We start from the raw sequence: 57671 nt of genomic DNA, 5'->3' as shown, positions 1-57671 counted from the left end.
TTCGCCGAGGATCAGGACGGTGTGACGGCCATTGAATACGGTCTGATCGCCGCGCTGATCGCTATCGGCATCGCCGCCGCGCTGACGACGGTCGGTACGGATCTGAAGACCGTGTTCAGTACGGTCGCCGACGATCTGGACTCTGTAGTAGCAGCAATTTGATGAGCGGTACGGCGGACGGCTCCTCCGAACTGTTCGTCGGCACCACACGGCATCAACAACCTGCCTCGACGTATCGATGCCGGATCATTCGATCCAGCCGGCACGCGAGGGCTTCGAAAGTGACTACGCAAGGAGAACGCCATGTCCAAGTTCATTCAACAAGTCAGCCGTTTCGTTCGCGATGAAGACGGCGTCACGGCCATCGAATACGGCCTGATCGCCGCCCTGATCGCCATCGGCATCATCGCCGCGCTGTCGACGGTCGGCAAGGACCTCAAAACCGTGTTCACCACGATCGCGGACGACCTCGATTCGGCGGTCGCAGCGATCTGATGGACCGTGCCGCGGACGGCTCGGCTGGTGCAGTGCTCGAGCCGTCCCCGGCCATCCGATCAACCAGGAACCGGAGACCATCATGCAAGCCACGATGCGTGCCGTCTGTCGCTGGATCGCCGACGAGCAAGGCGTGACGTCGATCGAATATGCGTTGCTCGCGGCGATGTTCGCCACCGCGGTACTGGGCAGCGTCGTCACGCTGAGAGGCTCGCTTGTCGACACGTACGAGGTGATTGCCACGGCCGTGACGTCCGCGGTAACCAACGCGCTGGCAATGGTTTCCTGATCCATCGATTCGATCCGAGAGGTCCGCCATGTTACCTGTTGCGCCGCCTTACCCGGTCCCGTTGTGCGTGACGCTGCTCGCCGTCGCCGCGGCCAGCACGGACATTGCAAGCCGCCGCATTCCGAACCGCCTCGTCGCGGTCGGGCTCGTCGGTGCGCTGGTCGCGCAGTGCATGCTGCACGGCGTCCTGGCCGGCGCACTCGAGTGGCTCGCAGGTGCGGCGACCGGCTTCGGCCTGCTGCTGCCGTTCTACCTGTTGCGCGGGATGGCGGCCGGCGACGTGAAGCTGATGCTCGCGATCGGCGCATGGGTCGGGGCGGAAATGACGTTCTACATCGTGCTGGCCACGTTCCTGGCCGGCGGGATCGGCGCCATCGCGTTCGCGCTGCTGCGCGGCCGGATGCGCCAGATGTGGGTGAACGTTCGCGTGCTGATCGCGCGTCGTTTGCAAGGGGCGCACGGAGAAGCCGCCGGCGGCCCCGTGGAAATCGCATCGGTCGGCACGCTGCCGTATGGCGTGGCGATCGCGGCCGGCACGCTGGGCATGTTGTTCGTGTCGTGTGCATAGCGCGACGAACACGCAACGAGGACGGAGCGACCATGAACACGAATCACACCGAACCGAGACGCGACGCGCAGGTGGCGCACCTGCCCGATCCGCTGCCGTCTCGGGAAGCCCATACCAAACTGGGCACGCAGTTGCCGACGGCGCCGCGCACGCTCGAGGAAACCGGGCTGAGCATGGCGTTCGTCGCCGGGCTCGTGCTGAAGTCGACGCTGGTGCTTGGCCGCCCGTCGTACGGCGACCTGGTCGAGCGGCACTGCCTGCCGCTCGCGGTGCTCGACGACGTCTTCGCGTTCCTGGTGCGCGAGCATCTCGTCGAGCTCACCCATCGCGGCGCGACCGATCTCGACGTGTCGTTCCGCCTGACCGACGCGGGCCGCGTGCTGGCGCTCGAGGAACGGGCGCGCAGCGGCTACAGCGGGCCCGCGCCGGTGACGCTCGACGCGTATCTCGCGTGCCTGGACAAGCATTCGGTACGCAAGCTGCAGATCAACCAGAGCGACGTGTGGACCGCGTTCGAAGGCATCGTGATCGACACGTCGATCCTCGATGCGGCGGCCGCGGCGCTGAATTCAGGCCGGCCGCTGCTGATCTACGGTCCGGCCGGCAGCGGCAAGACCTTCCTCGCCGAGCGGCTCGGCTCGCTGATGCGCGGCCACGTGCCGGTGCCGTACGCGATCCACGCGGCCGGCGAAGTGATCCAGATCTACGACCCGCTCGTGCATGTCGACGCGGGATCGCGGGCCGGCGGCCAGTCGGTCGACCGCCGCTGGCGCCTGTGCGAACGGCCGATCGTGATGTCCGGCGGCGAGTTGACGCTCGGCGAGCTCGATCTCCGTCGCGACGAAGCCGCCGGTTTCTACCAGGCGCCGCCGCACATGAAGGCCAACATGGGCATGTACGTCGTCGACGATCTCGGCCGCCAGCGCGTCGAGCCGCGCGACCTGCTCAATCGCTGGCTGCGCCCGCTCGATCGCGGCGTCGATTTCCTGACGCTCGAATCCGGCAATCGCTTCGTGATGCCGTTCGATGTGTGGCCGGTGTTCTCGAGCAACCTGTCGCCGGAGCAGATCTGCGACGACGCGTTCCTGCGCCGCCTCGGGTCGAAGCTGCACGTGGGCGCGATGTCGGTCGAAGACTACCGTGCCGTGTACGACGCGGCCTGCGCATCGCTGGGGCTCGTCTCCGCGAGCGATGCCTTCGACTACCTGCTGCATCGGCTGCATCTGCCGACCGGCAAGGCGTTTCTCGCCTGTTTTCCGTCGGACCTGCTGCGTCTCGTGGCGGCCGGCGCGCGGTATCGCGGCGATCCGCTCGAAGTGACGCACGACGCGCTGTACGACGCATGGGCGAGCTATTTCGGTTCGGCGCCCGAACGTGACGGCGGTCATCCACCGACCGTCGAACGCGGTGGCCGTACGTTCATCACCGGTTGAGCCGTTTCTTTCACGAATCGTCGAGGAGCATTGCCATGAAAAACAGTCGAGCGGTCATGATGCTGGTCGTCGCGATGGTCGCGGGTCTTGCCGCGGTCGTGTTCGCGTCCCACTGGCTGGTGCAGACATCCACGAATTCGGTCACGCCGGTCGCGGTGGCCACCACCGACCTGAACCTGGGCGAACCGCTCGGGCCGAACCAGATCCACATGGTCAACTGGCCGTCGGGCAGCGTGCCGACAGGCGCGTTCACCGATACGAAAGCGCTCGAAGGGCGCGTCGTGCGCACCAGCCTGTCGCGCGACGAGCCGGTGATCGAGTCGAAGCTCGCGCCGGTTGGCACCAAGGGCGGGCTGTCCGCGGTGATCGCCGACGGCAGCCGCGCGATCACGGTGCGCGTGAACGACGTGGTCGGCGTCGCGGGTTTCGCGCTGCCGGGCAATTACGTCGACGTGATCGTCAACACGCAGGAACAGCAGGGCAAGACCGACGGGCAGAGCATCTCCAAGATCGTGCTCGAGCACATCCTCGTGCTGGCCGTCGCGCAGCAGGTGAGCCGCGACGACACCGCACCGAAGGTCGTCAACGCGGTGACGCTGGAAGTCACGCCCGACCAGGCCGAACGGCTCGACCTCGCACGCAGCGTCGGCACGCTGTCGCTCGTGCTGCGCAACCAGATCGACCAGAAGACGCTGAACACCGGCGGCGCGACCAAGCTGACGCTGCTCGGCAAGGAACCCGCACCCGAAGCGCCGCCGGCTCCCGCCCGCGTGCGGCCGGTACGCATGCACGTCGCATCGCACGCTGGGCCGGAAGTACGGCGCGACTGCGTCGGCGTACTGACGGGTGTGAAGGGCAGCGTCGAGTGTTTCTGAAACAGATCAAACCAGCCATATAAACAGATCGGCCGCCGGCAACGTGCGGCGGCCTTGGAAGTCGAAAACCGGCACGGCGCCGGTCTCTCGGGGGATCAGACGAAATGAAGATCAAACCGCAATGCACAGGTACCGGCCCGCTGCGGACGCGCGTCGCACGGGGCACGATGATGGCCGCGATCCTCTGTACGGGATGGCTGACCGTTTATGGCGCACTCGCGCAGGAAGGCGTCGAGTCGGCCGTGCTGACGAAGGGCGGCGCCAGCGCGCCGGCCGCGGTCGGCAAGGGGCCGATGCAGATGACGATCAGCATGGCGCCGGTGCCGGCCGCCGCGCCCGCCGCCTCGGCGGGGCCGTTGCGCGGGCCGAACTGCGTCGGCGCCGTGCGCGAGTCGACCAGCGTCAGCGTGCCGCTCGGCAAGTCGCTGCTGGTGCCGATGCCGGAGCCGGTCCGCAATCGGACGATCGGCAACCCGGCCGTCGCCCAGGCCACGATGGTGTCGCCGCAGACGCTGTACATCCTCGGGCTTGCCGTCGGCACGACCAACATGATCGTGCAGGGCAAGAGCGGTGCCTGTCGCGTGATCGACGTCGCGGTCGGCGCGGACGCCGGCGGTTTGCAGGCGTCGCTGCTGCAGCTGATGCCGACCGAGCGCGACATCCACGTATCGACCGCGGCCGGCACGATCGTGCTGGCGGGCACCGTGTCGAGCTCGCAGGCCGCGCAGCAGGCCGTGCAGATCGCCCATGCGTACGGCGACAGCGCCGGCGACCCGGCCGCGGGCGGCAAGGGCGGCGGCGGTGTGTTGAACATGCTGAACGTCACGTCGCCGCAGCAGGTGATGCTCGAGGTGAAGGTGGCCGAGGTGTCGAAGACGCTGATCAACCAGATGGGCAGCGCGTTCAACATCCAGGGCGGGTTCGGTTCGTGGAGCGGCGCGCTGGTCAGCAACCTGCTGGCGGGCGTGGCGAGCGGCGCCGTCTTCAACAAGGCGAACAACAAGCCGTTCAGCATCGCGGCCGACGCGCAGAACACCGACAACCTCGTCAAGATCCTCGCGGAGCCGAATCTCGTGACGATCAGCGGCCAGGAAGCGACGTTCCTCGCCGGCGGCAAGATCTTCATCCCGATCCCGCAGAGCGGCAGCAACGGCGTCTCGTCGATCACGCTGCAGGAAGAGGAATTCGGCGTCGCGCTGAAGTTCACGCCGACGGTGCTGGCCAACGGCCGGATCAGCCTGAAGGTCGCGCCGGAAGTGTCGGAGCTGTCGCAGACGGGCGTCACGCTGAGCGCGTCCAACATCGGCGGCACGTCGATCCTGCCGCTGATCACGACGCGGCGCGCGTCGACGACGGTGCAGATGGGTGACGGCGAATCGTTCGCGATCGGCGGGCTGATCAAGGACAACGCGAGCGGTGCGCTGAAGGCGATCCCCGGCGTCGGCGAAGTGCCCGTGCTCGGCGCGCTGTTCCGCAGCACATCGTTTCAGCAGGACCGCACCGAGCTGATCTTCCTGATCACGCCGCACCTGGTGAAACCGCTGCAGACCGCGGACGTGCCGCTGCCGACCGACAGCTTCTCCAAGCCGAACGAAGCCGACGTGTACGCGACCGGCAACATGGAAGGCCGTGGCGGGGTTCGCAAGGCAGGCGCGCAACCCGCGAACGGCGCAGCCGCGGCACCGCAGGCACCGGCCCAGGCGCCGGCTCCGGCACCGGCTCCGCAATCGGAAGTGCCCACCGGTCCGACCGCCGCGCTGCCCGCGCCGCGCGCACCGCAAGGCGCCGATGCGCAGTCGCCGGTGCTGGCCGAGCCGCAGAAGGTGCCCGCGCCGGTGGTCGCCGCCGCACCGCTGTCCGACACGTCGAACGCGGCCCGCATCGCGCGCATCGAAGCCACCGCCGCACGCCTCGCGGCGGCCGGCCCCGACACGCCGGCCCAGCCGGCGGCGCGGCTCAAGCACCGGATCCCGGCAGCCGCGCGGGCGCAGGTTGCGCACGTGAGCGCGGCCCCCGAGTCCACCGATCGTTGAAACCAGTCAAGGGGACACTCATGAAATCCGCCTACCTCGTATTCGTGCGCCGCGCGGCGCTCGCCGTCCCGCTCGCGTTCGCGCTTGCCGGCTGCATGTCGTCGACCCCGGTGTGGGACAGCCGCTTCGGCGATTCGGTCCGCACCGTGATGCAGGCCCAGATCATCGATCCGCATGCCGGCGAACACCCGGCATCGGCATCGGGGGTCGACGGCGCCGCCGCCGCGGCCGCGCTCGACAACTACGACAAGTCGTTCAAGCAAGCCGTGCCGCCTGCCAATGCCTTCGTGATCGGCATCGGCAAGTCCACCCAGTAACGACAGGACGCTCAGGGAGAACGCCATGAACAGCGCAGCCCGCTATCCGAAAGTCACGCGTCGCAACCTGCATCGCCAGCGCGGTGCCGTCGCGATCATCGTTGGTCTCGCACTGGCGGTGATGATCGGGTTCGTCGGGCTCGCGCTGGATCTCGGCAAGCTGTACGTCACGCGCAGCGAACTGCAGAACAGCGCCGATGCGTGCGCGCTGTCGGCTGCGCGCGACCTGACCTCGGCCATCAGCCTGTCGGTGGCCGAGGCCGACGGCATCGCCGCCGGCCATCTGAACTTCGTGTTTTTCCAGAACAAGTCGGTGCAGTTGTCGACGAATTCGAACGTCACGTTCAGCGATTCGCTGACCAACCCGTTCCTGACCAAGAACTCGGTCACGACACCGGCGAACATCAAGTACGTGCAGTGCGCGACGAAGCTGAGCAACATCGCGCACTGGTTCATCGAGGTGCTGAACGTGCTGCCGGGCACGAAGCTCGCGAGCGCCGCGGAAGTGTCGGCGAGCGCGATCGCGACCGTCGGCGGCGGGCAGACGGCCTGCGCGATTCCCGTGTTCGTGTGCCGCGGCCCGTCCGATCCGGCCTACAAGGTCGGCGACTGGCTCACGTCGCCGTCCGGTTCATCCTACGGACCCGGCAATTTCGGCTGGGCGGCGCTCGACGGCACGACGAACGAGCCGACGCTCGCGGGCGAGCTGTCGGGCAATAGCTGCAATATCAAGAGCCCGCCCGACCTCGGCACCACCGGCTTGAAGTCGGCGTCGCTGCGCGCCTGGAATACGCGCTTCGGCATCTATACGAACGGCGCGAACGGCTCGAGCGGCCAGCCCGACTTCACCGGCTACGCGTATGTCGGCCCGAACTACGGGCCGCCCGGAACGGCGGGCATCAAGGGCGACGCCTACACGCAGTTCGTAGCCGACCGCGCTGCTTTCAAGTCCTACCAGGGCGATGGCGCGCCGCCGACGGGCAGCGGGATCGCCACCAACGGCACCGCGACCGCGAGCAACTACCAGAGTTACGGCGGCGACCGCCGGGTCGCGCTCGCGCCGGAAGGCGACTGCTCGACACTGAACGGCAGCAGCGGCAAGGTGCACGTCACGCAATGGGACTGCGTGCTGATGCTCGATCCGTTGCCCTTCAGCGCCGGCAGCGGCAACGTCATCGCCCACCTCGAATACCTCGGGTCGTCCGTCTCCGGCAACAATCCGTGCGCGACGCACGGATTGCCTGGTGACGGCAGCGCGTCCGGGGTCCAGGTGCCGATGCTGGTCCAATAGGGAGTGACGATCATGAAAATGCCCCCGATTCGTCGTTCGCGCACCCGTGGCGCCGTTGCCGTCGAGTTCGCACTCGTGCTGATGCCGATGATCATGCTCGCGACCGGCGTGGCGGAGTTCGGCCGTGCGATCTACCAGTTCGAGACGCTGACCAAGGCGACCCGCGACGCGGCGCGCTACCTGTCGATCTGGCTGCCGACCGACAGCGCATATCCGGTGTCGCAGGCGCAGTGTCTCGTCGTCTACGGCAGCACGACGTGCGGTGCTTCCGGCACCGAGCTGGTGCCGGGGCTCACGACGTCGATGGTGACGATCTGCGACGCGCAGCACACGACCGGCTGCAGCGACGCGTCCGATCCGTCGCAGTTCGCGAACCTGCCGACCTACGACTCGAACAACAACGCGGCGGGCGGCACGGCGATGGGCGCGATCAACGTCGTCGAAGTGAAGATCACGGGCTACAAGTACCAGCCGATCCCCGCGTTCCCGGGGCTGCCGTCGATCACCTTCAACAACATCGTCACCGTGATGAGGCAAGTGTCATGAGCGCGCGCCATGCCCTCCCGTCACGCCGGCGCACCCAGCGCGGTGCGGCAATCGTCGAGTTCGCGTTGATCGCGTCGGTGCTGATCATGCTGCTGATCGGCATCTTCGAGTTCGGCCGCGTGCTGTTCTACTGGAGCACCGCGAGCGAGGCCGTGCGCCTGGGCGCGCGCACGGCGGTGGTCTGCGACGTGAACGCGGCCGGCGTCGTGAAGCGCGTGAGATCGCTGCTGCCGCTGCTGTCGAACGCGAACGTGTCGGTGAACTACTCGCCCTCAAGCTGTGACGTGAATTCTTGCGCGTTCGTGACCGTCAGCGTCACGAACGTCACCGTCAAGACGATGATCCCTTTCGTGAACGTCACGGTGACGATGCCGCCGTTCACGACGACACTGCCGCGCGAAAGCCTGACTTCCGCGACGGGCGGCACCGCCTGCAACTAATCGAACAGACGAGGCACACGACATGATCAACCTCCTCGTAGCTTCCGACGACACCGCGCGCCTCTCGCAGATCGCGCGCCTCGTGGCCGACTGCGGACGCTATCGCGCGACACGCGCGACCGGCCGCCCGTCGCAGATCGAGCATCGCACCGACGGGCTCGACGCGTTCGATGTCCTGCTGGTCGACGGCACGTCGCTCGACCCGTCCGAGCTGTCGGCAATCGAGCGCATCTGCCGTGCACATGCGAACCTGACCTGCATTCTCGTGACGGCGGACGCATCGCCGCACGTGCTGCTCGACGCGATGCGCGCAGGCGCGCGCGACGTGCTGCAGTGGCCGCTCGAGCCGCAGGCGCTCGCCAACGCGCTCGAACGGGCGGCCGCGCAAAGCACGCGGCGCGACACCGACGATACGCGGATCGTGTCGTTCATGTCGTGCAAGGGCGGGGTCGGCACGAGCTTCGCGGCCAGCAACGTCGCATTCGAGATCGCCGAAGGCTTCAAGCGCCGCGTGCTGCTGATCGACCTGAACCAGCAGTTCGCGGATGCGGCGTTCCTCGTCAGCGACGAAACCCCGCCGTCGACGCTGCCGCAGCTTTGCGCGCAGATCGAGCGGCTGGACAGCGCGTTTCTCGACGCGAGCGTCGCGCACGTGACGGAAAACTTCCACGTGCTCGCGGGCGCCGGCGACCCGGTCAAGGCCGCGGAGATGCGCGAGGACGCGCTCGAATGGATCCTGGGCGTCGCCGCGCCGCGCTACGACTTCGTGATCTTCGACGTCGGCGTCGGCATCAATCCGCTGACGATGGTCGCGCTGGATCGCAGCGACCAGATCCAGATCGTGCTGCAGCCCGCGATGCCGCACGTGCGCGCCGGCCGCCGGCTGCTGGAGATCCTCGTGTCGCTCGGCTACTCGACTGATCAGATGCGGCTGATCGTGAACCGCACGACACGCGCCAGCGAGCGAACCCGCACCGCGCTCGAGGAAGTGCTGGGCCTGCAGGCGGCCTGCACGATTCCCGACGATGCCGATACCGTGCTCGAGGCGATCAACCAGGGTCATCCGGTGTCGCGGCTCGCGCGCGGCACGGCGGTCGTGCGTGCGTTGCAGGGGTATGCAAAAAAGCTCGTCGACGGGGAGGTGCGCACCGGGCATAGCGCGGTGAACAGCGAACCGTTGATGTCCAGGCTCTTTGGCCGCAAGGCCACGCCGAAGCTCAAGTCCATGTAACTCTTTTGGGGAACCATCATGTCATTGCGCGAACAGATGTCGTTGCACCGGGCCCAGCCGCTGGTGGCGGGCAACGAGCCGGCCGGCCCGGCCCATTCGTCGGTGCGCGACGCCTACCAGAAGCTGCGCCGCGAGATCCACCTGGCCGTACTCGAACGCGTCGAACTCGAGCGCCTGTCGCGGCTGCCGCAGGATACGGTCCGCATGGAAATCGGCGCGCTGATCGCGCGCATCCTCGACGAGGGGCGGCTCCCGGCGAACGACATCGAGCGCCGGCAGCTCGCGGTCGACGTGTATGACGAGATGTTCGGCTTCGGCCCGCTCGAAGCGCTGCTGCGCGACCCCGGCATTTCCGACATCCTCGTGAATACGTACCAGCAGGTCTACGTCGAACGTTGCGGCCAGCTCGAACTGACCGACGTGACGTTCTACGATGACGCGCACCTGATGAAGGTGATCGAGAAGATCGTGTCGCGCGTCGGGCGCCGCATCGACGAATCGAGCCCGATGGTCGACGCGCGCCTGCCCGACGGCTCGCGCGTGAACGCGATCATCCCGCCGTCCGCGATCGACGGGCCGCTGATGTCGATCCGGCGCTTCGCGGTCAACCCGCTGAAGATGGACGACCTGGTGCGCTACCACAGCCTGACGCCGCCGATGGCCGAGCTGCTCGACGCGCTGTCGCGCGCGAAGGTGAACGTGCTGGTGTCGGGCGGCACCGGCAGCGGCAAGACGACGCTGCTCAACATCCTGTCCGGCTTCATTCCGCGCAACGAGCGGATCGTGACGATCGAGGATGCGGCCGAGCTGCAACTCCAGCAGCCGCACGTGCTGCGCCTCGAAACGCGCCCGCCGAACATCGAGGGCAAGGGCGAGATCACGCAGCGCACGCTGGTGCGCAATGCGCTGCGGATGCGCCCGGACCGGATCATCCTCGGCGAAGTGCGCGGCGCCGAAGCGCTCGACATGCTCAACGCGATGAACACCGGCCACGAAGGCTCGCTCGCGACGATCCACGCGAACACGCCGCGCGACGCGCTGACGCGGCTCGAGAACATGATCAGCGTCGCCGGCCTGACGCTGCCGCCGAAGACGATGCGCCAGCAGATCGCGTCGGCGATCTCGGTGGTCGTGCAGGCGGCGCGGCTGACGGACGGCAAGCGCAAGATCGTCAGCATCCAGGAACTGACCGGGATGGAAGGCGACATCATCAACATGCAGGAGATCTTCACGTTCAAGCGCACGGGCGTGGACCGCGACGGCTCGGTGCGCGGCCACTTCTGCGCGACCGGCGTGCGGCCGAAGTTCGTCGAGCGGCTGCAGGCGTTCGGCATCAACCTGCCGGATTCGCTTTACGACCCGTCCCAGCGGTACGAGACGAACTGACGACAGGCACCGTTCGCTGCCGGGGAGGCTTCATGAACACGATCTTTTACGGTTTTGTGATTCTCACCTTCGTCGCGGTGGTGCTCGCGATCGAAGGCGCCTATCAATGGTGGAACGCGCGGCACGGCAGCGCCGCGCGCCGGATCGAAGCGCGCATCCGCGCGATGTCGGCCGGCGGCAACGTGCAGCAGGAGCGGCTGTCGATCCTGAAGAAGCGGATGCTCGACGAGTCGAAGCCGTTTGACCGGATGCTGCTGCGCATGCCGCGCGTGCAGGCGCTCGATCTCATGATCCAGCAATCGGGCCTCGACTGGACGCTGCCGAAGCTGATCATGCTCAGCGTGGTGTTCGCGGCATTCGCGTGGATCGTGACGAGCTTCGCCTCGCGCATGCAGCTCGCCGCGCTGCCGGTCGCGCTGTTCGCCGGCTGCCTGCCGCTGATGTACGTGATGCGGTGCCGTGGGCGCCGGTTGCGCAGGCTCGAGCGGCAGTTGCCGGAGATCTGCGACATGATCGCGCGAGCGCTGCGTTCCGGTCACTCGTTCACGAGCACGCTCGGGATGGTCGGCGACGAGTTTCCCGATCCGATGGGCGGCGAATTCCGCGTCACGTTCGACGAGGTCAACTACGGCGTGTCGCTGCACGATGCGCTGATGAACCTCACGACGCGCGTGCCGGTGCAGGACCTGCGCTACTTCGTGATCGCGGTGCTGATCCAGCGCGAGACGGGCGGCAACCTGGCCGAGCTGCTCGACAGCATCGCCGCGCTGATCCGTGAGCGCTTCAAGCTGTTCGACAAGGTGCGCGTGCTGTCGGCGGAGGGGCGGCTGTCGGCATGGATTCTCGGGCTGCTGCCGTTCGGTACCGCCGCGGTCATGGCGCTGCTGAACCGCGAATTCCTGTCCGTGCTCTGGGAGGATCCGGCCGGGATCAGGATGGTCGGCACGATGCTGGTGTCGATGCTGTTCGGCCTGTTCTGGATCCGTCGTATTGTCCGCATTCGCGTCTGACGTGAGTGCCGAATAACGAACCGTTGCGAGGTTGTCATGCAAAACCTGAGCGTGATCCAGGCCGTGATGCTGGGCGGCTTGTTCATCTTCGTGGCCGGCGGCGTGCTCATCGCGATGCTGCTGTTCGCGCCGCGCAGCATCCAGCGCCGGCTCCAGCAGGCTGGCGCGGCCGGGGCGGGCGGGACCGTCGTCGGAGGGGCGGGCGCGGGCGACGACATGGCGTCGCGCTGGGTCGCGAAGCTGGTCGAGCTGTCCACGCCGATCTCGAAGCTGTCGGTGCCGAAGGAGGGCTGGGAGAATTCGCCGCTGCGCATCCGGATGATGAACGCCGGCTGGCGCAACCAGAGCGCGGCCGCGCTGTATTTCACGGCGAAGACGGGGCTTGCGCTCGGGTTGCCGTGCGCAGCGCTGCTGGTACTGATCACGACGTCGCTCGGCAACGAGCGCGCGCTGCTGTCGGTCATCCTCGTCGCGCTCGCCGGGATCGGCTACTACATCCCGAACATCGTGCTGTCGCAGCGGGTCAAGGTGCGCCAGCGGACGATCTTCGAGGATTTCCCGGATGCGCTCGACCTGCTGACCGTGTGCGTCGAAGCGGGGCTCGGGCTCGACGCGGCGCTGATGAAGGTGAGCGAGGAACTGCGCTTCAGCAGCGACGTGGTCGCAAGCGAACTCGACCTGCTGCTGCTCGAGATGCGCTCGGGTTTCACGAAAGAGACGGCGCTGCGCAATCTCGCACTGCGGACCGGCGTCGAGGACATCGAGTCGTTCTGCGCGATGCTGATCCAGGCCGACCGCTTCGGCACGAGCATCAGCGAATCGCTGCGCGTGCTGTCGGACATGCTGCGCACGCGGCGCCGGATGCGTGCGGAGGAGCGGGCAGCGAAGATCGCGCTGAAGCTGCTGTTCCCGCTGATCTTCTGCATCTTCCCCGCGCTGATGATGGTGCTGCTCGGCCCGGCAATGATCCACGTGTATCGCGTGCTGCTGCCGACGTTCGTTGGCGTCACGCAGTGAGCGGCGAACCGGCGTTGCGCCGGGACGGCCGATAAAGGATGAACGTGCAGCGCGGCCTACCCGCCGGCCGGCACGGCAACAGGCTTCATGGAGGCTCCCTCCCCAGGCGGCGCCGCGAGACAGGTCGACCATAGCGGCGTCAATGCATCCTGGACCCATGGTCGGCCATGGAACAAGCCGTAGTCCACCGCCTTGCCGGCTGCCCCCTACTGCTAACCCGTGAAGCGGCGCTGCCGGCATCGCGCGGCACGATCGAACGCGATGTCGCAGGGATGAGCCCGCCGCCGTCGAGTCAATGCATCTTCGAATACCGGTTCGGACGTCTGCGTGCGCTATCCGGCGCGACGCAAAGACGATCCGATAGCCACGTTCGCGCCGGTGGCGCGGCAGGTCGCGATCCCCGAACCCGATCGCGCCCGGTTTTCCCTCCGCGAATCGCGGATACCCATCACCTTGACGACAGGACCGACGCGCCGCCGGCTCCGACATTGCGACGCGCGCGGCCCATCCGGTCCGCGCGACCGTTTCCTCCCTCGCGTCAATCGCATCGATGCCTTGAGTTTCATCATCCGCCGCGCTACATTGCCGCTCGCAGAATTCCGCGCGGGCACCTGCGCATCCTGTAACGCGTACGTAAGGAACCCCGATGGGGCAACAGCCGGAAGGCCACGACGACATTCCCGACAGCCCGGCCGGCAGTGACGCCCTCGCGCCGGTTGCAGGGGCCGCCGCGTTGCTGGCCGTCACGCTCGGCACGCTGAGCGCAGTCGACTTCCTGCCGGTCGACCTGCGCTGGTGCGCACCGCTCGCCAGCGCATGGTGCAACGTGCTCGTCGTCGCGATCGGCGTGCTGCTCGCCGGTCGCGCGCGCCGCGACCTGCCGCAGGGCCTGCTCGCCGACTGGCTGCGCAGCGCATTCCGTCGCAAGCAGGAGCAGGAGCCGGAGCAAGCCGACAATCCTTGGCCGGCCATTGCCGCCGCGATCGACTGGCGGCCGTGGGCCGTCACCGCGGGTGCCATGCTTTCCGTCGCGATGGCCGCGCTCGCGTGGCAACCGCCGTCGCCGGTGATGCTGATCCGCGCGATGGCCGCACCCGAACCCACGCTCGCGGTCGGCGCCGCCTGCCTGGTGCTCGCGTTTCTTACACTCGTCACCGAACGTCACCACGCGGCCGCCGCGGATCGCTCGGCCGTGTCCGCATCGCTCACGCGGATGCTGCGCGTGGCGCTCGTCACCGCGCTCGCGGGCGTGCTGGCCGCCGCATGGTTCGCATTCCGGCATCGCACGGCCGATTGGCTCGTGCATGCGGCCGCGCTGCTCAACGCCGCCGTAGCGGCCGAATTGGCCGTTCGCGGCGTGCTGTCGTGGTTTGCGGGGCCGCGCGGCGCCGTCGTGCCGACCAGCGCGATTGCCGGCCTGCTGAGCCGGCGCCCGTCGCCGTTCGCGTCGCTCGGCGCCGAGCTGCGGCATCGCTACGGCATCGATTTACGGCAGAGCTGGGGATGGCGCAGCTTTGTGCGGCTGCTGCCGGGTGCGCTCGGCGCGACCGTCGCCGCTGCGTGGCTGCTCACGGCCGTCGTCGTGCTGAGCCCCGAACAGCGCGCGGTCTATGAACGTTTCGGCGCGCCGGTCGCCGTCTGGCAGCCGGGGCTGCACATCGGGCTGCCCTGGCCGTTCGGGCGCGCGCGCATCGTCGACAACGGCGCCGTGCACCAGGTCGCGATCGCGGGCAACGCGAACGACGGCGGCGCCGACACGCGTGCCGCGCCGGCCGACGGCCCGACACCCGAAGCCATCAACCGCCTGTGGGATACCCCGCATCCGCAGGAAACCACCCAGGTGATCGCCGGCGCGAACGGCGATCGCCAGAACTTCCAGATCGTCAACGCCGACGTGCGGGTCGATTATCGTCTCGGGCCGACCGACGCCGACGCCCGCGCGGCGCTCTATCGCACGATCGATCCGGAAAGCACGGTGCGCGTGAACGCGAATCGCGAACTGGTCCACTACCTCGCGTCGCATACGCTCGAATCGCTGCTCGAAACCGATCAGGCCGCGATGGCCGATCAGTTGAAGCGCGCCATCCAGCAGCAGCTCGACCGCCTGCAGAGCGGGGTCGACGTGATCGCGGTCGTGATCGAGAGCGTGCACCCGCCGACCGGCGCGGCGGCCGCCTTTCACGACGTGCAGGCCGCGCAGATCCGCGCGCAGGGCAGTGTCGCGCAGGCGCGCGGCTTCGCGGCCGGCCTGCTCGGCAACGCACGGCAGCAGGCGCTCGCGCGGATCGCACAGGCCGAAGCGCAGGCGGGCGACACGCTGTCGTCGGCACGCGTGCAACAGATCGATTTCGATGCCGACCTGGTCGCGTACCGGCTCGGCGGCCCCGCGTTTCCATTCGAGTATTACCTTGACCGGCTGCAACGCGGGCTGCGCAACGCACGCATGACGATCATCGACGACCGGCTGGCCGACGGCACGCGGGCAACCGTCGATCTGCGCAACACTCCCGCCGGCGATCTGGCCGGCATTCATTGACATGACGCGGCGCGTTCCGCGCGGGCGGCGCACCACGGCGGCAGCGCGTGCCGCCGCGCCGCACGCGGGCGACACCGCATCCGGGGCGACATCGTGAGTCTGTTTCATTCGCACGCGCATGATCATGCGCACCACGGCCATGGCCACGACCACCATGCGCATCACGGCACACCGCAGCCGTCCGGCGCCTTCCGCCTGCGCGTCGCCGTCGCGCTGCTGTGCGTGCTCGTCGCGCTCGCGGTCGCGAGCTTCGTGCAGGTGCGCGCCGGCGAGGCCTCGGTGATCACGCGTTTCGGGCGTCCCGTGCGCGTGCTGCTCGAACCGGGGCTCGCGTGGCGCCTGCCGGCGCCGATCGACGCGGTGACGCCGGTCGACCTGCGCCTGCACACGACGTCGAGCGGCCTGCAGGACGTCGGCACGCGCGACGGGCTGCGCATCATCGTCGAGGCGTACGTCGCGTGGCGCGTGCCGGCCGACGCGCGCGACATCGGGCGCTTCATGCGCGCGGTCGGCAACGAGCCGGACGAAGCGGCGCGGCAGATCCGCTCGCTCGTCGGTTCCGCGCTGCAGACGACGTCCGCCGGGTACGACCTCGCGTCGCTGGTCAACACCGATCCGTCCCGGGTGAAGACCGGCGAATTCGAGGACACGCTGCGCCGGCAGATCGATGCGCAGCTCTATGCGGCCTATGGCGTGCGCGTGGCCCAGGTCGGGCTCGAGCGGCTCACGCTGCCGGCCGTCACGCTCGCCGCGACCGTCGAGCGAATGAGCGCGGAACGCGAAACGGTGGCCGCGCAGCGCACCGCGGACGGCAATCGCGAAGCCGCGCAGATCCGCTCGGACGCCGAGCGCGACGCGCGCATCGCGCTGGCCGATGCGAACGTCAAGGCGGCCGGCATCGAGGCGCAATCGCGCAAGGACGCGGCCGACATCTACGGCAAGAGCTATGCGGGCAACCCGCACCTGTACACGATGCTGCGCTCGCTCGACACGCTGAACACGGTGGTCGGCACCAATACGAACCTGATCCTGCGCACCGATGCCGCGCCGTTCCGCGTGCTCGTGCAGGGCCCGGCCGATGCGGCGGCGCAGGCTGCGCCGGCGTCGAAGCCGCGCAAGGCGGCCCGATGAGTGCACAGCCTGTCCCGCCGCTCGGGCCCGGCGCACAGGCCGTGCGCCTGTCGTTCTGGTTCGTCGCCGCGGTCGCGGTGCTGGCCGCGTGCGCATGGGCCGGCTCGAACATCCGGCGGATTCCGGCGGACAGCCGCGCGGTCGTGATGCGCTTCGGCGCACTCGTGCGCACGCAGGACGCCGGGCTCGTGATCGCGTGGCCGCAGCCGTTCGAATCGGTCCTGCTCGTGCCGGGCGCCGCGCGCGTGCTCGAACGGCGGATCCGCTCGCTCGATCGCGATCCGCGGGCGCTCGCGCCGTCCGCGCAGGGCGTCGCGCGGCTGCCCGACGCGCTGGCCGGTTCCGGCTACGTGATGACCGGCGATGGCGGTGCCGTCGCGTTGAGCGCGGTGCTCTATTACCGGGTCAGCGATCCGTATGCCTACGTGCTGCAGCAGGACCGCCTCGACGCCGCGCTCGAGCGGATCGTGTCCGCGTCGGCCGTCGAGGTCGCGGCGACCCGCGATCTCGATGCGATCCTGGTCGCGCGCCCCGAGCAACTGGCCGCGGACCGGCAGATGGCGGCCCGCCGGGAACGGCTGCGCGGCGACCTCGCCGACGCCGTCGCACGGCACCTGCGCGCGCTGGACGCGGCGCACGCGGGGCTCGGCGTCGAAGTCGCCCGCGTCGACGTGCAGCCGGCGTTTCCCGGCGCGGCGGCCGATGCGTTCAACGCGGTGCTGACGTCGCTGCAACTCGTCGAACGGACCATCGCGGAAGCACGCACCGCCGCCGAACAGCGGCGGCAGGACGCGCAGCAGGACGCCGACCGGATCGTCCAGGACGCGCAGGCACGCGCGACCGAACGCGTCGCGACCGCGCAGACCGACACGCTGGAAATCCGGCAGCTCGACGCGACGGCGCGCGAGAACGGCGACCCGGGGCTGCTGGCGCGGCTCTATCGCGATCGCGTGCAGCGTGTGCTGTCGAAAGCCGGGCGCGTGACGACGATCGATCCGCACGACACCTCGAACCTGATCCTGCCCGGGAGCGCCCGATGAATACGCTCGCCGAACCGGCTGCCGCGCCGGAACCCGCGCCGTCGGCGACGGCTTACGCGCTGTCCGCCGACGAACGTCGCACGATCACGCGGCAGATCGCGCTGGCGCTGCTCGCAGGCGGGCTGCTGGTGCTGTCGTTCGCGTGGCGCGCGCTGTCGCCCGGCGGCGACACGCTCGCGCAGCTGCTGGCCGCGCTCGCGTCGCTGATCGTCGCAGGGCCCGTGTTCGCGAGCGCGTGGCACAGCCTGCGCGCGCCGAGCCTGCACGGCGTGACCGACCGCCTGATCGCGCTCGCGATGCTGGCGGCGTGGGCCATCGGCGACATGACGACGGCCGCGCTGCTGCCGATCGTGATGACGTTCGGCCATGCGCTCGAGGAGCGCAGCGTGCTCGGCTCGCAGGAAGCGATCCGCGCGCTCGGTCGCCTGACGGCCGGCCGCGTGCGCCGCATCGGCGCCGACGGCAGCGTCGCCGAAGTCGCGTACGACGCGCTGCACGCGGGCGACTGCATCGAGGTGGTCGCCGGCGCGCGCATTCCGGTCGACGGCATCGTGACGGCCGGTGCGTCGAGCGTCGACAACGGACCGATCACCGGCGAATCCGTGCCGCTCGACGTCGACGCCGGCAGCGCTGTCTACGGCGGCGCGCTGAATCTCGACGGCGTGTTGCGGATCGAGGTCACGCACACCGGCAAGGATTCGACGCTCGGCAAGATCATCGCGCTGATGCAGCACGCGGAACAGGCGAAGCCGCCCGTCACGCAGGTGCTCGAGCGGCACATGGGCGCGTATCTCGCGCTCGTGCTGCTGATCGCGGCGATCGTGTGGTTCACGTCGGCGAACGCAGCGGCGATGCTCGCGGTGATCGTGGCCGCATGCCCGTGCGCGCTGGTGCTCGCCGCGCCGTCCACGGCCATCGCCGGCATCGCCGTCGGCGCGCGGCACGGGATCCTGTTTCGCAATGCCGCGTTCCTCGACAAGATCGCCGAGGTCGACGCGCTCGTGATCGACAAGACGGGCACGCTCACCCGCGGCGAACTGCAGGTCCGGCAGGTGTGGCTGCAACCGGGTGTCGACGGAACGCACGCGCGCACGCTGGCCGCCCGGCTCGGCGAGGGCAGCGCGCATCCGGCGAGCCGCGCGCTCGTACGCGATGCCGTCGCATCCGGCCTCGTGGGCGCGGCCGTTGCACCGTTCGAACGCACGCGGGAGTTGCGCGGGCTCGGCGTCGTCGCCGATACGCCGGACGGCACGGCCGTACTCGGCCGGCCCGCGCTGCTGGCCGATCATGCCGGCGCGTTGCCGCCGCCGCCCGAGGGTTTCGACGGGCCGCTCGTCGGCCTCGTGCTCGACGGGCGGCTGCTCGCCTGGTTCGGTTTCGCCGACACGCTGCGGCCCGACGCGCACGAGGCGCTCGCGGAGCTGCGTGCGCTCGGCCTCGCGCGCCAGACGCTGCTGACGGGCGACCGCGAGCCCGTCGCGCGCAAGGTCGCCGCCGAGACCGGCATCGATACGGTGGTCGCGCAGGCGCTCCCGCACGACAAGCTCGATTACGTGATGCGCGAGATTGGCGCCGGCCTGCATCCGCTCGTCGTCGGCGACGGGCTCAATGACGTGCTGGCGATCAAGGCCGGCTCGACCAGCATCGCGATGGGCGAACGCGGTGTCGACATCGCGATCGCGTCGGCCGACGTCGTGCTGCTCGGTGACGACCTGAAGCGGATTCCGACCTGCATCCGCCTCGGCCGCCATTGCCGGCGCACGGCGACGACCAACGCGGCGATCGGGCTCGCGTGGACGCTCGCGGTGATCGCGCTGGCCGCGACCGGTGTGCTTGGCGCGGTGTGGGCCGCGATCCTGCACAACGTCGGCACGTTCATCGTGATCGCCAACGCGGGCCGGCTGCTGCGGATCGACGAACCTGTTCGCGCCGCGTGAGCGAACGCGGCGCGCGCCGCCCCCGCATCACTGGAAGTGATGCACGTAGCGCAGCACCATCCGCGTCCCCTGCGGCCGGTTGCGCGCATGGGTCTCGAAGTACGTGTTGAACAACAGGTGGTCGTGCGGCGAGAAGCTATACATGGCGCCCGGCCCGATCGCGAACACGGCCTCCCGCGTGCCGGGCACGTCCTGCCCGTTCTCCTTCATGTCGGTGGTCTGGCGCAGCCAGTAGCCGTTGAGCCCCAGGCGCAGGCCCGGGCGCACTTCGTACTCGGTCGCGAAGTTCACGTGGATCGCCTGGCCGGCCTGCGTCGACGTCACGTCGGGGCCGAGCGACGTGGCCGGCCGATGGTTGGTCGCGTTCCACAGATAGTGCAGCCTCCACGACACGGTCCATTTCGGCGTGAGCCACAGCGTCGCCGCCCAGTACGGGTCGAACGACCAGAAATGACTGCCCGGATTGATCGCGCGCGACGGATCGTACGCGCCGGTCGGCGCGATGAACTGGAATTCCACGCGCTGCGCGAAGCGCGGGCCCTGCGCACCCATCACCGGGTCGAACTGGATGAACGGGCCGATCAACAGGTCGCCGAACCCGGCGCGCGCATTCAGCGCGACGTTGCCGATGCCGTCGTCGGTCCGCGCGGACGCGATCCACGGCAGGATCACGTCGAGGCCCGGATGCATGCCCGCGAACGTCAGCGGCGACTGATAGACGAGCTGGCTCAGCCCCGCGAACAGGTCGATGTCCTGCTTCGGCAGCCCGACCTTGTTGCCCGCATTGTCGTTGACGCGGCCGGCCGTGTAGTACTGCAGGTACTGCGTGCCGTACCAGCCGGAGCCGGCCGGCGGCATCCCGTCGAGGAAACTGGTCATGCCGAGGTTGACCGGCGGCAGGTCGGCCGCATGGGCCGGCGCGCTTCCGGCGATGCCGGCGAGCGCGAGGCCTGCGACGACGAGCAGGCGAGAGCCGAGTTTCATGTTCACCACCTCCTGGTTATTTATCTGTATAACTAATCAAATGGCACGTAAAAGATCGGGATGATCGGCGATCGCACGATACTGGCCGGCATGGAACACGAGCGGCGCCTTGTCGTAGGTGTCGAACTGCTCGATCTCGCCGATGAAGAGCAGGTGATCGCCGCCTTCGTAGTGACCGACGTTGCGGCACACGAAGCGCGCGCTCGCGCCGTCGAGGCAGGGCACGCCGCCGCGATCCGATTCGACGTGCAGCACGCCGTCGAACTTGTCGGCGCTGGGCGTCGCGAAGCGGCGCGACAGGTCGATCTGGTCGTGCGCGAGGATGTTGATCGCGAAGTGGGTGGCCGCGATGAAATCCGGCCGGCTCGGCGCGACCTTGCGAAGACTCCACAGCACGAGCGGCGGGTCGAGCGACAGCGACGAGAACGAATTGGCGGTGAGGCCCACCTTGCGACCGTCGGCCGCGCAGGTGGTGATCACGGTGACGCCGGTCGGGAACTGCCCGAACGCGTCGCGCAATTGCATCGGGTCGATGGCAGGACGGTCGGTCATGATCGTTTCCATGTCGGTCACGCCGCCCGCACGCTGTGCTCGCGGATCATCGCCGCGCAGGCCGACGGCTCGAACCACCACGGCGAGAACCGGCGCGGATCGTCGAAGCCGTCGACGATCGCCGCGGCGAGCGACGGCAGCTGGCCGGCCGCGCCGAGCAGTTCGAGGATGTGCGGCGGCGGCGGCGTGAGCAGCGAGTTGGTCCAGCGCACCACATGCTGCGCGTAGGCCCAGTAGCCTTCGAACGTCTGCTGCATCCAGTCTTCGCCGAAGGGCGCGGTTTCGCGCGCGACGATCGCGTCGAAATACGCCTTCGCGCACTTCGCGGCGTTGTTCGATCCCTGGCCCGTGATCGGATCGTTGACGACCACCGCATCGGCCATCCCGAACACCGTGCGGCCCGACGGCAACCGGAAGAACGGCTTGCGCACCGTCGGCGCGAAGCGCCCGGCCAGCGTGCCGTTCGAATCGGTCAGCTCGACGTCGCGGCAGCGCTCGAATTCCCACGGCACGTATTGCCGCAGGAACGACAGGCTGCGGTCCAGATGCTGCTCGGGCGTCTTCACGTCGGCCCAGCAGTCGAGCGGGCCGCCCGGAATGCCTTCGAACACCATGATTTCGCACGGGCCCGTCGTGGTCAGCGCGGGGAACACGAAGTATTCGCCGATGCCGGGCAGCAGGTTGAAGCGCACGCGCGAATACGGCTGGCTCGGCGTCATGCCCTTCACGTAGGTGAGCGCCAGCGCGCGTTGCGGGCGGTCGAACGCGCTGCGCGCGTCGTCGCGGCCGAGCAGGTTGACGATGTCGCCCTTGCCGGCCGCGAGCAGCACGAGATCGTGACTGCGCGCCAGTTCCTCGAGCTCGGGTACGCCGACATCGCCGATGCGCACGTCCGCGCCGCGGCGCCGGACGCCGTCGAGCCAGTCGGCCATCTTCACGCGCTGATCGACCGATTGCGCATAGCGCGTCAGCCGCGACGACCAGTCGATCGCCTTGCGGCCGTTGCCGTCCGGATGCGGCACCGCGACGCCGATCCCCTCGACGGACGGGCACGCTTCCTCCCATGCATTCAGGCCGAGGTCGCGCTCGATCTGCAGCGCGGTATGGAACATGCACTGGCTCGACATGACCTTGCCCGTGCGGATCTGCTCCGCGTCGCGGTTGGTCGAGAGCGTGACGTGATAGCCCTGGTCGAGCAGGGCGAAGGCGAGTTGCAGGCCGGACTGGCCGGCGCCGACGATAGCGATGCGTCTCATGGAAATGTCCTTGGTTGGCCGCGTGGCGGCCGGAATGATTGCGTGAAGGGGCGACGCGAAACGGTCACTCCGCCAGACGCGGAATGGCCGGCAGCGCCTGTTCGGGGCCCATCGCGGCGTAGCCGCCGTCCACTGCGTAATCGGCGCCGGTCACGAAGCTCGCAGCGTCGCTGCACAGGAACGTCACGACCTGCGCGACCTCGGACGGATCGCCGACGCGGCCGAGCAGGTGGAACGGCGCGGCGACCCGGTCGGTCTTCGCACGGTCGCCGTGCGTCATCTCGTCCATCACGCGCGACCACGTCCACCCCGGCGACACCGAGTTGACGCGAATGCGATCGGGCGCGAGATCCATCGCCATGCTGCGCGTGAGCTGGCGGATCGCGGCCTTGGACGTCGGATACAGCCAGCGGCCGGTTTGCGCGCACTGCGCGGAGATCGAGCTGAAGTTCACGATCGCGCCGCCGCCGCGCCGTGCCATGTGCGGATGCACGGCCTTCGCGAGCATCGCGGCGGACACAACGTTGACGTCCATCGCGGCGAGCCAGTCGTTGCGGGTTGCGTGGATGCCGTTGTCGACGTAGCTGCACGCGAGGTTGACGAGCACGTCGATCGCAGCGAAGCGTTCGACGATCGCCGCGATCGCGCGCTCGATCGCGCGGTCGTCTGTGATGTCGAGCGCGACGAACAGCGCACGTTCGCCGAGCGAATCGGCCACGCGTGCGCCGTTCTGCGCATCGAGATCGAGGATCGCGACGTGCGCGCCGGCGCGGATCAGGTCCTGCGCGACCGCGGCGCCGATCAGCGTGGCGCCGCCGGTGACGATCGCGACTTTGCCTGCAAGGGCGGTCATGGGGTGTCTCCCGGAATCGTTGAGTGAGGGAAGGGGCGCGTCAGCGCGCACCCGGCGACGGCTCGCTGTCGTGCCAGCGGCGCATCAGGCCGTTCGACGGCACGGTTTCGTCGAGCAGCTTGCGGGCCGTGTCGACGCCGGCTACCGGCAGCCCGGCCGGATCGAGCAGGCCGACCTGCACGAGCACGCTCGCCTGGTCCCAGTAGATATGCTCGTGATACAGCTTGTCGCCGCGAAACTTGACGATCGCGACGAGCGGGATCTCGACCCGCTTGCCGGTCGGCGCGACGCCCGGCAGCATCCAGTCGATCTCGGTGGTGTGCGTGAAGCAGAACAGCAGTTCGTCGACGATCTGGCTCGCACCGATCGTGCGCGAGATCGGCGTGATCGTCGTGTCGGGCGGGTTCGCATGCACGAAGTGATGCGTATAGAAGCGCTTCAGCTCGTCGTGGCCGACGCCGCCCGTCAGCGTCGGAATATGGTTGACGTACGGCTCGGCGACCATCGTGGCCATCGTCGCGTCGACGTTGCGCGTGTCGAATTCGTGCTTCAGATGGGCTTCCCACAGTGCGGACAGGTCGTAGTGCGGGCCGAGCGCGGCGCGGAATGCGGCGATCGCGCGCTGGTGCGCCATGATCGCGGCGGCCTTGTCGAAATGATCGCCGCCGGCGCGGGCGAATGCGTGATCGACGCCCGGATACACGTATACCTCGACGCCGTCGCGCGCGGACAGCGCGTCGGCGATGCGCTGCTGCGCGTCGGGCGGGCAGAAGCGGTCTTGCCCCGCGATCTGCAGCACGAGCCGCCCGCGCAAGTGGGCCGCCTCGTCCAGCGCGTGCTCGATGCCGACGCCGTAGTAGCTGACCGCCGCGGCCACGTCCGGCAGCCGGCACGCGGCGAGATACGCGAGCTTGCCGCCGAGGCAGTAGCCGAGCACGCCGGCTTCGCCCGTGCATTCCGGCCGCTGCCTGAGCGCGTTCAGCGCGACGCGGACGTCCTCGACGCCCTTGTCCTCGTCGTATTCGCGATAAAGGGCCATCGCGCGCTCGGAATCGGCGGCCGTATAGCCCAGCTCGACTCCCGGCGACTGACGCCAGAACAGGTCGGGCACGAGCACCGTATAGCCTTCCTCCGCGTAGTAGTCGGCCGTTTCGCGCATCGTCGCATTCGCGCCGAAGATCTCGTGACAGAGCACGATGCCCGGCCCCGTGCCGCCGGCCGGCGTGCTCAGGTACGCGCGGAACGCGCCGCCGTCCGGCGACGGAATCTCGATGTGACGTCCTTTCATGTGTCCCTCCAGTCGGTTCATCTCTGTGACGGGCCCAGTATTGGCAGCCGAAAAGCACGCTTCTATCCGCTTTCTTCGGCCGGTATCCGCGAATTCCGGAAACCTGTTGCACCGGCCGCCGCGCGTGGGCAGGCGCGCGGCTGACTGCGGGTATGTGCGGATGCGGAAGGCCCGCACAGTTTTCTACGATGCGCGAACGGTCCGCTTCTTGCGTCGTTTGCGCGGGACTTGCGTGTTTTGAGGGGCAGACTGTCCGGATACTCCGGGCGCTGTCCGGATCGTGCAGAGGATTCCCCAATACCGGGAACGCATGCACGGCGCGAGTGCGATCGAGCATGACGGGAGAACTTCGATGGCGCAATTTTCCGAAACCGGCTGGCTGGCCGACGCCGCCTGTTTCAATCACGACACGCTGCTGCTGGAGTCGAACGACGTCGACGAGGTGCGCGCGCGCGTTGCCGACGTGTTCAAGCCGCACCGCCTGACGCCGACCGGCGAATCGCGTGCGCTGCACAGCTGCATGCATCACGCGCGCTGGGGCAACCTGTCGCTGAACCTGCTCGATTACGGCGGCGGCGTCAGCATCGAGCCGGGGCCGCTCGAACACTTCTTCCTGTTGCAGATCCCGCTGCGCGGCGACGCCGAGATCGAATGCGGCTCGACGCGCTTCGTGTCGTCGCCCGGCACCGCGTCGCTGATCTCGCCGACGCTGCCGCTGAAGATGCAGTGGGGCGATGCATGCCCGCAGGTGATCCTGCGCATCGAGCGCGAAATGATGGAGCGGCATGCGCAACGGCATTTCGGCGATGACCGGCGTGCGCCGGTCGAATTCGAGCCGGCGTTCAGCCTGTCGTCGCCGCAAGGGACGTGTCTGGCGCAGCTGTTGCCGGTCCTCGCCGGCGCGATCTCGACGGATGCGCATCCGCTGCGCCATCCGCTCGCATTCGAGCAGCTCGAATCGACGCTGCTCAACCTGCTGCTGCACGGCCACCCGAACAGCGCGCGCAACGGCACGCGGCACTTGCCGGTGGTGCTCGCGCCGTTCTACGTGCGACGCGTCGAGGAATACATCCGCGCGCATCTCGACGAGCCGCTGACGATCGAACGGCTTGCCGAACTCGCCGGCGTCAGCCCGAGTACGCTGTTCGCCGGTTTTCGCAATCGTCACGGGATCACGCCGATGGGCTTCGTGCGGCAGTTGCGGCTGCAACATGTGCGCGAGGAATTGCTGGCCGACGCGACGCCGGGGCTCGCGTCGGTGACGGATGTCGCGCTGAAATGGGGTTTCGCGCACCTCGGGCGGTTCGCGATCGAGTACAAGCGGGCGTTCGGCGAATCGCCGTCGGCGACGCTGAGGATGCGGCGCGGGCGGGGGTGAACGCCACGGCGGGACATCGTGCCCGCCGTGGCGATGGTCGCCGGCCCGTGCCGGCGGCCGACGCTTGCCGGATCGTCTACGTCACACCGTGCCTTTCTTCAGATCATCGATGCACGGGATGCCGGCGCGCCGTTTCGGCCGCAGGAATTTCGGCACCGCGCTCGCCTGGCCGACGCCTGCGTGGCTCTGGTCGGCCCTGGGCTTCAACGCGGCCCGCTTGACCTTGTGCGGAATCCGGCAGCCGCCGGCCGGCAGGTCGCCGTACGGATCCTCGTCGGCAGCGGCTGCGGGGGCCGGCGACATCGCGGGGGCGGCCGCTGCGACCAGCATCGGCGCGAACGGCAACGCATGCAGCCGCTCGCCGGTCAGGACGAACGCACCGTTGGCCACCGCCGGCGCGATCGGCGGCACGCCGGCGTCGCTCAAGCCGGTCGGCTGGGCATCCGACGGAACGAAGAAGACATCCACCGGCGGCGCTTCATGCATGCGCACGGGCGGATAGTCGGCGAAACCGGCGTTGCGGACCGCGCCGTGGTCAATGTCGATCGCGAAGCCCGGCTTCGTCGTCGCGAGGCCGAACAGCGCGCCGCCCTGGATCTGCGCTTCCGCGCCGGTCGGGTTGACGATGCGGCCCGCATACACGCCGGCCGTCACGCGATGCACGCGCGGCTGCTGCGCGTCGATCGACACTTCCGTCACGTACGCGACGACCGAGCCGGCCGTTTCGTGCATCGCGACGCCCCACGCGTGCCCGGCCGGCAGCGTGCGCGTGCCGTAGCCCGACTTGTCGACGGCCAGCGCGAGCGCCTGGCGATGGGGCGTGTGCTCGGGCCCGGCCAGCCGCGCCATCCGGTAGGCGACCGGATCCTGCCGCGCCGAGTGCGCGAGTTCGTCGACCAGCGTTTCCATCACGAACGCCGTATGCGTATGGCCGCCCGAGCGCCACGACTGGACCGGCACGTCGGCGTCGGTCTGATGGACCGATACCTGCATCGGGAAGCCGTACGGGCTGTTCGCCACGCCTTCGGTCAGGCCGGGATCGGTGCCGCGCTTGAGCATCGTCGTGCGCTCGAGCGGCGCGCCCTTCAGCACGGACTGGCCGACGACCACATGCTGCCAGTCGCGCACGGCGCCGCTGCCGTCCACGCCGATGTCGACGCGATGCAGCACCATCGGGCGGTAATAGCCGCCGCGCAGATCGTCCTCGCGCGTCCAGATCGTCTTGACCGGGCCGAGGTGGCCGGCCGCGAGATACGCGGCGGATACGTGGGCGGCTTCGACCACGTAGTCCGACGTCGGCGTCGAGCGCCGGCCATAGTCGCCGCCCGACGTCAGCGTGAAGATCTGGACTTTCTCCGGCGCGACGCCGAGCGCCTTCGCGACCGCCGCGCGGTCGGTCGTCTGCAGCGACGAGCCGCCCCAGATCTTGATCCCGCACGCGCAGCTCGCCGGGCCGACGTCGACCGTGCAGCTGAGCGGCTCCATCGCCGCGTGCGCGAGATACGGAAATTCGTAATCCTTCTTAATTCGCGTGGAAGCCGGCGGCGCGTTGCCGGCGTCGGCCGTGCGCACCACGGTGCCCGGCGTGTCGGCGAGCTGCTTGTACGCCTGCATCTGTTCGGCGGACGTGACGGTCGAGCCGGCGTCCTTCCATGTGACCTTCAACGCATCGCGGCCGAGCTTGGCCGGCCAGTAGCCCTCGGCGATGACCGCGACGCCGGTGCCGCCGCGATCGGTCGGGATCTCGACGACCTCGACCACGCCCTTGACGGCCCGCGCCGCCGCCGCATCGTAGCTCGCGACCTTGCCGCCGAAGCGCGGCGGGCGCGCGACCACGGCCACCATCGTGTCCGGCAGACGCCAGTCCATCCCGTACTTGAGCGTGCCATCGAGCATCGCGCGTGAGTCGAGGCGCGGTGTCGGCTTGCCGATGATGCGGAACTGGTCCGGCGACTTCAACGGCACCTGCTGCGGTACCGGCATCGCCATCGCGTCCGGTGCGAGTTCGCCGTACGTGGCGCGGTAGCTGCCGGACGTCACGACGCCGTTCGCCGTCCGGCACGTGGCGGGATCGACGTTCCAGCGCTGCGCGGCGGCGGCGACGAGCATCGCGCGAGCGGCCGCGCCGAGTTCGCGGTATTGCGCGAACGAATGATTGACCGACGTCGAGCCGGCCGTCATCTGGATGCCCGTCACCGGATCCTTGTACGGCTCGCCGGCCGGCGCGAGCACGGTGCGTACGTTGCGCCAGTCGGCATCGAGTTCGTCGGCCAGCGCCATCGGCAGCGCGGTGCTGACGCCCTGGCCGGATTCCGTCCGGTTGACGGCGACCGTTACGGTGTTGTCCGGCGCAATGATCAGGAATGCTTGAGGAGGAGAGGTCCGGAGGGCCGTGCCGGCTTCGGCCCGGACTCGCGTCGGCGCGATCCCCAGCACGAGGCAGCCGCCCGCTGCGATCGTGAGCTTCAGGAAGCCGCGCCGGCCGGGCATCGGGGCATCGGCTCCGGTGACGGGCAGCGCGTCGCGGTGGGCGGTGTCGGCGCTTGCCGGGCGCCCGAAAGTGCGGATACGCATGGTCGATGTCTCCCGGCAGGCTCAGGCAAGCGCGTGGGCCGCGTCGTGAATCGCGGCACGAATGCGCTGGTAGGTTGCGCAACGGCACAGGTTGCCGGCCATCGCGCGATCGATGTCGGCATCGGTCGGCGCCTTGTTGCCGTGCAGCAGGCCGGCAGCGCTCATCATCTGGCCGCTCTGGCAGTAGCCGCATTGGGCGACGTCGTGCCGGATCCACGCGTCGAGGACGGCCTTGCCGACCGCATCGTCGGCGAGATGTTCGGACGTCGTGATGCGCGCACTCCCGACCGCCGACAGCGCCAGCGTGCAGCTTCGGGCCGGCTGCCCGTCGACATGAACGGTGCAGGCGCCGCAGTCGCCGGTGCCGCATCCGAACTTGGTGCCGGTCAGGCCGAGGTTGTCGCGCAGTACCCAGAGCACCGGTGTCGACGGATCGGCGTCGATCTCGGCCGGCCGGTTGTTGATATTCAGCGTCACCATCGTGAAAGTCTCCCTTGGACACCTCGTTATTGCCCGCGAAGCAGAAAGGCAATGCAGCGGATCTGAATCAATTAAAGCAGATTCCTGAAAAATTCTGCATGGGCGAATTTTAATTTTTTGCCTTTCTTAATGATTTTCGTGATTGATTTAAAGTGAATCGCCTTCATCGTGAACTCGAAGGAATTAATGAAAACGAAAGAATGTTGATATTTGACAAAAGCGTGTCGGACCCATGGAAAACGTTTGCGAGTCAGGCCTATATTTGACTCGCGATCACCCCTGGAGACATGTGGATCGAACGACAGGCGCTGACGAATCGATACCCGGAGCGACTGGCACACGGTTTTTCGGCCGGTCCGGAATCGGTGCTCGATCGTCGTGAAAGCGGGCCCGTGTGGACATCGATTCGGCACGCATGCCGAGCGGCCTGTATAGACAGACGCACCATGACCCGCGGTCGCCGGGGTAATGCCTTTCATTTTAAAAAAACAGCATCTTCCTATCAGGGAGAGATTTACCGGGCAAGGGGGCTTAAAAGTAAAATATGCCGATCACGTAATTCTCGCCAATTAATTTCCGTTTTCCTTCAATCAAGCCGATCAGTTTCTGGCCGGCGACGGGACGATATTTTTCAAAAGCATCGAATAACGCATTCCGGTATTCACGCCCGGCATTCTGATGTGCCGTGGCGAGGCCCGGTGTCGTCGATTTTCTTATGGGAAGGTGTGATCATGCGTACGGGTTCGAATAAAAAGCGCGCGGAAGCACGTCCGAAACTCCTTGTCCCGACCGGCATGCTGGTCGCGCTGGTCGGCGCGGGGATCGTTCCCGTCGATGCATTGGCCGCCTGCACCGGAACGACGACCATCACCTGTACCGGGGCCAACACCACCTATTCGAACGGCACGAACAATCTCAACCTGACCGTTGCGCCCGGCGCGACCGTATCCGTGGTGCCGCTGATCGGCGGCACCGCGTTGTCGCTGACAGGCAGCGGCGTCACGCTGACCAACAACGGCAGAATCGACCCGGCGTTGTCCGGCCTGAGTTTCGTATCGAACGGCACCGTCGTCGGCAATATCGCATCGGCGAGCACCGTCAACGTCACGAACGCGAGCACGGGCGTGATGATGGGGTCGACGAGTTCGCTGCTGAACGGCCCGGCATTGACCGTATACAACGGCACGGGCGGCACGACGAACATCACGAATGCCGGCACGATCGGCACGACGGGGCTGCTCGGCTTTTCCGCCGGGCCTACGGCGCAGGTCGTCACCACGTCGGGGGGCGCGCAAGTCAACTTCACGAACGTGAGCGGCGGCGCGATCAACGGCTCCATCGTGCTTGCGCCCAGCACCCTGGCCGGCACCGGCAATACGTTTACCAACGGCGGAACCGTGACGGGCAACGTGTCGCTGGGCGCGGCGCTCGGCACGGCCAACACGTTCAACGCGATGACCGGGTCATCGGTCGGGCTCGGTGTCGATGCGGGCCTGGGCGGCAACAACACGCTCAATCTGCAGCAGAACACCGCGACCGGCAGCCCCACGAGCGGCACCATTGCGGTCGATACGTACGGCAATTTCACGAATCTCGCGGTGCAGGGCGGCACCTGGAACATCACCGGCACGTCGAGCGCATCGAACGCGTCGCTGACCGGCGGCACCGCGATCGTCAACGGCACCGGCGCGCTGGGCACGGGCACGATCGTCGGTGGCGGGGGCACGCTCGAGGCAGGCACGGCCGGCGTGAATCTCCTCAACGACGTGACGCTCGACGCGGGCCTGACGGTCGACGGTGCGACCGGTCTCGCGCTGTCGGGCTCGATCAGCGGCAGCGGCGCGCTGAACGCGAGCGGCACCGGCACGCTGACACTCAACGGCGCCAATGCGTTCACGGGGGGGACGAACCTGTCGGGCGGCGGCGGGCTCGTCGTCGGCACCGGCGTGGCGCTCGGCACGGGCGCGCTGCACGTGAGCGGCGCGGGCGGCACGCTCGGCACCAGCGTCAGCGGCACGCTACTCGGCAATGCAGTGAATCTCGATACCGGCGTGACGCTGGGCCTGAACGGTTCGGCCAATCTCGGCCTGATCGGCACGATCGCAGGCAATGGCGGCCTTGCGCAAACCGGGACGGGGGCGACGACGCTGTTCGGCGCGAACACGTTCACCGGCGGCACGGCGCTGAGCGGCGGCGGCCTGATCGCGGGCAACGGTTCGGCGCTCGGCACCGGCGCGCTGCACGTGACCGGTGCGGGCGGCTCGCTTGCGGCGAATGCGACCGGCATGGTGCTCGGCAATGCGGTGAATCTCGATGCAGGGGCCACGCTGGGCCTGAACGGTGCGGCAGGCCTGAGCCTCGGCGGATCGATCGCCGGTAACGGCGGCCTCGCGCAAAGCGGCACGGGCACGACGACGCTGCTCGGCGTGAACACGTTCTCGGGCGGCACCGCACTGAGCGGCGGCGGGTTGATCGCCGGCAATGGCGCGGCGCTCGGCACGGGCGCGCTGAGCGTGACCGGCACGGGCGGCACGCTCGCGACAAGCGTCGGCGGCACGGTGCTCGACAATCTGGTGAACCTGGGCGCGGGCGCCACGCTCAGCCTGAACGGCTCGGCCGACCTGAGCCTGCGCGGCGCGATCGGCGGGAACGGCCAACTGGCGCAAACCGGGGCCGGCACGACGACGCTGCTCGGCCCGAACACCTTCACGGGCGGCACGGTGCTGAGCGGCGGCGGCCTCATCGCCGGCAACGTCGTGGCATTGGGCACGGGCGCACTGAACGTGACCGGCGCGGGCGGCTCGCTGGCCACGAATGCCAGCGGCACGGTGCTCGACAATACCGTGAACCTCGGTGCGGGCGCGACGCTCGGCCTGAACGGCGCGGCCGATCTGGGCCTGAGCGGCGTGATTTCCGGGGCAGGCGGCCTCGCGCTCGGCGGTACCGGCGCCACGACGCTGTCCGGCGCGAACACCTTCACCGGCGGCGCGAGCCTGACGGGTGGCGGCAGCCTGATCGTCGAAGGCGGCACGGCGCTCGGCATTGGCGGCGCTTTGAACGTGAGCGGCCTGGGCGGGTCGCTGAGCGCGGATCTGGCCGCCGGTGCGACACTGGCGAACACGATCAACCTGAACGGCGCGGCGCTCACGCTGAACGGCGCGCACGACCTCGGCCTGAGCGGCGCGATCGGCGGTAGCGGCGGTCTCGTGCTGAGCGGCAACGGGACGACGACGCTGTCCGGCGCGAACTCCTTCGGCGGCGGCACGACGCTGAGCGCCGGCACGCTGCTCGCAGGCAACAACTCGGCGCTGGGCAGCGGCGCGCTGAACGTCGCCGGTACGGGCGGCGCGCTCGGCGCGAGCGTGAACGGCATCGCGCTGGGCAACGCGGTGAACCTGAACGCGGGCGCGACGCTCGGGTTGACCGGCGCGAACGATCTCGGCCTGAGCGGCACGATTGCCGGTAACGGCGGGCTCGCGCAAATCGGCTCGGGTATCACGACGTTGACCGGGACGAACACGTTCTCGGGCGGCACGACGCTGAGCGGCGGCGGCATCCTCGCGGGCAACGGCGCCGCGCTGGGTACGGGCGCGCTGAACGTGACCGGCGCGGGCGGCTCGCTCGGCACGACCGTCGGCGGCACGGTACTCGGCAACGCGATCCAGCTCGGCGCGGGCGCGGCCCTGACGGTTGGGGGTGCGAACGATCTCGGGCTGGGCGGGATCATTTCCGGTACCGGCGGCTTGTCCGTGAACGGCCCGGGCACGACGACGCTCACCGCGGCCGAGACGTTCACCGGCGGCACCACGATCGGCAGCGGCACGCTCGCGATCGGCGCAGGCGGCAGCCTCGCCGCGTCGAGCCCGGTCAACCTGACCGGCGCCGGGGCGCAGTTCAACATCGCCGGTGCGACCACGCCGCAGTCGATCGGCACGCTTTCGGGTGTCGCGGGTTCGGCGATCGATCTCGGTTCGAATCACCTGACGCTGGCTGGCAGCGGCAGCGGCGTCTTCGCCGGCAACATCGGCGGTGCGGGCGGGCTGACGCTGTCCGGCACCGGTTCGCAGGCGCTGACCGGCAACAACACGTATGCGGGCGGCACCGCGCTGACGGGCGGCAGCCTGGTCGTCGGCAGCGGCGCGGCGCTCGGCCTGGGTGCACTCGATGTCAACGGCTCGGCGTCGCTCGGCGCGAGCGTGCCGGGCGTGACGCTCGGCAACGCGGTCAATCTCGGTGCTGGTGTCACGCTGGGGCTGAACGGCGCGAACGATCTCGGCCTGAGCGGCACGATCGCCGGAACCGGCAGCCTCGCGCAAACCGGAGCCGGCACGACGACGCTGCTCGGGGCGAACACGTTCTCGGGCGGCACCACACTGAGCGGCGGCGGGCTGATCGCCGGCAATGGCGCGGCGCTCGGCACGGGCGCGCTGAGCGTCGCGGGCACGGGCGGCACGCTTGCCACGAACGTCGCCGGCACGGTGCTCGGCAACGCGGTGAACCTTGGTGCGGGCGCGACGCTCGGCCTGAACGGCGCGGCCGATCTGAGCCTGGGCGGTACGATCTCCGGCAACGGCGGCCTTGCGCAAACCGGCAGCGGCACGACGACGCTGCTCGGCGCGAACACGTTTACCGGCGGCACGACACTGAGCGGCGGCGGGCTCATCGCCGGCAACGCCTCGGCGCTCGGCACGGGCGCGTTGAACGTCGCCGGCGCGGGCGGCTCGCTCGGCACGAGCGTCGGCGGCACGGTGCTCGGCAACGCTGTGAATCTCGGCACGGGCGCGACGTTGACGGTCGGCGGCGCGAACAACATCGGTCTCGGCGGCGCGATTTCGGGCGGCGGCAATCTCGCGGTGAGCGGCCCGTCGACAACGATGCTGACCGGCGCCGGGTCGTACACCGGCGGCACGACGATCGGCATCGGCAGCACGCTGGCGGTCGGCGCGGGCGGGAGCCTGTCGGGCGGCAGCCTGTTCGATCTGGCCGGCGCGGGCGCGACGCTCGACCTGAGCGCGGCCACGTCGCCGCAGACGACGGGCGGGCTGGTCGGTACCGCCGGCTCGGCGGTGAATCTCGGCGGCAATACGTTGACGCTCGGCGGTTCCGGCAGCGGCACGTTCGGCGGCACGATCGGCGGGGCCGGCGGGCTGACGCTGGCAGGCACCGGCACGGAGACGCTGACCGGCGCGAACACGTACACGGGCGGCACGACGATCAACGGCGGCACGCTGGCGATCGGCGCCGGCGGCAGCCTCGCAGCCAGCGGCGCAGTGAATCTGGGCGGCGCCGGCGCGACCTTCGACCTGAGCGGTGCAGGGTTGCCGCAGGCGATCGGCACGCTGTCGGGCGTGGCCGGTTCGACGGTGAACCTCGGCGGCAACGGCCTGACGCTGGGCGGTGCCGGCAGCGGCACGTTCGGCGGCACGCTCGCGGGGGCAGGCGGCAGCCTCACGCTGTCGGGCACGGGCACCGAAACGCTGAACGGGGTCAACACGTACACGGGCGGCACGAACCTCACCGGTGGCGGCACGCTGCTCGCCGGCAACGGTGCGGCACTCGGCACGGGCGCGTTGAACGTCGCCGGCGCAGGCGGCTCGCTCGGCACGAGCATCGCCGGCACGACCCTGAACAACGCGGTGAATCTCGGCACCGCTTCGGCACTGACGCTCGGCGGCACGAACGACCTGGGCCTCGGCGGCGTCATCGCCGGCGGCGGCAGTCTCGCGCAAACCGGCAGCGGAACGACCACGCTCACCGGCGCGAACACCTACACAGGCGGCACGACGCTGAGTGCCGGCGGCCTGTCGATCGGCAGCAACACGGCGCTCGGCACGGGCGCGCTCAGCGTCACCGGCGCCGGCGGGACAGTCAGCGCGAGCACCGCGAACCTGCTGCTGGCGAATGCCATCGGCCTGGGCGCCGGTTCGTCGCTGAATCTCGGCGGCGCGTTCGACTTCGGCCTGAGCGGCGTCATTTCCGGTGCAGGCGGCGTGGTGCAGTCCGGCACGGGCACGACCACGCTCGGCGGCGCGAACACGTACGGCGGCGGAACGACGCTGAACAGCGGCGGGCTGAGCGTCGGCAGCAACACCGCGCTCGGCTCCGGCGCATTGAACGTGACCGGCAACGGCACGTTGAACGCGAGCGTGAGCGGCACGACGCTCGGCAATGCGGTCACGCTCGGCGCGGGCGCGACGCTCGGGCTGAACGGCGCGAACGATCTCGGCCTGAGCGGCACGATTTCTGGCAGCGGCGGGCTTGCACAGACTGGCACGGGCACGACGACGCTCACGGGCACGAACACCTATGGCGGCGGCACCACGCTGAGTGGCGGCGGGCTCATTGCAGGCAACGGCAGCGCACTGGGCTCCGGTGCACTGAACGTGACGGGCGCGGGCGGTTCGCTCGGCACGAACGTCGGCGGCACGACGCTCGGCAATGCGGTGAATCTCGGTGCAGGGTCGACGCTGACCGTTGGGGGTGCGAACGATCTCGGGCTGGGTGGCGCGATCTCGGGCAGCGGTGGCCTGTCGGTCAGCGGCCCATCGACGACGACGCTCACGGGCGTGAACACCTATACCGGCAATACGACGATCGGCGGCGGCAGCACGCTGGCGGTCGGCGCGGGCGGCAGCCTGTCGGCGGGCAGCGCGCTCGACCTCGCGGGCACGGGCGCGAAGCTCGACATCAGCGCGGCGACCACGCCGCAAACGAGCGGGATGCTGTCCGGCGTAGCGGGCACGAACGTGAATCTCGGCGGCAACACGCTGACGCTGGCCGGCACGGGCAACGGCAGCTACGCGGGGACGATCGGCGGCACCGGCGGGCTGACGATGTCCGGTACGGGCACGGAAACGCTGACGGGGACCAACACGTACACGGGCGCGACGACGATCAACAGCGGCACGCTGGCGATTGGCGCAGGCGGCAGCCTGTCGGGCAGCAGCGCGGTGAATCTGGCCGGTGCGGGCGCAACCTTCGACGTCAGCGGCGCGACCACGCCGCAGACGACGGGCACGCTGTCGGGCGTGGCCGGTTCGACGGTGAACCTCGGCGGCAACAACTTGACGCTCGGAGGTTCCGGCAGCGGCACGTACGGCGGCACGATTGCCGGCACGGGCGGCAGCCTCACGTTGTCGGGCACGGGTACCGAAACGCTGACGGGCAACAACACGTACACGGGCGGCACGACCCTGAGCGGCGGCGGCACGTTGCTCGCAGGCAGCGGTTCCGCGCTCGGCACAGGCGCGCTGCATACCAGCGGCGCGGGCGGCACGCTCGGTACGAGCGTGGCCGGTACGACGCTGACCAACGCGATCGATCTCGGCGCGAGCTCGACGCTGACGGTTGGCGGTGCGAACAATCTGGGCCTCGGCGGCGCGATCGCGGGCAGCGGCAACCTCGCGGTGAACGGCCCGTCGACGACGACGCTGACCGGCGCCGGCACGTACACCGGCAACACGACGATCGGCGGCGGCAGCACGCTGGCGGTCGGCGCGGGCGGCAGCCTGTCGGGCGGCAGCGCGATCAACCTGGCCGGCGCGGGCTCGACGCTGGACGTGAGCGCGGCCACGTCGCCGCAGACGACCGGCACGCTGTCGGGCGCAGCGGGTTCGGCGGTGAATCTCGGCGGCAATACGCTGACGCTCGGCGGTTCCGGCAGCGGCACGTTCGGCGGAACGGTCGGCGGCACGGGTGGCCTGACGCTGTCGGGCACCGGCACGGAAACGCTGACGGGCACCAACACGTACACCGGCGCGACGACGATCAACAGCGGCACGCTGGCGATTGGCGCAGGCGGCAGCCTGTCGGCCAGCAGCCCGGTGAATCTGGCCGGTGCGGGCGCAACCTTCGACGTCAGCGGCGCGACCACGCCGCTGACGACGGGCACGCTGTCGGGCGTCGCCGGTTCGACGGTGAACCTCGGCGGCAATAACCTGACGCTCGGCGGCACGGGCAACGGCACGTACGGCGGCACGATCGCCGGTACGGGCGGCAGCCTGACGTTGTCGGGCACCGGTACCGAAACGCTGACGGGCAACAACACCTATACGGGTGGTACGAGCCTGACGGGTGGCGGCACGTTGATCGCGGGCAGCGGCTCGGCGCTCGGCACGGGCGCGCTGAACACGAGCGGCGCAGGCGGCACGCTGGCCGCGGGCACGCCCGGCACGACGCTCGGCAACGCCGTGAATCTCGGCGCGGGTTCGACGCTGACAGTTGGCGGTGCGAACAACCTGGGCCTGGGCGGCGGAATCTCGGGCAGCGGCAACCTCGCGGTGAACGGCCCGTCGACGACGACGCTCACGGGTGCCAGCTCGTACACCGGCAGCACGACGATCGGCAACGGCAGCACGCTGGCGGTCGGCGCGGGCGGCAGCCTGTCGGGCGGCAGCGCGATCGACCTCGCCGGCACTGGCGCCACGCTCGACCTGAGCGCGGCCACCTCCGCGCAGACGACGGGCGCGCTGTCCGGCGGCGCGGGCACGAACGTCAACCTGGGCGGCAATACGCTCACGCTCGGCGGCGCAGGCAGCGGCACATACGGGGGCGTGATCGGCGGCACGGGCGGGTTGACGCTGTCGGGTACCGGCACCGAAACGCTGACGGGGACCAACACGTACACCGGCGCGACGACGATCAACAGCGGCACGCTGGCGATCAGCGGCAACGGCAGCCTGTCGTCGAGCAGCCCGGTCAGCCTGACGGCGTCGGGCGCGACGCTCGACCTGAGCGGCGCGTCGTCGCCGCAATCGACCGGCGCGATCTCGGGCGTGGCCGGCTCGACGGTGAACCTGGGCAACAACAACCTGACGCTCGGCGGCACGAGCAGCGGCACCTATGCGGGCAACATCGCCGGCACCGGTGGCGTGACGATGAACGGCACGGGCACCGAAACGCTGACGGGCGCGAACTCCTATACGGGGGCGACGACGATCAACAGCGGCACGCTCGCGATCGGCGCGGGTGGCAGCCTGTCGGGGACGACGCCTGTGAGCCTGACGGGTGCGGGCGCAACCTTCGACCTGAGCGGCGCGACCACGCCTCAGACGACCGGCACGCTGTCGGGCGTCGCGGGTTCGACGGTGAACCTCGGCGGCAACAGCCTGACGCTCGGCGGCACGGGTAGCGGCACGTACGACGGCACGATCGCGGGCGCGGGCGGCAGCCTCACGCTGGCGGGCACGGGCACCGAAACGTTGACGGGCATCAACACCTATACGGGTGGTACGAGCCTGACGGGCGGAGGCACGCTGATCGCCGGCAACGGCGCGGCGCTCGGCACCGGCGCGTTGAACACGAGCGGCGCAGGCGGCACGCTCGGCACCAGCGTGGCCGGCACGACGCTCGGCAACGCGATGAATCTCGGCGCAGGCTCGACGCTGACGGTCGGCGGCGCGAACAACCTCGGCCTCGGCGGCGCGATCACCGGCAGCGGCAATCTCGCGGTGAACGGTCCGTCGACGACGACGCTGACCGGCGCGAGCGCGTACACCGGCAACACGACGATCGGCAACGGCAGCACGCTGGCGGTCGGCGCGGGCGGCAGCCTGTCGGGCGGCAGCGCGGTCAATCTGGCCGGCGCAGGGGCAACGCTCGATCTGAGCAGCGCCACGACGCCGCAGTCGACCGGCGCGTTGTCGGGCGTGTCGGGTTCGACGGTGAACCTCGGCGGCAACGCGCTGACGCTCGGCGGTTCCGGCAGCGGCACGTACGGCGGCACGATCGCCGGCACGGGCGGCAGCCTGACGCTGGCGGGCACGGGCACCGAAACGCTGAACGGGACGAACACGTACACGGGCGGCACGACCCTGAGCGGCGGCGGCATGCTGCTCGCCGGCAACGGTTCGGCGCTCGGCACCGGCGCGTTGAACACCAGCGGCGCGGGCGGCACGCTCGGCACCAGCGTGGCCGGCACGACGCTGACCAACACGATCAATCTCGGCGCGGGGTCGACGCTCACCGTTGGCGGTGCGAACAATCTTGGCCTGGGCGGCGCGATCGGCGGCAGCGGCAACCTCGCGGTGAACGGTCCGTCGACGACGACGCTCACGGGCGCTAGCTCGTACACCGGCAGCACGACGATCGGCAACGGCAGCACGCTGGCGGTCGGCGCGGGCGGCAGCCTGTCGGCGGGCAGCGCGGTCGATTTGTCCGGGACGGGCGCCACGCTGGACCTGAGCGCTGCGACGACGCCGCAGACCACGGGCGCGGTGTCGGGCGTGTCGGGTTCGACCGTGAATCTGGGCAGCAACACGCTGACGCTGGGTGGTTCCGGTAACGGCACGTACGGCGGCACCGTCGCCGGCACGGGCGGCTTGACGTTGTCGGGCAGCGGCACGCAAACGCTGACGGGGGCCAACACGTACACCGGCGCGACGACGATCAACAGCGGCACGCTCGCGATCGGCGCGGGCGGCAGCCTCTCCGGCAGCAGCCCGCTGAACCTGGCCGGTGCGGGCGCAACCTTCGACGTCAGCGGGGCGACGACGCCGCAAACGACGACCGCGCTGTCAGGCGTGACCGGTTCGACGGTGAACCTCGGTGCGAACAACCTGACGCTCGGCGGGTCGGGCAGCGGCACGTTCGGCGGCACGATCGCCGGCACGGGCGGCAGCCTGACGCTGGGCGGCACGGGCACCGAGACGCTGACCGGTCCGAACACGTATTCGGGCGGCACGAACCTGACCGGTGGCGGCACGCTGGTCGCGGGCAGCAACACGGCGCTCGGTACCGGCGCGCTGAACGCGGGCGGCGCAGGCGGCACGCTGGCGGCCGGCACGCCGGGCACGACGCTGGCCAATGCGGTGAACCTCGGGACGGGTTCGACGCTGACGGTGGGCGGCCCGAACAGCCTCGGCCTGACCGGTGCGATTTCCGGCAACGGCAATCTGTCGATCGCCGGCCCGGCGACGACGACGCTGTCGGGTGCGAACACCTACACCGGCGGCACGAGCGTCACCGGCGGCGGCACGCTGGTCGCCGGCACGCCGACCGCGCTCGGCAGCGGCACGCTGAGCGTTGGTGGCAACGGCGGCACGCTCGGCACCAGCGTCGCGGGCACGACGCTCGGCAATGCGGTGAACCTCGGCACGGGCTCGACGCTGACGGTCGGCGGCGCCAACAACCTCGGGTTGAGCGGCGCGATCTCGGGCGGCGGCAACCTGGCGGTGAGCGGCCCGTCTACGACGACCCTCAGCGGTGCGAACTCGTACACGGGCGGCACGACGATCGGCAACGGCAGCACGCTGGCGGTCGGCGGCAACGGCAGCCTGTCGGCGGGCAGCGCACTGACGCTGGCCGGCAACGGCGCGACGCTCGATGTCGGCGCGGCCAGGACGCCGCAGGCGGCGAGCGCGCTGTCGGGCGCCGCCGGTTCGACCGTGAATCTCGGCGGCAACACGCTGACCGTGGCCGGACCGACGGGCGGCTCCTTCGGCGGCACGATCGCGGGCACCGGCGGCTTCGCGGTGCAGGGCGGTGGCACGCAGACGCTGACGGGCGCTAACACATACACCGGCAGCACGACGATCGGCAGCGGCAGCATGCTCGCGCTCGCCGGCGCAGGCAGCCTCGCGCCGACGAGCCCGGTGATGCTCGCGGGCAGCGGCGCGACGCTGAACCTGGCGGCTGCGGCCGTGCCGCAGTCGATCGGCACGCTGTCGGGTACGACGGGCTCGAACGTGAATCTCGGCAGCACGCCGCTGACGGTCAATACCGCGGGCACCAGCTCGTTCGCGGGCACGCTGTCGGGTACCGGCCCGCTGACGCTGGCCGGCACGGGTGCGCAGGTGCTGAGCGGGACGAACACGCTGTCCGGGCCGACGACCGTGACCGGCGGCACGCTCGCCGTCACGGGTTCGCTGGCCGGCTCGCCGGTGACCGTCGGCAGCGGCGCGACCGTCACGGGCACGGGCACGATCGGCGGCCTGGCCGTGTCGGGCGGCGGCACCGCATCGGTCCTCCAGCCCGGGCAGACGCTGAAGGTCGCGGGCAACGCGACGTTCCAGCCGGGTTCGACGCTGCAGGTCGGCGCCACGCCGCAGCAGAGCGGCGGCCTCGACGTGACCGGCTCCGCCACGCTCAACGGCGGGTCGGTACAGGTCGTCGCGGCGGCCGGGCAATACCAGCCGGGCAAGCTCTACACCATCGTGAATGCCGGCGCGGGCGTGCAAGGGCAGTTCAGCGCGGTGAACTCGACCTATGCGTTCCTCACGCCGACGCTCACGTACAACCCGGCGCAGGTGCTGATGTCGCTGGCCCCGAACGGCACGCCGTTCGCGTCGGTTGCGACGACGCCCGACGGGCGAGCGGCGGCGGGCGCGGTCGGCACGCTCGGCGCCGGCAATCCGCTGTTCGATACGGTGCTGACGTCGGATTCGAAGACCGCGAACCGCGCATTCACGCAACTCGCCGGCGATCTGTATCCGAGTACGCGAAGCGTGCTGCTGTCGGATAGCCGCTACGTGCGCGACGCGGTGCTCGATCGTGCGCGGCTCGGTTCGCAGCCGGGCGGGGCGCTGTGCGGATGCGAGGCGCCGGTGTCGGCGGACGATCACGCGGCGGCGCTCGACCGGCGCATGGCCGCGGAGAACGGCTGCACGCCCGCCAGGTCGTACAAGCCGGCGGTGTGGGGCCGGCTGTACGGCTCGCATAGCCGGTTCGACGGCGATAGCGTCGCTTCGATCGATCGCAACCTGTACGGCTTCGTCGTCGGGACGGATGCGGAAGTCAGCAGCCACTGGCGCGTCGGTATCGCGGGCGGTGCATCGCGCAGCCAGCTCAATACCGACCAGAACGAGTCGGCGAAGGTCAACGGCGAGACGATCGCGCTGTACGCCAGCGGCCGGTACGATGCGTGGAACGTGCGCGGTGGCGTGTCGCAGTCGTGGTACCGCGTGCATAGCGAACGCAATCCGTCGTTCGGCAGTTTCGCCGATCACGACACGGCCAGCTACGACGCGAACGCGACGCAGGTGTTCACGGAAATCGGCTACTCGACGGCGATTCGCAACATCGCGCTCGAACCGTTTGTCGGGCTCGCGTATGCGAGCCTGCACACCGGCGGTTTCAAGGAGAACGGCGGCGCGGCGGCCCTGCAGGGCGATTCCGACACGACGAGCCTCGGCTTCTCGACACTCGGCGTGCGGGCCTCGACGGACCTCGCGGTCACGACGAAGGGCAAGGTCACGGCCTTCGGCACGATCGGCTGGCGGCATGCATTCGGCAATACGCAACCGGCGTCGACGTTGTCGTTCGCGAGTGGCGGGTCGCCGTTCAGCGTGGTCGGCGTGCCGATCGCACGCGATGCGGCGGTGCTCGAGGTCGGCGTCGATGCAGCCGTGACGAAGAACCTGTCGCTCGGCCTGTCGTACAGCGGCCAGCTTGGCGGGCACGTCAGCGATCACGCGCTGTACGGCAATCTGTTGTGGAAGTTCTAAGGGGGTGGCCGCTCGCGATGGGGGGCGTGAGCGGCCGATCGATCGTTGGTCGATGGTTCGGTGATGGCTGGTTTTCAGATTCGAGAAAACAGCACCCGCGCGACCCACGCCACGCCGTTCATTCCCGACGCATACGCTGCACGCCACGCGCGCAAGCGGGCGCATATCGAACCGTCAGTCCGGCGCCGTTCCGGTCGACTCTCGCACGACGAGCTCGGGCGAGCCGATCGTATGCACGGCCGCGGCCGGCTCGATCCCGTCGATCATATCGAGCGTCAGCGCGATCGCCCGCGCGGCGATCTGCGCCGTCGGGAACCGCACGGTCGTCAGCGCGGGGCGGAACTGGTGCGCGAGCTGGATATCGGTCATGCCGACCACCGACAGATCGGCCGGCACGCGCAGCCCGAGATCGGCGGCCGCCTGCATCGCGCCGATCGCCATCAGGTCGTTGGTCGCGAATAGCGCGGTGAGGCCGGGTTTCTCGCGCAGCAGCGCGGCGGCCGCTTCGTAGCCGCCTTCGATCGAATCGTGCGTCGACACGGTCGTCAGCGCGTCGGCCGGATGGCCGCGGGCCGCGAGTTCGTCGGCGAAACCGCGCAGCCGCACCGACTGCGGACCGCCCGACCCCTTGCCGACGAGCGCGCCGAACGCGCGATGCCGCAGTCCGGACAGATGCGCGGCCGCCAGCGCGCCCGCCGCCGCGAAATCGACGGTCACGCACGGCAACGTACGCGATGCATGCACGTGTTCCCACATGCAGAGCACGATCGATGCGCCGTGCCGCGCGATGTCGGCGAGCTCCGCTTCGGCGAGATCGGTGTTCATCACGATCGCGCCGGCCGCGAGCGTCCCCGCGATCCGCTCGAGGTAGTTGCGCGTGATCGCCGGATCGTCGTCGGTATTGGAGACGAGCAGGTAATGGCCGCGCTTGCGCGCCTCGCGTTCGGCGGCCAGCACGAACTCCGGGTAGAACGGGTTCGTGATGTTCGACAGCATCAGCGCGAGCGTCGACGTACGGCCCTCCGCGAGTGCGCGTGCGGTCAGGTTCGGCCGATAGCCGAGTTCGCGGATCGCCGCCATCACGCGTTCGACGGTCGCCGGCTTCACCTTCTGAGGATTGCGCAGCACATTCGAGACGGTCGCCGCCGTGACGTTCGCGCGCTGTGCGACTTGCGCGAGCGTCACCATGCGCGGCCTCCGAGCGGCCTGTTGGCAGGGGGCAGCGGAAGGGAAGCGGGAGGGTGTCTGCTCATATTCTGGGAGTGTGTCCCACAAGTTGCACAGGGACAGCCGATACGCTAATTTCTCGACACATCAGAGGAAGGAGACGACATGGTACGGCGAACCGGGCGAATTGCGCCATCAAAATTTAAGCGTTTAAATTTTCCGCTCCGATGCGTGTGACAGGCGAGAGGAGAGCGCGATGACCGCCATTTCATTGAAGGAAGTATCGAAGCGCTACGGCGACCATGCGCCGGTGCTGCGCGACGTGAATCTCGAGATCGCGTCGCACGAATTCTGCGTGTTTCTCGGTCCGTCGGGCTGCGGAAAATCCACGCTGTTGCGGATGATCGCCGGTCTCGAGGACGTGACCGAGGGCGAGCTGCGGATCGGCGGCGCGCGGATGAACGACACACCGCCCGCGGAGCGCGGCGTCGCGATGGTGTTCCAGAGCTACGCGCTGTTTCCGCACATGACCGTGTTCGACAACATCGGTTTCGGGCTGCGGATCGCCGGCACGCCGAAGGACGAGGTCCGCCGCCGCGTGACCGAGGCCGCGCGCGTGCTGCAGCTTGAAGCGCTGCTCGATCGCAAGCCGAAGGCACTGTCCGGCGGGCAGCGCCAGCGCGTCGCGATCGGCCGCGCGATCGTGCGCGAGCCGCGCGTGTTCCTGTTCGACGAGCCGCTGTCGAACCTCGACGCGACGCTGCGCGGCCAGACGCGCGTCGAAATCGCGCGGCTGCACGCGCGCTTCACGCAATCGAGTTCGGTCTACGTCACGCACGACCAGATCGAGGCGATGACGCTCGCCGACCGGATCGTGCTGCTGCATGCGGGCGACGACGTCGCGCGTTTCGGCAGCATCGCGCAGGCCGGTGCGCCGCTCGAGCTGTATCACCGGCCGGCCAACCGCTTCGTCGCCGGCTTCATCGGCTCGCCGCGGATGAACTTTCTGCCAGCCGTCGTCGACGCGAGCGATGCTGATGGCTGCCGGCTGACGCTGGAAGGCACCGGCGAAACGCTGACGCTGCGCGATCGACCGTTGCCGCGCCACGTCGGTCGCGGGGCGCGCGTGACGCTGGGGATTCGTCCCGAGCACCTGACGGTCGCGACGTCCGGCGATGCCGGCTTGCCGTCGATCGTCCGCGACATCGCGCTCGTCGAGCAGCTCGGCGAAGCCGCGTACGTGCATCTCGACCAGCCCGCCGGTGCGTCGCTGCTCGCGAAACTGCCGGGGCAGGCCGCGTTGCGGCGCGGCGAGCGCCACGCGTTTTGCGTGCAGCCGTCGAGCTGCCACCTGTTCGACGAAGCCGGCATCGCGTTGCCGGCCGTTCACGCCGAAGCGGCGTTCGCGTAGCGGCGCCATGCCGACCCGCCGCGTGCGACGCGGCATTCAACACACCAATACCAGGAGACAACGATGAGACTTCGTGCGAGCCGACTGCTGCTTGCCCTGACGACTGCCGCGGCGTGCGCCGCGGGCACGGCCGATGCGGGCACGCTGAAAGTGAACGTCGCCGCGCGCGGCAACCAGCGCGCGACGTGGCAGGCAGCGTTCGACCAGTTCCACAAGGCGAATCCGGACATCGACCTGAAGGTCAGCTACGTCGGCGAGGAGGCGTACAAGGTGCAGATGTCCGGCTGGCTCGCGACCGATCCGCCCGACGTGCTGAGCTGGAACAACGGCGAGCGGCTCGCGTATTTCGCGAAGCGCGGGCTGATCGAGGACCTGAGCGCGGACTGGCAGAAGAACGGCTGGACCGATACGTATGCGTCCGTCAAGCAGTCGTCGACTTACGGCGGCAAGCTCTATAGTCTGCCGCTCGGCTATGACGCGTACGGGTTGTTCTATCGCAAGGACCTGTTCGAGAAGGCCGGCATTCACGGCGAGCCGGCCGACTGGCCGCAGTTTCTGGATGCGTGCCGCAAGCTGAAGGCGGCCGGCATCGCGCCGATCGCGGTGGCCGCGCGCGATGCGTGGACGCTCGCTGCGTGGTTCGACTACCTCGACCTGCGGATCAACGGCTATGCGTTCCACCAGAAGCTGATGGCCGGCGACGTCGCCTATACCGATCCGCGCGTGCGGGCCGTGTATGCGGCATGGAAGAAGCTGATCGACGACAAGTATTTCATCGACAACGCGCTGTCCTACGACGTCGATTCGCTGAGCCCGCTGATCGTCAACGGTCAGGCCGCGATGACGCTGATGGGCACCTGGTATTCGGCAGGACTGCTGAGCGCGACGCGCAACCCGATCAGCTTCTTCCGCTTCCCGGTGATCGACGCGTCGGTGCCGCTCGCCGAGGACGGACCGGTCAACGTGCTGATCGTCCCCGCGAAGGCACACAACAAGGCCGATGCGCGACGCTTCCTCGCATTCATGGGGCAACCGGCGATCAGCGGCGAGTTCGCGAAGGGAATGGGGCAGCTGCCGTCGAACAACAAGGCGCCCGAGCCGCAGGATCCGATCTCGAAGATCGGCTTCCATACGCTGGCGACGACGCCGGGCGGGATCGCGCAGTTCTACGACCGCGACATGACGAAGGAAATGGCCGATGAGGGGATGAAGGCGATGCAGCAGTTCCTGTCCGACCCGACGCAGCTCGATGAGATCCTGCAGCGCCTCGAGCAGACCCGCAAGCGCATCTACCGCAAGTAATGCGCCGCGCGCCCGGGCCGGCGAGGATGTCGGTCCGGCGCTGCGTCGTCACCGTCACGTTCGTTTCATCGAAGGCCATCTCATGTCAACCAGCCTGTCCGAAAGCGCCGCGCGCCGCGATGCCGGCCCACGGCGGCCCGTGCGCGCGTCGCTCGCGCGGCGGCGCAACCGCGCGGCCCTGTGGTTCGTGCTGCCGGGTTTCACGCTATTCACCGTGTTCGTGCTGTATCCGATCGTCAGCAGCATCTGGCTGAGCTTCCATCAGTGGGACGGCATGACGCCGATGACGTTCGCCGGGCTCGACAACTATCGCGAGCTGCTGCAGTCCGACACGTTCTACGTCGCGCTGAAGAACAACGTGCTGTGGCTCGTGCTGTTCCTCGCCGCGCCGCCGCTCGGCCTCGCGCTCGCGCTGTACCTGAACCAGAACGTGTTCGGCATCCGGCTCGTGAAGTCGCTGTTCTTCGCACCGTTCGTGCTGCCGGGCGTCGTGGTCGGTCTCGTGTTCTCGTGGTTCTACGACCCGACGTTCGGGCTGCTGAAGCTGATCGTCGGGCACGGGATCCCGGTGCTCGGCGATCCGCGCTATGCGACCTACGGCGTGATCGCCGCCGCGCTGTGGCCGCAGATCCCGTTCTGCATGATCCTGTACCTGACCGGGCTCACCGGCATCAACGGCGAGATCGTCGAAGCGGCACGGATGGAAGGCGCGCGCGGCTTCACGCTGCTGTGGCACGTGATCCTGCCGCAACTGCGGCCCGCGACCTTCATGGCGGTGGTGCTGACCGTGATCGGCGCGCTGCGCAGCTTCGACCTGATTTCGGTGATGACGGGCGGCGGCCCGTTCGACAGCTCGACCGTGCTCGCGTACTTCATGGTCGACCAGGCGATCAAGTACTACCGCGAAGGCTATTCGGCCGCGATCGCCGTCGTGCTGTTCGCGATCATGCTCGTCTATATCGTGTGGCAGCTGCGCAAGCTGGTGCGCGTCGAGTCGTAAGGATAACCAACATGTACCCGATGCCCGTGTCCCGCTGGGGACGTCCCGCCCGCCTGCTGTACCGGCTGTCGCTGCCGTGCGCGCTCGCGCTGTGGCTCGTGCCGCTGCTCGCGGTGCTCGTCACGTCGATCCGCTCGACCGACGAGATCATGGCCGGTCATTACTGGAGCTGGCCGAAGCAGTTCGCGCTGCTCGACAACTATGGCGCCGCGCTCACGCAGACGCCGATGCTGCATTACTTCGCGAACAGCCTCCTGATCACGGTGCCGTCGGTCGCCGCGTCGATCCTGCTCGCGTCGCTCGCCGGGCACGCGCTCGCGAACTACCGGTTCCGCGGCAACCTCGCGCTGCTCGGGCTGTTCGTCGCCGGCAACTTCGTGCCGATCCAGATCCTGATGATTCCGGTGCGGCAGATCATGCTCGGCGTCGGCCTGTACAACACCGTGTGGGCGCTCGTGCTGTTCCATACCGCGTTCCAGACCGGCTTCTGCACGCTGTTCCTGCGCAATTTCATCCGCGAACTGCCGTTCGAGCTGATCGAGGCCGCGCGCGTCGAAGGCGCGTCCGAGTGGGCGATCTACTGGCGCGTCGTGCTGCCGCTCGTGCGGCCCGCGCTGGCGGCGCTCGCGATCCTCGTGTTCACGTTCGTGTGGAACGACTACTTCTGGGCACTGTGCCTCACGCAAGGCGACGACGCGGCGCCGATCACCGTCGGCGTCGCCGCGCTCAAAGGGCAGTGGACGACCGCCTGGAACTTCGTGTCGGCCGGCTCGGTGCTCGCCGCGCTGCCGTCGGTCGCGATGTTCTTCGCGATGCAGAAGCACTTCGTCGCGGGGCTCACGTTCGGCGCGACGAAGGGCTGATCTGTCCCATCCTCTTTCTTCAGCAAGGAATCCACGATGCACCTCGGCGTTTGCTACTACCCCGAACACTGGCCGCGCGAACAATGGGAGCGCGATGCACAGCGCATGGCCGAACTGGGCCTGACGCGCGTGCGGATCGCCGAATTCGCGTGGAGCCGGATGGAGCCGGAGCCCGGCCGTTACGACTGGGCCTGGCTCGACGACGCGATCGACACGCTCGCGCGCCAGCAGTTGAAGATCGTGCTCGGCACGCCGACCGCCGCGCCGCCGAAGTGGCTCGTCGATCGTCATCCTGAGATTCTGCCGGTGGGCGCGGACGGCGCGGTATGGCAATTCGGCTCGCGCCGCCATTACGACATCGCGAGCCCCGTGTATCGCGAGCACTGCGTGCGCATTGCCGACGCGATGGCGCGGCGCTACGGCGCGCATCCGGCGGTAATCGCGTGGCAGACCGACAACGAACTCGGCTGCCACAACACGCTGCCGAGCTATACGCGGGCCGCGCTCGAAGGCTTCCGTGCATGGCTCGCCGCGCGTTATGGCGACATCGGTGCGCTGAACCGCGCATGGGGCAACGTATTCTGGAGCATGGAATATCGCGGCTTCGACGAGATCGAACTGCCGCGTCATACGCCGACCGACGCGAATCCCGCGCACCTGCTCGACTTCCGGCGCTATCAGTCGGACGAGGTCGCGCGGTTTCATGCCGCGCAGGTCGACGCGATCCGTCCGCACGCGCCGGGCCGCGACGTGCTGCACAACTTCATGGGTTTTTTCACGGAGTTCGATCACTACGTGTTCGCGCGCGGCGGCCTCGATGTCGCCGCGTGGGACAGCTATCCGGTGCCGCGTACCGAAGTGCTGCCGTTCGACGAAGCGGACAAGCGACGCTGGGCCCGCACCGGGCATCCTGACGTATCGGCGTTCTCGCACGACCTGTATCGCGGGGTCGGCAACGGCCGCATGTGGGTGATGGAGCAACAGGCGGGGCCCGTCAACTGGGGGCCGTACAACCCGGTGCCGCACGCGGGCGCGGTGCGGCTGTGGACGTGGGAGGCGTTCGCGCACGGCGCGGAGCTCGTGTCGTACTTCCGCTGGCGGCAGTATCCGCATGCGCAGGAGCAACTGCATTCGGGGCTCAACGCGCCGGACGACCGGCTGGCGCCGGGCGGTCATGAAGTCGCGCGCGTCGCACGCGAAATCGCCGCGCTCGATCCGGCGCTCGTCGTCAGCGAGCGCGACACGGCCCGCGTGGCGCTGCTGTTCGACTACGAGGCCGACTGGATGATCCGGATCCAGCCGCACGGTGCCGATTTCGACTATCAGCAGCACGCGTTCGACTGGTATCGCGCGCTGCGCGAGTTGGGCCTCGACGTCGACATCGTCGCGGCGGGCGCCGACCTGTCGCGTTATGCGCTCGTCGTCGCGCCGACGCTGCCGGTCGTCACGGATCGGATCGTGGAGCAGGCTGGAAGCGGACGCGCGCACTGGCTGTTCGGGCCGCGCACGGGTTCGCGTACCGCGGAATTCGCAATCGCGCCGGGTCTCGCACCGGGCAAACTGCGCGACGTGCTGCCGGTGCGGATCGGTCAGGTCGAGTCGTTGCGGCCGTCGCTCGCGCCGCGTGTCTCGTTCGATGGCGTCGACGGCCATGCGCTGAAATGGCGCGATCACATCGACAGGGAAGCGGCACCGGGCGTCGACGTGCTCGCCGCGTGCGACGATGGTGTGCCGGCAGTCGTGCGGCGCGGTCATGTGACGATGGCGACTGCCTGTTTCGACCGCGCGCTGTTGCGCGCGATCATTGCCCGCTGCGCACACGATGCCGGGTTGCAGGTGCGCGCGCTGCCGGACGGCGTACGGTTGCGTCGGCGCGGGCGCGTCACGTTCGCGTTCAACTATGGTGACACGCCGTGCATGCTGCCCGCGCCGGGCGGCGCGCGCTTCGTGCTGGGCAGCCGCGACCTCGGCGCGGTGGATGTCGCCGCCTGGGTCGAACCGGACTGACGTGATGCAATCGTTGCGGTCGCTGCGCCTGCATTTCGCGCGCCTGGCCGGGATCGAGCACTTCGTGCCGCTGTCCGCGGCGGCGCTGATGCTCGGCATCGTGATGTCGTTTACGGCGCCGTACCTGTCGCTGTTCGGTGTGGAAGCGGCGGGGATGTCGCCGTTTCTCGCCGGCATCTTCATGACGCTGATCGCGGCGAGCGGCGTCGTCGCGAGCACGTGGGCCGGGCGCTGGTCGGACCGACGCGAGCGGCACCGGCCGCTGCTCGTGTTGTCGCTCGCGGCTGCCGCGTTCGGCTTCGCGCTGCTGTGCGTGCTGCGCGCGCATGGGCCGATGATCGCCGCCGGCACGATCCTGCTCGGCGCGGGCGCCGTGTCGCTGTCGCAGATCTTCTCGTTCGCGCGCGCGGTGCTGCCCGTCGCCGACGATGCGCAGCGCGAGCTTGCATCGGCCGCGCTGCGCACGATGCTGTCGATCGCGTGGGTGTTCGGTCCCGCGCTCGGTGCGCTGATTCTCGCGCAGACGGCCTTTACCGGGCTATTTCTTGCGGCTTCCGCGGGCTTCGTCGCCTGCGCGGCGATCGTCGCGCGGATTCCGGAGCAGGGGCGGTGGCACGCGGCCGTTCACGTGCGAGCCATTGACCGCGCCGCGCCGCCGCCTGACGAAGTGCGTGCGGAGATCGTCGTCGCGCCGCGCGCCAGCGTGCTGCGCACCCTCGTCGCGCTCACGCTGATCGGCCTCGCGGCGAACGCGACGATGATCGTGCTGCCGCTCTATATCGTGCGTGCGCTCGGCGGCACGCCGGCGAACGTATCGGCCGCGCTCGGGCTGGCCGCGCTGCTCGAGATTCCGATGATGCTGTGGCTCGGCATCCGCTCGACGCGCCTCGACAAGGCGCGCTGGCTGACCGCGTGCGCGCTCGTGCATGCGACGTATTTCATCGGCCTCGCGGCGGTGACGCGCGTGAACCTGATCCTGCCGCTGCAACTGCTGAGCGCATGCGTGGTCGCGATCACGTCGTGCCTCGGGATGACGCGCGTCTGCGACCTGATGCCGACGCGCCCTGGCACCGCGACCGCGATGTTCTTCAGTACCGCGCGGGTCGGCTCGATCGCATCGGGTGTGCTGTCGGGCGCGTGCGTCGACCTGTTCGGCTATCGCACGACGTTCGCCGGATGCTGCGGGCTCGCGCTCGTGGCGTGCGTGCTGCTCGCCGTGGATGCGTACGGCGGGCGGGGCGACGCAGGCGGTGGGAGCGGCACGCGTGGCGCGCGCCGCGGCTTCGATTCACCGCACTGACGCGGCATGCGCCGGTGCGGTAAAGCGGCGCATGCCGTGACGCGTCAGCGCTGCCGGAAGGCGTCGAGCGACGGCAACGCGTGACCGTGGAAATCGAACAGTGTGTTGTTGTCCCACTGGTCGCCCGCGCCGAGCTTCCAGCCGACCCCCGGCGTCGGGATCCATTCCGGTTCCCACCAGAACACGCCCTTGCCTCGATTGCCCGGCACGCCCTTCACGATATCGACGACCGCCCCGAGGAATTGCGCCTGGCCGGCCGGCGACGGTGGAAAGGTCGTCGATCCGGTGTTGGTCATCGAGTTCGGCTCCGAATCGCCGTCGCTGGTGGTCCACGGATACGCGGTTTCGACGACGATCAGCTCCTTGTCGTAGCGCACCGCGAGATCGTTCGCATTGCTGCGCAAATCGTCGAGCGAGCCTTGCCATTGCGGGTAATACGACAGGCCGATCACGTCGAACGCGACGCCGCGCTGCGTCGCGCTGTCGAACCACCAGCGGCTCTTGCCGTTGTCGCCGCCGCTGTCGATGTGCAGCATCACCTTGATGCGCGGATCGACGGCCTTCACCGCGTCATGACCGGTCTTCAGCAACTGCGCGAGGTTGTCCCACTGGTCGTAGCGGCCGAGCGGCCACAGCATGCCGCCCGTGATCTCGTTGCCGATCTGCACCCACTCGGGGTGCACGCCGGCGCGCTGCAGCCGGCGCAGCACGTCGGTCGTGTACGCCGACAGCAGCGCGCAGGTTTCGGCCAGGCTCTTGCCGGCCCATGCATGCGGAGGATATTGCTTGCCGGGGTCGGCCCACCAGTCGCTGTAGTGGAAGTCGATCAGGATGCGCATCCCGAGCGCGGCCGCGCGCTGCGCGAGTGCGACGACGTGCGCGGTATTGTTGTAGCCCGCCGCGGCGCTCTGGTTCGCCGGGAAGAAATCCGGATTGCCGGGATCGTTCCAGACCTTGATCCGGATCGAATCGACGCCGTGCGCGCGGAGAATCTTCAGGCAGTCGCGCGGCGCGCCGTCCCGGTCGAAGAAGGTCGCGCCATGCGCTTCGAGTTCCGGCAACGTCGAGATGTCGGCCCCCATCGCGAGCGCGCCGGCCGCCGCATCGCGCGGCGCGGGTCGTGCGAAGGCGGCCAGCGGGCCGGCCAGGTCGAGGCAGGCAAGCGCCGCGCTCGCGATGCTCCAGCGCAGCATCGATCGTCTGTTCATCGTCTTCCTCCATGTCATGGACCCCGTCGGACACGGGGTCGGCTTCAGTGTGTTTAAGCGCTTAAATTTTGGCCCACGAGACAGGGCCGAATCGAGCGTAGCGCACCTGTCGCCACTCATGCAAAGAACGCGCGCGTTGCCTACTATCTGGCGAGCGCCGTCACGCGCCGCGTCGCGCTACGACCGGTCGCGATTCCGGGCGCGCGTCGCACCCGTGATGACCGCGATGCCGAACAGGATGACGGCCACGATCTCGATGATGTGCTGAGAGACGTGCAGCGTCATCAAACCCCAGGCGACGCCGCCGATGAAAATGATCCATCCGACCAGATAGATAAGCAGGGTCATCGTTCTTCTCCTTGTCGTGTTGGCGCCATGGCGCCGACTGCCGGTCGTGCAAAATTTACCGCTTACGCGGCGAGGCGCGACGAATGGCACGATCCGCGAGGGCAGGAGCATATTGCGCGCCTGGCCTTACGGAACCTGACGGCGTTCCCGAGGCGTCGCTCGTCGGGTATTTCATTCCGGCGCCGCAGCGTGCGCGTGCAGCCCGAGCCGCGCCATCAGCCGCCCGGCGTCGAACGGCGCCTGCGTTTTCGTGTCGTTGTCGAAATAGCAGTACACGTCGCGCGTCCTTGCACGCGGCGGTTGCAGGCCCGGTGCGGCGAGACGCGCGTCGTCGGGCTGCGCGCCCCGGCTCCACGCTTCGATTCTGCGCGCCCATCGTTCGAGCGCCGCATCGGCGTATTCGCCCGAATACTTCGTTTCGGTGCCGTGCAGCCGCATGTAGACGAACCGCGCGCTCAGATCCTCGAACTGCGGCCACGCCTCGGTCGAATCCGACACGACGAGCGCGACCTTGTAGCGGCGCAGCAGCTTTACGAACGCCGGGTCCACGAAGCTGTCGTGCCGTACTTCCACCGCGTGGCGCAACGCTCGCTTGCGGTCGATCTGCAGATACGGCTCGCGCACGCGCGCATCGTGCCGCCGGGCGAGCGCGAGCGCCGCTTCCGTGTCGGGCGGAAGCAAGCTCAGGAAGCGTTCCATGTGCGCCGGATCGAAACGCAGCGACGGCGGGAATTGCCACAGCAGCGGCCCGAGCTTGTCCTTCAGCGCGAACAGCCCCTGAGCGAAAAAATTCGCGCACGCGATCGTGGCCGTTTCGCCGTGAAAGCGCAGCATGTGCGTCAGGTAGCGCGAGCCTTTCACGCTGAACACGAACCCGGGCGGCGTGTCGGCATACCAGCGCCGCCAGCTGTCAGGTGCCTGCAAGCTGTAGTGCGTGCCGTTGATTTCGATCGTCTGCAGTCGACCCGATGCATAGCGCAGCTCGCCGGCCTGCTTCAGGCCGGCCGGGTAGAACGTGCGTCGCCAGCCTGGGTAGCGCCAGCCCGAAATGCCGATGCGAATCCTGCCGGATATGCGTGTCACGTCGATGCCCGGCTGTGCCGGGTTCCTGATGCGGTTCCGGTGACGAGCAATCTGCATGCCGCGGCGGTCGTCGATCCGAATTCTTTTTTAAAGACCGCGCCACGTTCGGCCGGTATGATCGCTGCGCTCGCGAACGATGCAGTCGGCCAGTGCGGTCCGATCCACGCGTCACCGCCTTCGCCGGCACGGCAATCACGACACCATCGGACGGACGCGGCGGCACGCGGCCCGTCGATTCGGCCGAACCGGCCAACCCAGCACGACGGAGTATCGAGACAATGTGGACCGACAGGGGAGCGGGGCGGCACGCGACGATGATCGCGGCGGGCGGCGCGTTGTGCGTGGCCGCCGCGGGCGCTGCGCATGCGCAGGCATCGGCGCCGGGCACGGCGGTGGCCGTGCTGCCGGCCATCGACGTGCGAGGGCCGGCCCACGCCTCGTCCGTCGGGCTCGTCGGGCAGCGTACCGCAACCGGCACCAAGACCGACACGCCGATCGACGAGATCCCGCAAACGATCAACATCGTGACCGTGCAGCAGATCGAGATGACCGGCGCGGCCGACCTGAACCAGGCGCTGCGCTACGTGCCCGGCTTCTCGACGTTCGGCGCCGACAGCCGGACCGACTGGTATGCGGCGCTGCGCGGCTTTACGCCGACGTTGTACGTCGACGGCCTCGCCGCGCCGAATACGGCCGTGATCGCGAACTGGCGCGTCGATCCGTACACGATCGACTCGATCGCGGTGCTGCGCGGGCCGACGTCGGTGCTGTACGGCGCGGGCGAGCCCGGCGCGATCGTCGACGCACATACGAAGCTCGCCGACGGCGAACGCGTGCGCGAGGCCGGCGTGCAGATCGGCAACGATGCGCGCAAGCAGGCCATGCTCGATGTCGGTGACACACTCGACCCGGCCGGCCGGTACGCGTACCGGTTCGTCGGCATCGGGCGCGACGGCAACGCGGTGACGGGCCCGAACGGCGACCGGCGCGTCGCGCTGGCGCCGTCGTTCCGCTGGCGGCCGAATGCCGACACGTCGCTGACGGTCTCCGCGACGTTCCTGCAGGACAGCGGCGACATCTCGTCGAACTTCCTGCCGGCGTCGGGCACCGTATTGCCGAACCCGAACGGACGCCTGTCGCAGGACATCTACATGGGCGACCCGTCGTTCAACGACTACCGCAAGAAGCAATGGTCGCTCGGCTACGCGCTGGAGCATCGCGTGAATGCGATCTGGACATTGCATCAGGACGTGCGCTGGTCGCACCTGTCGCTCGACGATGCAACGGTGTTCGGCAATGGCTTCGCGCCGCGCAGCACGACGAACATGATGCGGTTCGCGGGGCTGTTCCAGCTCAACTACAGCCGGCTCGACATCGACAATCACGCGCAGGCGCGCTTCGGCACGGGGCCGCTCGAGCACACGCTGCTGTTCGGCCTGCAGTTCGACCGGCAGACGACGACCGACAGCGTGTGGCTGGCGCTGGCGCCGTCGCTCAACTTGTACCACCCCGTGTACCGGCCCGTGACGGCCGCGATCTTCTCCGGGCCGACGTCGCTCGGCCATATCGACCAGTACACGGCGATGAACGCGTTCGGTGTCTACGCGCAGGACCAGATCCGCTGGCGGCGCTGGACGCTGACACTCGGCGGACGCGAAGACTTCGTGAATGCCCGCTTCGACGACCGGACGGCCGGCACACAGGCGCAGCAGGACGTCAGTGCGTTCTCCGGGCGCGTCGGGCTGACCTATCAGGGCGATGCCGGGTTGTCGCCGTACGTGAGCTATTCGACGTCGTTCGATCCGGTCGTCGGCGTGCGGATGTTCGGCGGCGGCCTGGCGAAACCGACGCGCGGCGCGCAGACCGAAGCGGGGCTGCGCTGGCAGCCGCCCGGCAAAAACCTGATGCTGAGCGCGGCCGTCTACCGGATCGACCAGACCAACGTCGTGACGCCGACGCCGGTGAATCTCGACCCGACCGGCACGACGTCCGTGCAGACCGGCAAGGTGCGCTCGCGCGGCATCGAGCTGAGCGCGGTCGGCAAGGTGACGCGCGAACTGTCGATCGTCGCGTCGTATGCGTACCAGGACGTCAAGAACGTGCAGGCGAACGATGCGTCGCTGAACAACTGGCCCGTCTCCGTGCCGCTGCCGCGGCAGATGGCGTCGATGTGGGCCGACTGGACCTGGCGCACGGGCGCGCTGACGGGGCTCGGAATCGGCGGCGGCGTGCGGTACCAGAGCGCATCGGCCGGTGCGCCCGACAACTCGCTGACGGTGCCGAGCGCGACGTTGTATGACCTGGCGCTGCATTACGACATGCCGCACTGGCGCTTCGCGCTGAACGTCGCGAACCTGTTCGACCGGCGCTACGTCAGCGGCTGCCAGTCGTACGCCGTATGCGTGTTCGGCAACGAGCGGACCGTGCTCGGCAGCGCAAAATACAACTGGTGAGCGCGAGCGTGCCGGCCGTGCCTACGCGCCGCGTTGCGGCTCGCGGGTCGCGGCGCGCGAGCGCGCCTGGTGCTGGCGCCGCCACTCGGTCGGCGTGACGCCGAAGCGTTCGCGAAAGGCCGTCGCGAAATTGGCCGGCGTGGAAAAGCCGATTTCCTTCGCGATGCTTGCAATGCTGAGCGACGTCGAATCCAGCAGATCCTGCGCGATCCGCAGCCGTTCGTGCCGCAGGTACTCGAACACCGTCTGCCCGAGATTGTCGCGAAACGCGCGCGACAGCCGCTTTTCATGCGTGCCGACCGCGCGCGCCAGTTGCTCCACGGTCGGCGGATCGTTCAAGGTGCGCGACAGGTGCCGGATCGCCGCGCGCACGATGATGTCGTCGTCCTTGCCGGCCGCGAACGGGCTGTGTGCCGGCTCCGTGCCGGCGGGCTGTTCACGGGTGGTCCGCGCGAGCTGCACGCGAATCCGGGCGACCACTTCCGCCGGCTCGAACGGCTTCACCACATAGTCGACGCCGCCGATTTCCAGCCCTTCGAGGCGTTCGTGCAATTCGCCGGCCACGGTCAGGAAAATCACCGGAATCGCGCGCGTGGCGGGATCCGCGGCGAGCAGCCGGCACGCGGTGAAACCGTCCATCCGCGGCATGCGGACATCCATCAGGATCAGGTCGGGCAACAGCGCCTGCGCACGCTGGCACGCCTGCATGCCGTCGGACGCGATGCTGATCCGGCAACCCGTGCCGCGCAGGATGTCGATCAGCAAACGCAACTGGTCGGGTTGATCGTCGACGACCAGGATATGGACATCGCTCAATGTGGAGATCGATGAAGGCATCGTGCACCTGTTCTGGAAAGGCGGTTGGCGACGGTTCCGCGGGTGGCCTGCCCGGTTCGGGGGAAACGTCGTGAGCCGCTCTATGACGACGCAACCACGCATCGCACGCACGCATCGATTCCGGAGGATGCCGGCACTGCGCGGCAGGCAGCCGGTCGCCGCATGACACGGCGTTCGTTTTTTTGATCGCCGCGCCGGCAAGGACGCGGACGATTGCCGTGCCCGCGTCGTGAAGATCGCGACTGCGGAAATCAATGCGAGCGGAATTGTAGGAGCTTATTTCGAATCCCGCCAGACGCGACGATGCTAT

General features: G+C 69.0%; 40 protein-coding genes (1 of these 40 only partly in view). 28 read left to right on the top strand and 12 right to left on the bottom strand.

Annotated features, from left to right (window positions below; genetic code table 11):
- The 19 genes from DIE03_RS05880 to DIE03_RS05790 all read left to right on the top strand — a co-directional run.
- Positions 1 to 162 carry the 3' portion of a Flp family type IVb pilin gene (locus tag DIE03_RS05880; RefSeq protein ID WP_124448399.1) on the top strand. The gene continues 30 nt to the left of window position 1, outside the view, so 162 of the gene's 192 nt are visible here — the last part of the coding sequence; its start codon lies beyond the left edge, outside the window; it ends in the stop codon at positions 160 to 162.
- 141 nt (positions 163 to 303) lie between these two features.
- Complete coding sequence (locus tag DIE03_RS05875; RefSeq protein ID WP_059241391.1) at positions 304 to 495, top strand: Flp family type IVb pilin; 192 nt, start codon at positions 304 to 306, stop codon at positions 493 to 495.
- A gap of 82 nt (positions 496 to 577) precedes the next feature.
- Positions 578 to 784, top strand: coding sequence for a Flp family type IVb pilin (locus tag DIE03_RS05870; RefSeq protein WP_124448397.1), 207 nt, complete (start codon positions 578 to 580; stop codon positions 782 to 784).
- A 28-nt stretch (positions 785 to 812) separates the two neighbouring features.
- Entirely contained in the window at positions 813 to 1352 is a 540-nt protein-coding gene (locus tag DIE03_RS05865) for a prepilin peptidase (protein ID WP_124448395.1), read from the top strand.
- 32 nt (positions 1353 to 1384) lie between these two features.
- A complete protein-coding gene (locus tag DIE03_RS05860; RefSeq protein WP_124448393.1) occupies positions 1385 to 2785 on the top strand; it encodes an ATP-binding protein in 1401 nt (466 codons plus the stop codon).
- A gap of 35 nt (positions 2786 to 2820) precedes the next feature.
- Positions 2821 to 3660, top strand: coding sequence for a Flp pilus assembly protein CpaB (gene cpaB / locus DIE03_RS05855; RefSeq protein ID WP_124448391.1), 840 nt, complete (start codon positions 2821 to 2823; stop codon positions 3658 to 3660).
- A 104-nt stretch (positions 3661 to 3764) separates the two neighbouring features.
- Complete coding sequence (locus DIE03_RS05850; protein ID WP_124448389.1) at positions 3765 to 5693, top strand: type II and III secretion system protein family protein; 1929 nt, start codon at positions 3765 to 3767, stop codon at positions 5691 to 5693.
- 20 nt (positions 5694 to 5713) lie between these two features.
- A complete protein-coding gene (locus DIE03_RS05845; RefSeq protein ID WP_124448387.1) occupies positions 5714 to 6010 on the top strand; it encodes a hypothetical protein in 297 nt (98 codons plus the stop codon).
- 25 nt (positions 6011 to 6035) lie between these two features.
- A complete protein-coding gene (locus DIE03_RS05840) occupies positions 6036 to 7301 on the top strand; it encodes a pilus assembly protein TadG-related protein (protein ID WP_124448386.1) in 1266 nt (421 codons plus the stop codon).
- 12 nt (positions 7302 to 7313) lie between these two features.
- A complete protein-coding gene (locus tag DIE03_RS05835) occupies positions 7314 to 7847 on the top strand; it encodes a TadE/TadG family type IV pilus assembly protein (RefSeq protein WP_124448384.1) in 534 nt (177 codons plus the stop codon).
- The gene (locus tag DIE03_RS05830; protein ID WP_124448382.1) at positions 7844 to 8287 is read left to right on the top strand and encodes a TadE/TadG family type IV pilus assembly protein; all 444 of its coding nucleotides are present in this window, start codon (positions 7844 to 7846) and stop codon (positions 8285 to 8287) included. The genes DIE03_RS05835 and DIE03_RS05830 overlap by 4 nt, the downstream gene beginning before the upstream one ends.
- A 22-nt stretch (positions 8288 to 8309) precedes the next feature.
- Positions 8310 to 9518: an AAA family ATPase gene (locus tag DIE03_RS05825; RefSeq protein ID WP_124448380.1), complete on the top strand. Its 1209-nt coding sequence runs from the start codon at positions 8310 to 8312 to the stop codon at positions 9516 to 9518.
- 18 nt (positions 9519 to 9536) lie between these two features.
- Positions 9537 to 10904 (top strand): CpaF family protein, encoded by a 1368-nt coding sequence (locus tag DIE03_RS05820; RefSeq protein WP_124448378.1) that lies wholly within the window; start codon positions 9537 to 9539, stop codon positions 10902 to 10904.
- A gap of 32 nt (positions 10905 to 10936) precedes the next feature.
- Positions 10937 to 11914 (top strand): type II secretion system F family protein, encoded by a 978-nt coding sequence (locus tag DIE03_RS05815; RefSeq protein WP_124448376.1) that lies wholly within the window; start codon positions 10937 to 10939, stop codon positions 11912 to 11914.
- A gap of 36 nt (positions 11915 to 11950) precedes the next feature.
- Complete coding sequence (locus DIE03_RS05810; protein ID WP_124448374.1) at positions 11951 to 12931, top strand: type II secretion system F family protein; 981 nt, start codon at positions 11951 to 11953, stop codon at positions 12929 to 12931.
- A 646-nt stretch (positions 12932 to 13577) separates the two neighbouring features.
- Positions 13578 to 15467, top strand: a complete 1890-nt coding sequence (locus DIE03_RS05805; RefSeq protein WP_124448372.1) for a protease modulator HflK — start codon at positions 13578 to 13580, stop codon at positions 15465 to 15467.
- A gap of 93 nt (positions 15468 to 15560) precedes the next feature.
- Positions 15561 to 16598 carry a protease modulator HflC gene (gene hflC / locus DIE03_RS05800; RefSeq protein ID WP_124448370.1) on the top strand — a complete coding sequence of 346 codons (1038 nt, stop codon included), beginning with the start codon at positions 15561 to 15563 and terminating at the stop codon, positions 16596 to 16598.
- Complete coding sequence (locus DIE03_RS05795) at positions 16595 to 17638, top strand: SPFH domain-containing protein (protein ID WP_124448368.1); 1044 nt, start codon at positions 16595 to 16597, stop codon at positions 17636 to 17638. The genes hflC and DIE03_RS05795 overlap by 4 nt, the downstream gene beginning before the upstream one ends.
- Positions 17635 to 19575 (top strand): cation-translocating P-type ATPase, encoded by a 1941-nt coding sequence (locus DIE03_RS05790; protein ID WP_124448366.1) that lies wholly within the window; start codon positions 17635 to 17637, stop codon positions 19573 to 19575. The genes DIE03_RS05795 and DIE03_RS05790 overlap by 4 nt, the downstream gene beginning before the upstream one ends.
- A gap of 27 nt (positions 19576 to 19602) precedes the next feature.
- Here DIE03_RS05790 and DIE03_RS05785 read toward each other — a convergent pair whose 3' ends face one another.
- The 5 genes from DIE03_RS05785 to DIE03_RS05765 all read right to left on the bottom strand — a co-directional run bounded on the left by DIE03_RS05785 (position 19603) and on the right by DIE03_RS05765 (position 24508).
- Positions 19603 to 20559: a transporter gene (locus tag DIE03_RS05785; protein ID WP_124448364.1), complete on the bottom strand. Its 957-nt coding sequence runs from the start codon at positions 20557 to 20559 to the stop codon at positions 19603 to 19605.
- A 36-nt stretch (positions 20560 to 20595) separates the two neighbouring features.
- Positions 20596 to 21123: a flavin reductase family protein gene (locus tag DIE03_RS05780; RefSeq protein WP_124448362.1), complete on the bottom strand. Its 528-nt coding sequence runs from the start codon at positions 21121 to 21123 to the stop codon at positions 20596 to 20598.
- 5 nt (positions 21124 to 21128) lie between these two features.
- On the bottom strand, positions 21129 to 22367 hold the full coding sequence (locus DIE03_RS05775; protein ID WP_124448360.1) for a styrene monooxygenase/indole monooxygenase family protein: 1239 nt from the start codon (positions 22365 to 22367) through the stop codon (positions 21129 to 21131).
- A 64-nt stretch (positions 22368 to 22431) separates the two neighbouring features.
- Entirely contained in the window at positions 22432 to 23220 is a 789-nt protein-coding gene (locus tag DIE03_RS05770; protein WP_124448359.1) for an SDR family oxidoreductase, read from the bottom strand.
- A gap of 40 nt (positions 23221 to 23260) precedes the next feature.
- On the bottom strand, positions 23261 to 24508 hold the full coding sequence (locus DIE03_RS05765) for a dienelactone hydrolase family protein (protein ID WP_124448357.1): 1248 nt from the start codon (positions 24506 to 24508) through the stop codon (positions 23261 to 23263).
- A gap of 352 nt (positions 24509 to 24860) precedes the next feature.
- On the opposite strand from DIE03_RS05765, the gene DIE03_RS05760 reads away from it, so the two are divergent.
- Positions 24861 to 25886 (top strand): AraC family transcriptional regulator, encoded by a 1026-nt coding sequence (locus DIE03_RS05760; RefSeq protein ID WP_124448355.1) that lies wholly within the window; start codon positions 24861 to 24863, stop codon positions 25884 to 25886.
- An 81-nt stretch (positions 25887 to 25967) separates the two neighbouring features.
- On the opposite strand, the gene DIE03_RS05755 is transcribed toward DIE03_RS05760, so the two are convergent.
- Positions 25968 to 28460 carry a xanthine dehydrogenase family protein molybdopterin-binding subunit gene (locus tag DIE03_RS05755; protein ID WP_124448353.1) on the bottom strand — a complete coding sequence of 831 codons (2493 nt, stop codon included), beginning with the start codon at positions 28458 to 28460 and terminating at the stop codon, positions 25968 to 25970.
- A gap of 21 nt (positions 28461 to 28481) precedes the next feature.
- Complete coding sequence (locus tag DIE03_RS05750) at positions 28482 to 28940, bottom strand: (2Fe-2S)-binding protein (RefSeq protein ID WP_124448351.1); 459 nt, start codon at positions 28938 to 28940, stop codon at positions 28482 to 28484.
- Between the two features lie 731 nt (positions 28941 to 29671).
- On the opposite strand from DIE03_RS05750, the gene DIE03_RS05745 reads away from it, so the two are divergent.
- Positions 29672 to 42382 carry an autotransporter-associated beta strand repeat-containing protein gene (locus DIE03_RS05745; protein ID WP_124448349.1) on the top strand — a complete coding sequence of 4237 codons (12711 nt, stop codon included), beginning with the start codon at positions 29672 to 29674 and terminating at the stop codon, positions 42380 to 42382.
- A 174-nt stretch (positions 42383 to 42556) separates the two neighbouring features.
- On the opposite strand, the gene DIE03_RS05740 is transcribed toward DIE03_RS05745, so the two are convergent.
- Positions 42557 to 43570 carry a LacI family DNA-binding transcriptional regulator gene (locus DIE03_RS05740; protein ID WP_124448347.1) on the bottom strand — a complete coding sequence of 338 codons (1014 nt, stop codon included), beginning with the start codon at positions 43568 to 43570 and terminating at the stop codon, positions 42557 to 42559.
- Positions 43571 to 43805: 235 nt separating this feature from the next.
- On the opposite strand from DIE03_RS05740, the gene DIE03_RS05735 reads away from it, so the two are divergent.
- From DIE03_RS05735 to DIE03_RS05710, 6 genes are all read left to right on the top strand, one after another.
- Positions 43806 to 44960, top strand: coding sequence for an ABC transporter ATP-binding protein (locus DIE03_RS05735; protein ID WP_124448345.1), 1155 nt, complete (start codon positions 43806 to 43808; stop codon positions 44958 to 44960).
- Between the two features lie 63 nt (positions 44961 to 45023).
- Positions 45024 to 46262, top strand: a complete 1239-nt coding sequence (locus DIE03_RS05730) for an ABC transporter substrate-binding protein (RefSeq protein ID WP_124448343.1) — start codon at positions 45024 to 45026, stop codon at positions 46260 to 46262.
- Positions 46263 to 46344: 82 nt separating this feature from the next.
- Positions 46345 to 47262, top strand: a complete 918-nt coding sequence (locus DIE03_RS05725; RefSeq protein ID WP_124448341.1) for a carbohydrate ABC transporter permease — start codon at positions 46345 to 46347, stop codon at positions 47260 to 47262.
- An 11-nt stretch (positions 47263 to 47273) separates the two neighbouring features.
- Complete coding sequence (locus DIE03_RS05720; protein WP_124448339.1) at positions 47274 to 48125, top strand: carbohydrate ABC transporter permease; 852 nt, start codon at positions 47274 to 47276, stop codon at positions 48123 to 48125.
- A 36-nt stretch (positions 48126 to 48161) separates the two neighbouring features.
- A complete protein-coding gene (locus DIE03_RS05715) occupies positions 48162 to 50132 on the top strand; it encodes a beta-galactosidase (RefSeq protein ID WP_124448337.1) in 1971 nt (656 codons plus the stop codon).
- Between the two features lie 4 nt (positions 50133 to 50136).
- Positions 50137 to 51432, top strand: coding sequence for a sugar efflux transporter (locus DIE03_RS05710; protein ID WP_124448335.1), 1296 nt, complete (start codon positions 50137 to 50139; stop codon positions 51430 to 51432).
- A 44-nt stretch (positions 51433 to 51476) separates the two neighbouring features.
- Here DIE03_RS05710 and DIE03_RS05705 read toward each other — a convergent pair whose 3' ends face one another.
- From DIE03_RS05705 to DIE03_RS05700, 3 genes are all read right to left on the bottom strand, one after another.
- A complete protein-coding gene (locus DIE03_RS05705) occupies positions 51477 to 52640 on the bottom strand; it encodes an arabinogalactan endo-1,4-beta-galactosidase (RefSeq protein WP_124448333.1) in 1164 nt (387 codons plus the stop codon).
- Between the two features lie 177 nt (positions 52641 to 52817).
- Positions 52818 to 52988 carry a hypothetical protein gene (locus DIE03_RS38140; RefSeq protein WP_006397039.1) on the bottom strand — a complete coding sequence of 57 codons (171 nt, stop codon included), beginning with the start codon at positions 52986 to 52988 and terminating at the stop codon, positions 52818 to 52820.
- 171 nt (positions 52989 to 53159) lie between these two features.
- Positions 53160 to 54071 (bottom strand): DUF72 domain-containing protein, encoded by a 912-nt coding sequence (locus DIE03_RS05700; RefSeq protein WP_124448841.1) that lies wholly within the window; start codon positions 54069 to 54071, stop codon positions 53160 to 53162.
- 278 nt (positions 54072 to 54349) lie between these two features.
- Here DIE03_RS05700 and DIE03_RS05695 point away from each other — a divergent pair, with 278 nt between their 5' ends.
- Positions 54350 to 56524, top strand: a complete 2175-nt coding sequence (locus DIE03_RS05695) for a TonB-dependent siderophore receptor (protein ID WP_124448331.1) — start codon at positions 54350 to 54352, stop codon at positions 56522 to 56524.
- 21 nt (positions 56525 to 56545) lie between these two features.
- Here DIE03_RS05695 and DIE03_RS05690 read toward each other — a convergent pair whose 3' ends face one another.
- Positions 56546 to 57361, bottom strand: a complete 816-nt coding sequence (locus DIE03_RS05690; protein ID WP_124448329.1) for a response regulator — start codon at positions 57359 to 57361, stop codon at positions 56546 to 56548.
- Positions 57362 to 57671 lie beyond the last annotated feature (310 nt).

The organism is Burkholderia sp. Bp8992, assembly GCF_003853705.1.
Classification (GTDB): domain Bacteria; phylum Pseudomonadota; class Gammaproteobacteria; order Burkholderiales; family Burkholderiaceae; genus Burkholderia.
Note: the sequence above shows the minus strand (reverse complement) of the source record. Positions and strands in the feature narration are given on the sequence as shown.

Coding starts and splice junctions, on each gene's coding strand:
- DIE03_RS05805 (WP_124448372.1), top strand. CDS start 13,578: ATGGGGCAACAGCCGGAAGGCCACGACGACATTCCCGACAGCCCGGCC.
- DIE03_RS05840 (WP_124448386.1), top strand. CDS start 6,036: ATGAACAGCGCAGCCCGCTATCCGAAAGTCACGCGTCGCAACCTGCAT.
- DIE03_RS05765 (WP_124448357.1), bottom strand. CDS start 24,508: ATGAAAGGACGTCACATCGAGATTCCGTCGCCGGACGGCGGCGCGTTC.
- DIE03_RS05790 (WP_124448366.1), top strand. CDS start 17,635: ATGAATACGCTCGCCGAACCGGCTGCCGCGCCGGAACCCGCGCCGTCG.
- DIE03_RS05830 (WP_124448382.1), top strand. CDS start 7,844: ATGAGCGCGCGCCATGCCCTCCCGTCACGCCGGCGCACCCAGCGCGGT.
- DIE03_RS05850 (WP_124448389.1), top strand. CDS start 3,765: ATGAAGATCAAACCGCAATGCACAGGTACCGGCCCGCTGCGGACGCGC.
- DIE03_RS05740 (WP_124448347.1), bottom strand. CDS start 43,570: ATGGTGACGCTCGCGCAAGTCGCACAGCGCGCGAACGTCACGGCGGCG.
- DIE03_RS05770 (WP_124448359.1), bottom strand. CDS start 23,220: ATGACCGCCCTTGCAGGCAAAGTCGCGATCGTCACCGGCGGCGCCACG.
- DIE03_RS05815 (WP_124448376.1), top strand. CDS start 10,937: ATGAACACGATCTTTTACGGTTTTGTGATTCTCACCTTCGTCGCGGTG.
- DIE03_RS05820 (WP_124448378.1), top strand. CDS start 9,537: ATGTCATTGCGCGAACAGATGTCGTTGCACCGGGCCCAGCCGCTGGTG.
- cpaB (WP_124448391.1), top strand. CDS start 2,821: ATGAAAAACAGTCGAGCGGTCATGATGCTGGTCGTCGCGATGGTCGCG.
- DIE03_RS05690 (WP_124448329.1), bottom strand. CDS start 57,361: ATGCCTTCATCGATCTCCACATTGAGCGATGTCCATATCCTGGTCGTC.
- DIE03_RS05775 (WP_124448360.1), bottom strand. CDS start 22,367: ATGAGACGCATCGCTATCGTCGGCGCCGGCCAGTCCGGCCTGCAACTC.
- DIE03_RS05870 (WP_124448397.1), top strand. CDS start 578: ATGCAAGCCACGATGCGTGCCGTCTGTCGCTGGATCGCCGACGAGCAA.
- DIE03_RS05860 (WP_124448393.1), top strand. CDS start 1,385: ATGAACACGAATCACACCGAACCGAGACGCGACGCGCAGGTGGCGCAC.
- DIE03_RS05745 (WP_124448349.1), top strand. CDS start 29,672: ATGCGTACGGGTTCGAATAAAAAGCGCGCGGAAGCACGTCCGAAACTC.
- DIE03_RS05735 (WP_124448345.1), top strand. CDS start 43,806: ATGACCGCCATTTCATTGAAGGAAGTATCGAAGCGCTACGGCGACCAT.
- DIE03_RS05750 (WP_124448351.1), bottom strand. CDS start 28,940: ATGGTGACGCTGAATATCAACAACCGGCCGGCCGAGATCGACGCCGAT.
- DIE03_RS05725 (WP_124448341.1), top strand. CDS start 46,345: ATGTCAACCAGCCTGTCCGAAAGCGCCGCGCGCCGCGATGCCGGCCCA.
- DIE03_RS05760 (WP_124448355.1), top strand. CDS start 24,861: ATGGCGCAATTTTCCGAAACCGGCTGGCTGGCCGACGCCGCCTGTTTC.
- DIE03_RS05715 (WP_124448337.1), top strand. CDS start 48,162: ATGCACCTCGGCGTTTGCTACTACCCCGAACACTGGCCGCGCGAACAA.
- DIE03_RS05720 (WP_124448339.1), top strand. CDS start 47,274: ATGTACCCGATGCCCGTGTCCCGCTGGGGACGTCCCGCCCGCCTGCTG.
- DIE03_RS05730 (WP_124448343.1), top strand. CDS start 45,024: ATGAGACTTCGTGCGAGCCGACTGCTGCTTGCCCTGACGACTGCCGCG.
- DIE03_RS05785 (WP_124448364.1), bottom strand. CDS start 20,559: ATGAAACTCGGCTCTCGCCTGCTCGTCGTCGCAGGCCTCGCGCTCGCC.
- DIE03_RS05810 (WP_124448374.1), top strand. CDS start 11,951: ATGCAAAACCTGAGCGTGATCCAGGCCGTGATGCTGGGCGGCTTGTTC.
- DIE03_RS05705 (WP_124448333.1), bottom strand. CDS start 52,640: ATGAACAGACGATCGATGCTGCGCTGGAGCATCGCGAGCGCGGCGCTT.
- DIE03_RS38140 (WP_006397039.1), bottom strand. CDS start 52,988: ATGACCCTGCTTATCTATCTGGTCGGATGGATCATTTTCATCGGCGGC.
- DIE03_RS05780 (WP_124448362.1), bottom strand. CDS start 21,123: ATGGAAACGATCATGACCGACCGTCCTGCCATCGACCCGATGCAATTG.
- DIE03_RS05835 (WP_124448384.1), top strand. CDS start 7,314: ATGAAAATGCCCCCGATTCGTCGTTCGCGCACCCGTGGCGCCGTTGCC.
- DIE03_RS05825 (WP_124448380.1), top strand. CDS start 8,310: ATGATCAACCTCCTCGTAGCTTCCGACGACACCGCGCGCCTCTCGCAG.
- DIE03_RS05845 (WP_124448387.1), top strand. CDS start 5,714: ATGAAATCCGCCTACCTCGTATTCGTGCGCCGCGCGGCGCTCGCCGTC.
- DIE03_RS05795 (WP_124448368.1), top strand. CDS start 16,595: ATGAGTGCACAGCCTGTCCCGCCGCTCGGGCCCGGCGCACAGGCCGTG.
- DIE03_RS05695 (WP_124448331.1), top strand. CDS start 54,350: ATGTGGACCGACAGGGGAGCGGGGCGGCACGCGACGATGATCGCGGCG.
- DIE03_RS05865 (WP_124448395.1), top strand. CDS start 813: ATGTTACCTGTTGCGCCGCCTTACCCGGTCCCGTTGTGCGTGACGCTG.
- DIE03_RS05710 (WP_124448335.1), top strand. CDS start 50,137: ATGCAATCGTTGCGGTCGCTGCGCCTGCATTTCGCGCGCCTGGCCGGG.
- DIE03_RS05875 (WP_059241391.1), top strand. CDS start 304: ATGTCCAAGTTCATTCAACAAGTCAGCCGTTTCGTTCGCGATGAAGAC.
- DIE03_RS05755 (WP_124448353.1), bottom strand. CDS start 28,460: ATGCGTATCCGCACTTTCGGGCGCCCGGCAAGCGCCGACACCGCCCAC.